53 protein-coding genes, 1 pseudogene and 1 riboswitch (1 of these 55 running past the window's edge) are annotated in these 57671 nt (G+C 70.6%); of the genes and pseudogenes, 43 read left to right on the top strand and 11 right to left on the bottom strand.

What is annotated here, in order from left to right; all coding sequences use genetic code 11:
* The 10 genes from AC1DU4_RS05805 to AC1DU4_RS05760 form a co-directional block, all read left to right on the top strand.
* Positions 1–161, top strand: partial view of a potassium-transporting ATPase subunit C gene (locus AC1DU4_RS05805; RefSeq protein WP_477838106.1) — the end only. Its footprint begins 490 nt before the window's first position; 161 of the gene's 651 nt are visible here — the last part of the coding sequence; the start codon falls outside the window, past its left edge; the stop codon is at positions 159–161.
* 7 nt (positions 162–168) lie between these two features.
* Entirely contained in the window at positions 169–2694 is a 2526-nt protein-coding gene (locus AC1DU4_RS05800; protein WP_477838105.1) for a DUF4118 domain-containing protein, read from the top strand.
* Positions 2691–3371 (top strand): response regulator, encoded by a 681-nt coding sequence (locus tag AC1DU4_RS05795; protein ID WP_477838104.1) that lies wholly within the window; start codon positions 2691–2693, stop codon positions 3369–3371. Before AC1DU4_RS05800 ends, AC1DU4_RS05795 begins: the two co-directional genes overlap by 4 nt.
* 169 nt (positions 3372–3540) lie before the next feature.
* Positions 3541–4998, top strand: a complete 1458-nt coding sequence (locus tag AC1DU4_RS05790) for an alanine/glycine:cation symporter family protein (protein WP_477838103.1) — start codon at positions 3541–3543, stop codon at positions 4996–4998.
* Complete coding sequence (locus AC1DU4_RS05785) at positions 4991–5434, top strand: OsmC family protein (RefSeq protein ID WP_477838102.1); 444 nt, start codon at positions 4991–4993, stop codon at positions 5432–5434. The genes AC1DU4_RS05790 and AC1DU4_RS05785 overlap by 8 nt, the downstream gene beginning before the upstream one ends.
* A 13-nt stretch (positions 5435–5447) precedes the next feature.
* Positions 5448–6590 (top strand): SMP-30/gluconolactonase/LRE family protein, encoded by a 1143-nt coding sequence (locus AC1DU4_RS05780; protein WP_477838101.1) that lies wholly within the window; start codon positions 5448–5450, stop codon positions 6588–6590.
* Between the two features lie 17 nt (positions 6591–6607).
* Positions 6608–6892, top strand: coding sequence for an acylphosphatase (locus AC1DU4_RS05775; RefSeq protein ID WP_072846932.1), 285 nt, complete (start codon positions 6608–6610; stop codon positions 6890–6892).
* A gap of 133 nt (positions 6893–7025) precedes the next feature.
* Positions 7026–7526 (top strand): hypothetical protein, encoded by a 501-nt coding sequence (locus tag AC1DU4_RS05770; protein WP_477838151.1) that lies wholly within the window; start codon positions 7026–7028, stop codon positions 7524–7526.
* A 1-nt stretch (position 7527) separates the two neighbouring features.
* On the top strand, positions 7528–8694 hold the full coding sequence (locus AC1DU4_RS05765) for a glutathionylspermidine synthase family protein (protein ID WP_477838100.1): 1167 nt from the start codon (positions 7528–7530) through the stop codon (positions 8692–8694).
* Between the two features lie 37 nt (positions 8695–8731).
* Positions 8732–9187: a DUF350 domain-containing protein gene (locus AC1DU4_RS05760; protein WP_477838099.1), complete on the top strand. Its 456-nt coding sequence runs from the start codon at positions 8732–8734 to the stop codon at positions 9185–9187.
* Between the two features lie 25 nt (positions 9188–9212).
* On the opposite strand, the gene AC1DU4_RS05755 is transcribed toward AC1DU4_RS05760, so the two are convergent.
* A complete protein-coding gene (locus AC1DU4_RS05755) occupies positions 9213–10796 on the bottom strand; it encodes an APC family permease (protein ID WP_477838098.1) in 1584 nt (527 codons plus the stop codon).
* Positions 10797–10896: 100 nt separating this feature from the next.
* Between AC1DU4_RS05755 and AC1DU4_RS05750 the strand changes: the two genes are divergently transcribed.
* The 5 genes from AC1DU4_RS05750 (at position 10897) to AC1DU4_RS05730 (ending at position 17991) form a co-directional block, all read left to right on the top strand.
* Complete coding sequence (locus tag AC1DU4_RS05750) at positions 10897–11673, top strand: VOC family protein (RefSeq protein WP_477838097.1); 777 nt, start codon at positions 10897–10899, stop codon at positions 11671–11673.
* Positions 11674–11772: 99 nt separating this feature from the next.
* Positions 11773–15387 (top strand): chromosome segregation protein SMC, encoded by a 3615-nt coding sequence (smc, locus tag AC1DU4_RS05745; protein WP_477838096.1) that lies wholly within the window; start codon positions 11773–11775, stop codon positions 15385–15387.
* Positions 15388–15437: 50 nt separating this feature from the next.
* Entirely contained in the window at positions 15438–16016 is a 579-nt protein-coding gene (locus tag AC1DU4_RS05740; RefSeq protein ID WP_477838095.1) for a TetR/AcrR family transcriptional regulator, read from the top strand.
* 187 nt (positions 16017–16203) lie between these two features.
* Positions 16204–17046 carry an SGNH/GDSL hydrolase family protein gene (locus AC1DU4_RS05735; RefSeq protein ID WP_477838094.1) on the top strand — a complete coding sequence of 281 codons (843 nt, stop codon included), beginning with the start codon at positions 16204–16206 and terminating at the stop codon, positions 17044–17046.
* A 123-nt stretch (positions 17047–17169) separates the two neighbouring features.
* On the top strand, positions 17170–17991 hold the full coding sequence (locus AC1DU4_RS05730; RefSeq protein WP_477838093.1) for an acyl-CoA thioesterase: 822 nt from the start codon (positions 17170–17172) through the stop codon (positions 17989–17991).
* Positions 17992–18070: 79 nt separating this feature from the next.
* On the opposite strand, the gene AC1DU4_RS05725 is transcribed toward AC1DU4_RS05730, so the two are convergent.
* From AC1DU4_RS05725 to AC1DU4_RS05710, 4 genes are read right to left on the bottom strand one after another with little or no spacing between them, the layout of a single operon-like run.
* Positions 18071–19813 carry an N-acyl-D-amino-acid deacylase family protein gene (locus tag AC1DU4_RS05725; protein ID WP_477838150.1) on the bottom strand — a complete coding sequence of 581 codons (1743 nt, stop codon included), beginning with the start codon at positions 19811–19813 and terminating at the stop codon, positions 18071–18073.
* 49 nt (positions 19814–19862) lie between these two features.
* Entirely contained in the window at positions 19863–21524 is a 1662-nt protein-coding gene (gene casG, locus AC1DU4_RS05720; RefSeq protein ID WP_477838092.1) for a steroid-24-oyl-CoA synthetase, read from the bottom strand.
* On the bottom strand, positions 21521–22684 hold the full coding sequence (locus tag AC1DU4_RS05715) for a serine hydrolase domain-containing protein (protein WP_477838091.1): 1164 nt from the start codon (positions 22682–22684) through the stop codon (positions 21521–21523). The genes casG and AC1DU4_RS05715 overlap by 4 nt, the downstream gene beginning before the upstream one ends.
* Before the next feature lie 12 nt (positions 22685–22696).
* Entirely contained in the window at positions 22697–24064 is a 1368-nt protein-coding gene (locus tag AC1DU4_RS05710) for a flavin-containing monooxygenase (RefSeq protein WP_477838090.1), read from the bottom strand.
* A 232-nt stretch (positions 24065–24296) separates the two neighbouring features.
* On the opposite strand from AC1DU4_RS05710, the gene AC1DU4_RS05705 reads away from it, so the two are divergent.
* The 8 genes from AC1DU4_RS05705 (at position 24297) to AC1DU4_RS05670 (ending at position 35039) form a co-directional block, all read left to right on the top strand.
* Entirely contained in the window at positions 24297–24929 is a 633-nt protein-coding gene (locus AC1DU4_RS05705) for a TetR/AcrR family transcriptional regulator (protein ID WP_477838089.1), read from the top strand.
* Positions 24930–25026: 97 nt separating this feature from the next.
* Entirely contained in the window at positions 25027–26547 is a 1521-nt protein-coding gene (ftsY, locus tag AC1DU4_RS05700) for a signal recognition particle-docking protein FtsY (protein WP_477838088.1), read from the top strand.
* 206 nt (positions 26548–26753) lie between these two features.
* Positions 26754–27923 (top strand): phosphodiester glycosidase family protein, encoded by a 1170-nt coding sequence (locus tag AC1DU4_RS05695; RefSeq protein ID WP_477838087.1) that lies wholly within the window; start codon positions 26754–26756, stop codon positions 27921–27923.
* 184 nt (positions 27924–28107) lie between these two features.
* Positions 28108–29415: an ammonium transporter gene (locus AC1DU4_RS05690; RefSeq protein ID WP_477838149.1), complete on the top strand. Its 1308-nt coding sequence runs from the start codon at positions 28108–28110 to the stop codon at positions 29413–29415.
* Positions 29416–29420: 5 nt separating this feature from the next.
* On the top strand, positions 29421–29759 hold the full coding sequence (locus AC1DU4_RS05685; protein ID WP_072846949.1) for a P-II family nitrogen regulator: 339 nt from the start codon (positions 29421–29423) through the stop codon (positions 29757–29759).
* Positions 29749–32265, top strand: coding sequence for a [protein-PII] uridylyltransferase (locus AC1DU4_RS05680; protein WP_477838086.1), 2517 nt, complete (start codon positions 29749–29751; stop codon positions 32263–32265). Before AC1DU4_RS05685 ends, AC1DU4_RS05680 begins: the two co-directional genes overlap by 11 nt.
* Before the next feature lie 102 nt (positions 32266–32367).
* On the top strand, positions 32368–33945 hold the full coding sequence (gene ffh, locus AC1DU4_RS05675; protein WP_477838085.1) for a signal recognition particle protein: 1578 nt from the start codon (positions 32368–32370) through the stop codon (positions 33943–33945).
* Between the two features lie 2 nt (positions 33946–33947).
* Positions 33948–35039: an amidohydrolase family protein gene (locus AC1DU4_RS05670; RefSeq protein ID WP_477838084.1), complete on the top strand. Its 1092-nt coding sequence runs from the start codon at positions 33948–33950 to the stop codon at positions 35037–35039.
* Positions 35040–35065: 26 nt separating this feature from the next.
* Here AC1DU4_RS05670 and AC1DU4_RS05665 read toward each other — a convergent pair whose 3' ends face one another.
* Entirely contained in the window at positions 35066–35959 is an 894-nt protein-coding gene (locus AC1DU4_RS05665) for an NADase-type glycan-binding domain-containing protein (RefSeq protein WP_477838083.1), read from the bottom strand.
* A gap of 324 nt (positions 35960–36283) precedes the next feature.
* Between AC1DU4_RS05665 and rpsP the strand changes: the two genes are divergently transcribed.
* From rpsP to trmD, 4 genes are read left to right on the top strand one after another with little or no spacing between them, the layout of a single operon-like run.
* Positions 36284–36748 (top strand): 30S ribosomal protein S16, encoded by a 465-nt coding sequence (gene rpsP, locus AC1DU4_RS05660; protein ID WP_477838082.1) that lies wholly within the window; start codon positions 36284–36286, stop codon positions 36746–36748.
* Positions 36745–36987: an RNA-binding protein gene (locus AC1DU4_RS05655; RefSeq protein WP_072846955.1), complete on the top strand. Its 243-nt coding sequence runs from the start codon at positions 36745–36747 to the stop codon at positions 36985–36987. Before rpsP ends, AC1DU4_RS05655 begins: the two co-directional genes overlap by 4 nt.
* A 51-nt stretch (positions 36988–37038) precedes the next feature.
* Positions 37039–37566, top strand: coding sequence for a ribosome maturation factor RimM (gene rimM, locus AC1DU4_RS05650; RefSeq protein WP_477838081.1), 528 nt, complete (start codon positions 37039–37041; stop codon positions 37564–37566).
* A 3-nt stretch (positions 37567–37569) separates the two neighbouring features.
* Complete coding sequence (trmD, locus tag AC1DU4_RS05645; RefSeq protein WP_477838080.1) at positions 37570–38259, top strand: tRNA (guanosine(37)-N1)-methyltransferase TrmD; 690 nt, start codon at positions 37570–37572, stop codon at positions 38257–38259.
* Between the two features lie 33 nt (positions 38260–38292).
* On the opposite strand, the gene AC1DU4_RS05640 is transcribed toward trmD, so the two are convergent.
* Positions 38293–39378, bottom strand: a complete 1086-nt coding sequence (locus tag AC1DU4_RS05640) for a serine hydrolase (protein ID WP_477838079.1) — start codon at positions 39376–39378, stop codon at positions 38293–38295.
* Between the two features lie 76 nt (positions 39379–39454).
* On the opposite strand from AC1DU4_RS05640, the gene AC1DU4_RS05635 reads away from it, so the two are divergent.
* Positions 39455–41809 carry a Tex family protein gene (locus tag AC1DU4_RS05635; protein ID WP_477838078.1) on the top strand — a complete coding sequence of 785 codons (2355 nt, stop codon included), beginning with the start codon at positions 39455–39457 and terminating at the stop codon, positions 41807–41809.
* A 65-nt stretch (positions 41810–41874) separates the two neighbouring features.
* Here the strand turns inward: AC1DU4_RS05635 and AC1DU4_RS05630 are convergent, their stop codons facing one another.
* Complete coding sequence (locus tag AC1DU4_RS05630) at positions 41875–42546, bottom strand: GAP family protein (protein ID WP_477838077.1); 672 nt, start codon at positions 42544–42546, stop codon at positions 41875–41877.
* Positions 42547–42749: 203 nt separating this feature from the next.
* On the opposite strand from AC1DU4_RS05630, the gene AC1DU4_RS05625 reads away from it, so the two are divergent.
* The 6 genes and pseudogenes from AC1DU4_RS05625 to AC1DU4_RS05600 all read left to right on the top strand — a co-directional run bounded on the left by AC1DU4_RS05625 (position 42750) and on the right by AC1DU4_RS05600 (position 46980).
* Complete coding sequence (locus tag AC1DU4_RS05625; protein ID WP_477838148.1) at positions 42750–43673, top strand: formylglycine-generating enzyme family protein; 924 nt, start codon at positions 42750–42752, stop codon at positions 43671–43673.
* Positions 43673–44590 (top strand): annotated as a pseudogene (locus AC1DU4_RS05620) (hypothetical protein). The gene AC1DU4_RS05625 and the pseudogene AC1DU4_RS05620 overlap by 1 nt, the downstream one beginning before the upstream one ends.
* 84 nt (positions 44591–44674) lie before the next feature.
* The gene (gene rplS / locus AC1DU4_RS05615; protein WP_072846979.1) at positions 44675–45016 is read left to right on the top strand and encodes a 50S ribosomal protein L19; all 342 of its coding nucleotides are present in this window, start codon (positions 44675–44677) and stop codon (positions 45014–45016) included.
* A gap of 89 nt (positions 45017–45105) precedes the next feature.
* Entirely contained in the window at positions 45106–45864 is a 759-nt protein-coding gene (gene lepB / locus AC1DU4_RS05610) for a signal peptidase I (RefSeq protein ID WP_477838076.1), read from the top strand.
* 20 nt (positions 45865–45884) lie between these two features.
* A complete protein-coding gene (locus AC1DU4_RS05605; RefSeq protein ID WP_477838075.1) occupies positions 45885–46619 on the top strand; it encodes a ribonuclease HII in 735 nt (244 codons plus the stop codon).
* A 37-nt stretch (positions 46620–46656) separates the two neighbouring features.
* Positions 46657–46980: a DUF2469 domain-containing protein gene (locus AC1DU4_RS05600; protein ID WP_072846964.1), complete on the top strand. Its 324-nt coding sequence runs from the start codon at positions 46657–46659 to the stop codon at positions 46978–46980.
* Between the two features lie 125 nt (positions 46981–47105).
* On the opposite strand, the gene AC1DU4_RS05595 is transcribed toward AC1DU4_RS05600, so the two are convergent.
* Both AC1DU4_RS05595 and AC1DU4_RS05590 read right to left on the bottom strand, forming a co-directional pair.
* Entirely contained in the window at positions 47106–47621 is a 516-nt protein-coding gene (locus AC1DU4_RS05595; protein WP_477838074.1) for a TIGR04338 family metallohydrolase, read from the bottom strand.
* On the bottom strand, positions 47618–48391 hold the full coding sequence (locus AC1DU4_RS05590) for a DUF2786 domain-containing protein (RefSeq protein WP_477838073.1): 774 nt from the start codon (positions 48389–48391) through the stop codon (positions 47618–47620). The genes AC1DU4_RS05595 and AC1DU4_RS05590 overlap by 4 nt, the downstream gene beginning before the upstream one ends.
* 123 nt (positions 48392–48514) lie before the next feature.
* On the opposite strand from AC1DU4_RS05590, the gene AC1DU4_RS05585 reads away from it, so the two are divergent.
* The 5 genes from AC1DU4_RS05585 to AC1DU4_RS05565 all read left to right on the top strand — a co-directional run bounded on the left by AC1DU4_RS05585 (position 48515) and on the right by AC1DU4_RS05565 (position 53073).
* Positions 48515–48922, top strand: coding sequence for a PaaI family thioesterase (locus tag AC1DU4_RS05585; RefSeq protein WP_477838147.1), 408 nt, complete (start codon positions 48515–48517; stop codon positions 48920–48922).
* 187 nt (positions 48923–49109) lie between these two features.
* Positions 49110–49466 carry a YraN family protein gene (locus tag AC1DU4_RS05580; RefSeq protein WP_072846966.1) on the top strand — a complete coding sequence of 119 codons (357 nt, stop codon included), beginning with the start codon at positions 49110–49112 and terminating at the stop codon, positions 49464–49466.
* On the top strand, positions 49466–50989 hold the full coding sequence (locus AC1DU4_RS05575) for a YifB family Mg chelatase-like AAA ATPase (RefSeq protein ID WP_477838072.1): 1524 nt from the start codon (positions 49466–49468) through the stop codon (positions 50987–50989). The genes AC1DU4_RS05580 and AC1DU4_RS05575 overlap by 1 nt, the downstream gene beginning before the upstream one ends.
* Complete coding sequence (gene dprA, locus AC1DU4_RS05570) at positions 50986–52101, top strand: DNA-processing protein DprA (protein WP_477838071.1); 1116 nt, start codon at positions 50986–50988, stop codon at positions 52099–52101. The genes AC1DU4_RS05575 and dprA overlap by 4 nt, the downstream gene beginning before the upstream one ends.
* A 23-nt stretch (positions 52102–52124) precedes the next feature.
* A riboswitch (cobalamin riboswitch) is annotated at positions 52125–52275 on the top strand.
* 27 nt (positions 52276–52302) lie between these two features.
* Positions 52303–53073 carry a (2Fe-2S) ferredoxin domain-containing protein gene (locus AC1DU4_RS05565; protein WP_477838070.1) on the top strand — a complete coding sequence of 257 codons (771 nt, stop codon included), beginning with the start codon at positions 52303–52305 and terminating at the stop codon, positions 53071–53073.
* A gap of 6 nt (positions 53074–53079) precedes the next feature.
* On the opposite strand, the gene AC1DU4_RS05560 is transcribed toward AC1DU4_RS05565, so the two are convergent.
* On the bottom strand, positions 53080–54105 hold the full coding sequence (locus AC1DU4_RS05560; RefSeq protein ID WP_477838069.1) for an AraC family transcriptional regulator: 1026 nt from the start codon (positions 54103–54105) through the stop codon (positions 53080–53082).
* A gap of 135 nt (positions 54106–54240) precedes the next feature.
* Between AC1DU4_RS05560 and AC1DU4_RS05555 the strand changes: the two genes are divergently transcribed.
* The 4 genes from AC1DU4_RS05555 to AC1DU4_RS05540 form a co-directional block, all read left to right on the top strand.
* Positions 54241–55266: a TauD/TfdA family dioxygenase gene (locus AC1DU4_RS05555; protein WP_477838068.1), complete on the top strand. Its 1026-nt coding sequence runs from the start codon at positions 54241–54243 to the stop codon at positions 55264–55266.
* 135 nt (positions 55267–55401) lie between these two features.
* Positions 55402–56376 (top strand): quinone oxidoreductase family protein, encoded by a 975-nt coding sequence (locus AC1DU4_RS05550; RefSeq protein ID WP_477838067.1) that lies wholly within the window; start codon positions 55402–55404, stop codon positions 56374–56376.
* A gap of 86 nt (positions 56377–56462) precedes the next feature.
* On the top strand, positions 56463–57362 hold the full coding sequence (locus AC1DU4_RS05545; RefSeq protein WP_477838066.1) for a TauD/TfdA dioxygenase family protein: 900 nt from the start codon (positions 56463–56465) through the stop codon (positions 57360–57362).
* A gap of 49 nt (positions 57363–57411) precedes the next feature.
* A partial coding sequence (locus AC1DU4_RS05540; RefSeq protein ID WP_477838065.1) for a 3-keto-5-aminohexanoate cleavage protein occupies positions 57412–57671 on the top strand: 260 nt, incomplete at its 3' end.

The following is a 57671-nucleotide window of genomic DNA, read 5'->3' as shown; positions in this document are numbered from 1 at the left end:
TCAACGCGATGTCCGAGGACGCGGTTCGCCGGCTGGTCGACGAGCACACCGAGGGCCGCCAGTTCGGGGTGCTGGGGTCGCCGCGGGTCAACGTGCTCGAGCTGAACCTCGCGCTCGGTCTCACGGCACCTTCGTGCGGCGAGTCGACTGCTGGTGGATGATGGCCGGGTGAGTGGTACCGAGCGCGGGGGCGACCGCGGGCGCGGGGAACTGCGTATCTACCTGGGCGCGGCGCCCGGCGTCGGCAAGACCTTTGCGATGCTGGGCGAGGCGCACCGGCGCCGGGAACGGGGCACCGACGTGGTCGCGGCCGTGGTGGAGACCCACGGCCGCGCCCGCACCGCCGCGCAACTCGGTGACCTGGAGGTCATCCCGCCGTTGTTGATCGCGTACCGGGGTACCACCGGGGCCGAGCTCGACGTGGAGGCGGTGCTGCGGCGCAGGCCGGCCCTGGTCCTCGTCGACGAGCTCGCGCACACCAACACGCCGGGCAGCCGCAACGAGAAGCGTTGGCAGGACGTCGAACAGCTCCTCGCCGCCGGCATCGACGTGCTGACCACGCTGAACGTCCAGCACCTCGAGAGCTTGAACGACGTGGTCGAGCAGATCACCGGGGTCGTCCAGCAGGAGACGGTGCCGGACGAGGTGGTGCGCGCTGCCACCCAGGTCGAGCTCGTCGACATCACGCCGGAGGCACTGCGCCGCAGGCTTTCCCACGGCAACATCTACGCCGCCGAGAAGGTCGACGCCGCACTGAGCAACTACTTCCGGCGCGGCAACCTCACCGCACTGCGGGAGATTGCGCTGCTGTGGGTGGCCGACCAGGTCGACGCGGCGCTGGCGAAGTACCGGGCGGAGAACGAGATCACCGACACCTGGGAGGCCAGGGAGCGGGTGGTCGTGGCGGTGACCGGCGGCGCTGAATCGGAGACGCTGGTGCGGCGCGCCAGTCGGATCGCGTCGCGGTCGAGTGCGGAGCTGATCGTCGTGCACGTGGTGCGCGGCGACGGCCTCGCCGGCGTGTCCGCGCCGGAGATGGGGAAGGTGCGCAAGCTCGCCGCGAGCATCGGCGCGAGCCTGCACAGCGTGGTCGGGGACGACGTCCCCTCGACGCTGCTCGAGTTCGCCCGGGCCTCCAACGCCACCCAGCTGGTCCTGGGGACGTCGAGGCGCTCGCGGTGGGCGCGGATCTTCGACGAGGGCATCGGTGCCGCCGTCGTGCAGCAGTCGGGTTCGATCGACGTGCACATGGTCACCCACGGCGAGTCGAGCAGGCCCCGCCGGTGGCTGCCGACCGGTTCGCCGCCGCGCCGGCTGCTCGCCTGGATCGCGGCGGTGCTGGTCCCGTCGGTCGCGGCGCTGATCATGTGGCTGGTCAACAGCAGGTTCGACGTCGGCGGGGAGAGCGCGCTCTTCTTCATCGTGGTCCTGCTCGTCGCGTTGCTCGGTGGTGTGGCGCCCGCCGCGCTGTCCGCGCTGATCTCGGGCCTGCTGCTCAACTACTTCTTCACCCCGCCGGTGCGGAGCTTCACCATCGCCGAGCCGGACAACTTCATCACCACGGTCGTTCTCCTGGTGATCGCTGTCGCGGTGGCGGTGCTCGTCGACGCGGCGGCGGAGCGGGCGCGGGAGGCGCGCCGGGCCTCGCAGGAAGCGGAGCTGCTGGCCCTGTTCGCCGGGTCGGTGCTCCGCGGGGCCGACCTGCAGGCCCTGCTGGAGAAGGTGAGCGAGACGTACGGACAGCGGTCCGTGAGCATGATCCGCCGCGGGATCGGTGTGGTGAGCTCGGTGGGTGCGGAGGCGCCGTCGTCGGTTGAGGACGCGGACACCGTCTGCGAGGTGAACGACGGGGAGTACGCACTGGCGCTGCGCGGCGACGAGCTGCACGCGCGCGATCGACGGGTGCTGCTCGCGGTCGCCAACCAGGCGGTCGGGTTGATCCGGCAGCGCGAGCTGGCCGAGGAGGCCAGTCAGGCGCAGGCACTGGCCGAGGCCGACCGGCTGCGGCGTTCGCTGCTCTCCGCGGTCAGCCACGACCTGCGGACCCCGCTGGCCGCGGTCAAGGCCGCGGTGTCGAGCCTGCGCAGCGACGACGTGGAGTTCTCGCCCGAGGACACGGCCGAACTGCTGGCCACGGTGGAGGAGTCGACGGACCAGCTGACCAATCTGGTCGGCAACCTGCTCGACTCGTCGCGACTGGCGGCGGGCGTGATCCGGCCGACGCTGCGGCCGGTCTACCTCGAGGAGGTGGTGCACCGGGCGCTGGTCGGCGTCGGCGTCGGGACCCCCGGGTTCGGACGGGCCGGTCGCGACCGCGTGCACGTCGATGTCGGCGGGAACGCGGTACTCGCCGACAGCGGCCTGCTCGAACGAGTGCTGGCCAACCTGGTGGACAACGCGCTGCGGTACGCGCCCGACGGTGCGGTCCGGATCGCCGCGGCGCCGGTCAAGAACCGGGTCCTCATCACGGTCGCGGACAGCGGACCGGGCATCGCCAGGGGAGCGGAGGACCAGATCTTCGACTCCTTCCAGCGCCTCGGCGACCGGGACATGTCCACCGGCGTGGGGCTGGGGCTCGCGGTGGTTCGCGGCTTCGTCGAGGCGATGGGCGGCACGGTCAGCGCAACCGACACCCCGGGTGGCGGGTTGACGATGGTGGTGGACTTGGCAGGGATCGGGAAGGTGGCTGTGTGACAAGGGTGCTGGTGATCGACGACGAACCGCAGATCCTGCGGGCGTTGCGGATCAATCTGACCGTGCGCGGATACGAGGTGACGACCGCCGCGAACGGGGCCGCGGCTCTGCGGGCCGCGGCGGAGCGTCATCCCGAGGTGATCGTGCTGGACCTGGGCCTGCCGGACATGGACGGGATCGAGGTGCTGGCGGGCCTGCGCGGCTGGTCCACGGCGCCGGTCATCGTGCTCTCCGCGCGGACCGACTCCGCGGACAAGGTCGCCGCCCTGGACGCGGGGGCGGACGACTACGTCACCAAGCCCTTCGGGATGGACGAGTTCCTGGCCCGGTTGCGCGCCGCGGTGCGCCGGAACTCCGCCGCCGCCGACCCGGGCGAGCCCGTCGTGGCAACCGACTCCTTCACGGTCGACCTGGCGGCGAAGAAGGTGACGAAGGCCGGCGCGGAGGTGCATCTGACGCCCACCGAGTGGGGGATGCTCGAGATGCTGGTGCGTAACAGGGGAAAGCTGGTGGGGCAGAAGGAGTTGCTCCGCGAGGTCTGGGGGCCGTCGTACGCGACCGAGACCCACTACCTCCGGGTCTACCTCGCGCAGTTGCGGCGCAAGCTCGAGGACGACCCGTCCCGTCCGCGACACCTGATCACCGAGGCCGGGATGGGCTACCGGTTCCAGGAATGAGGTCCGGCGGGGTCCGGCGATCCCCGGGGCCGGTGAGCCGGCCCACAGGTTTCCGACCGGGGTGATTGTGGACACCGCGCCGTTAGCGGTTCATTTGCGGCGGCGGCGCCCGGTACGTCATGATCCTCGCTTGCACGAACCGTGCTGCCGCGACCCGAGAAGGATCACCATGGACAGGGCCACCGAGCTCGTCACCGACGTCAACGGCAGGTTCTGGTACCTGATCATCGCGCTGCTGGTTGGCCTGGGACTGTACTTCTCGTTCCGGACACGTTTCGTCCAGGTCCGACTGCTGCGCGAGATGTTCCGCGTCATCACCGACAAGCCGGACGACCTCGAGGACGGCACGCCCGGCATCTCGGCCTTCCGCGCGTTCTCCATCTCGGCGGCCTCCCGGGTCGGCACCGGGAACATCGCGGGCGTGGCCATCGCGATCAGCATCGGCGGGCCGGGCGCGGTCTTCTGGATGTGGGTGATGGCGATCGTCGGCGGCGCGACGTCGTTCGTCGAGTCCACGCTCGGGCAGCTGTACAAGGTGCCGGACAAGGACAGCTACCGCGGCGGGCCGGCCTATTACATGCAGTACGGCCTGGGCAAGCGGTGGATGGGCGTCATCTTCGCGGTGGTGATCACGGTGACCTACGGCTTCGTGTTCGTCGCCGTGCAGTCCAACTCGATCGCCGACGCCGTCTCCACCTCGGTCGGCACAGGCGGGGACTCGGTCAAGGTGATCGTCGGGGTGGTCGTCGCGCTGCTCACCGCCGCGGTGATCTTCGGTGGGGTGCGCCGCATCTCGTCGGTCTCGCAGGTCGTCGTCCCGATCGTGGCCGGCGCCTACCTGCTGCTCGGCCTGACCGTGGTCCTGCTGAACATCGACCGGGTGCCGGAGATGCTGAACGTGATCGTGCAGAACGCCTTCGGACTCCAGGAAGCGGTCGGCGGCGGCATCGGCGTTGCGATCATGCAGGGGATCCGGCGCGGGCTCTTCTCCAACGAGGCCGGCATGGGCTCGGCGCCGAACGCCGGTGCGACGGCATCGGTCTCGCATCCGGTCAAGCAGGGCCTGGTGCAGAGCCTCGGGGTGTACTTCGACACCCTGCTGGTCTGCACCACCACCGCGTTCGTCATCCTGCTCGCCGACCCCGACTACGGCAGCGCGTCGGGTGCCTCGCTCACGCAGATCGCGCTCGCGGAACACCTGGGCACGTGGACGATCCACTTCCTGACGGTCGCGATCTTCTTCCTCGCCTTCACCTCGGTGATCGGCAACTACTACTACGGCGAGTCCAACATCGGATTCCTCACCCCGTCGACGAAGGCGCTGAACGGTTTCCGTGCGCTGGTGGTGCTCTGTGCCTTCGGCGGCGCCATCGGGTCGCTGCCGCTGGTCTGGAGCATCGCGGACCTGTCGATGGGCGTCATGGCGATGATCAACCTGATCGCGATCGCGCCGCTGTCGGTCATCGCGTTCCGGCTGATGAAGCACTACACGGACCAGCGCAGGCAGGGCCTTGATCCCGTCTTCCACCGTGGGGACATGCCCGACCTGGTCGGCGTCCAGGCCTGGACGGACACCCCGTCATGGCCGGAGCGCCGGGACGGGATGGCAGGATTGCGGCATGGCTGAACAGAATTCCCAGACCACGTCGGCCGGCACGGAGCTGTGGGTGGAGCGAACCGGAACCCGTCGCTACACCGGGCGCAGCTCTCGGGGCGCGGAGGTGCTGATCGGTTCGGAGACCGTCGAGGGCGTGTTCACGCCCGGCGAGCTCCTCAAGATCGCGCTGGCGGCGTGCACCGGGATGAGCTCGGACATGCCGCTCTCCCGGCGGCTCGGCGACAACTACGACGCCACCGTGCGGGTCTCGGGCGCCGCGGACCGCGAGAACGAGGTGTACCCGCGTCTGGACGAGGTGCTCGAGGTGGATCTGAGCGAACTCGACGCCGAGGCGCAGGAGCGTCTGCTCACCGTGGTGCTCAAGTCGGTGGACAAGGTTTGCACCGTCGGCCGCACCCTGAAAACCGGAACGGTGGTCGACCTCACGGTGGAAACCGATTCGTGATCAAATAGGCGCCATGATTCTGACCCGCGTTGCGATGGTCGGCGCCGTGGTCGCCGGCGCGCTCGTCGGTGCCCCGCTCGCCGGGGCCCAGCCGGTGCCCGTCCCGCCCGCCCCCGCCGTCCCCGCCCCCGTGCCTCCCGTCGCCGATCCCGCTGCGGCGCAGCCGTCTTCGGTTGCGCCCACGACCACGACCGAACCGGCTCCCGCGCCTGTCGGCGCACCGGCGCCCGTGCCGGCCGCCACGGCCGTGCCCGCGACGACGACGGCTGTGCCCACGACGACGACTGCGCCCGCCGCCACGACGCAGCCCGCGCCCGCTCCGACGGCGTGCGTGCCGTGGACGGTGAGCACCGTGGCCTCCGGATTCGGGATGCTCGAGAACCTGGCCTTCGACGGCCGCGGCAACATCCTGCTCTCGGAGGGCGCGCCCAGCGGCGGGGGAGCCCTGCGCACCCTGACGGCGAAGGGCGAGAAGGGCGACCTGGTCGAGGACGTGAACAGCCCCGGCGGCATCGTCGTCGACGGGTCGAGGGCCCTCTTCACCACCGGCAACAACGCGATGTCGGGCCTGATGGGTGCGACCAACGGAACCGTCGAGTCGGTGAACCTGGACACGGGCGAACGGACCACCCTCGCCAAGGGACTGACCATGCCCAACGGCCTGGCCCAGCTCGCCGACGGTGACCTGCTCACCACCACCGCGCTCGGCGACAGCGTCGGAATCACCCGGATCCCCGCGGGCGGCGGCGAGTCGGAGCGACTGTCCGTCGACCTCGGCAGCGTCAACGGCATCGCGGCCACCGCCGACGGCAAGGTCGTCGTCGACACCTCCTTCGACGCCACCAGCGCCGTGCACGTCCTCGACGCCGCCGACCTGACCGCCGCGCCGCAGACCGTGAAGCTGCCCGGCGACGGCCGCACCAACATCGCCGACGACCTGGCCGTCGGCGAGGACGGCAGCGTGTACGTCGCGCTCAACGGCGCGGGCAAGGTTGTCCGCGTCGACCCGGTCAGCGGGAACCAGTGCGACATCGCCACGGGCATCACGATGCCGTCCTCGGTGCGTTTCGGCGCCGGTGACGGATGGGACCCGACGGCGTTGTACGCCACCAGTTTTGACGGCAAGGTGCGCAAGCTCGTGCCGCCGACCCGCTGACCGCCGGACACACCCCGATGCCCTCGACACCGCCCGCGCGCCTGACCGCCTGGGTCCACGGGTCGGTGCAGGGCGTCGGTTTCCGGTGGTGGACCAGGTCCCGGGCGCTCGAGCTCGGTCTGGTCGGCCACGCGACGAACCGTCCGGACGGCCGCGTCCTGGTGATCGCCGAGGGGCCGCGTGCGGACTGCGAGCGACTGCTCGGGCTGCTGCGGTCCGGCGCGACGCCGGGCCGGGTGGACCTGGTGGTCGAGAGCTGGTCGGACGCGGCGGGTGGGCTCGTCGGATTCGTCGAACGCTAGGGTCGGGTCGATGACGTCACACGGTGGGGAGGGCTCAGTGGGACCCGAGCGGGGAGAACCGGGGAATTCGGGACCGGAGGAGCAGCGGCCGGACACCCCGGGCGCGACACCGGCCCGTCCGGGCGGCGGACGGATCCGTCGGCAGGAACCCGGCGCGACGCAGCCGCGTCCGCCCACGGTCGGCGAGGCCCGCGCCCGGGAGAAGGCCCGCAAGGAGCGCGAGGAACTCGAACGCCAGGCCGCGGAGGCCGCGGCCAAGGACGAGCAGCGCCGCCGCACCCGCCGCAAGGCGATGATCGGCGGGGTGGCCGTGGTCGGCGTCGTCGGGCTGGTGGCGCTCGGCTACACCGCACTGTCCTCGGACACGGTCACCGCGACCTGCGTCAATCCGGACACCGAGGTCGAGGTCCCGGAGGAGTACTGCGCGAACGGCTCCCCGGGTGTGGGTGGCCTGTTCATCTTCGCCGGGTCCTCCTACCGCTACAACTACGGCGGCAAGGGCACCGGCGTCGGCACCGTCGTCACCGGCGGGAGCACGGCCAAACCACAGGGAGCCACCGTCAAGACCAAGTCCGGCACCACAATTCAGCGAGGCGGCTTCGGCAGCAAGGTCTCCGGAAGCGGTGGGAGCTGAGATGCGCAGACTACGTGGCACCCCGCGACCGGGGTGGCAGGAGAAGGTGACCGCGCAGGGACTGGTCTACGGCACCCCCGCCCGGATGGCCGACGGCACCGACCGCCCGTACTGGGACGAGTCGGTGCACTACGAGTTCGAGATGGACGAGATCCTCGCGCTCGAGGCGGATGTCGAACTGCTGCACTCGATGTGCCTCAACGCCGTCGAGCACGTGATCCTCACCGAGCGGTACCACGAGTTCGGCCTGCCCGAGTGGTCCTGGGGGCCGATCGCCGAGTCCTGGCGTCGCGGCGACCCGCACGTCTACGGCCGATTCGACCTTCGCTACGACGGACGTCGGCCGGCCAAGCTGCTCGAGTACAACGCGGACACCCCGACCACCCTGCTCGAGGCCTCGATCCTGCAGTGGCACTGGCTCACCGACACCCACCCCGGCGACGACCAGTGGAACTCGCTGCACGAGAAGCTGGTCGAGCGGTGGGCCGCGATCCGTGCCCAGTTGCCCAGCGCCGAGATGCACTTCTCGTGGTCCTCGGCCGACGCCAGCGGCGAGGACAACGTCACCGTCGCCTACATGCAGGAGTGCGCGGCGGAGGCCGGGCTCGACACCGTGGCCCTGGCGATCGAGGAGATCGGCTTCGACCCGGACCTGCACCGCTTCGTCGACCTCGAAGAGGCGCCGATCTCCACGCTGTTCAAGCTGTACCCCTGGGAGTGGGTGCTCGACGACGACTTCGGCAAGCGCGCAGTCGAACTCATGCCCGAGACCATGTGGATCGAACCGCTGTGGAAGACGTTGCTGAGCAACAAGGCCATCCTCGCGGTGCTCTGGGGGATGTACCCCGGGCACCCGAACCTGCTGCCCGCCTACCTCGACGATCCCCACGAACTCACCGAGTACGTCCGTAAGCCGAAGCTCGGCCGCGAGGGCGCCAACGTCTCGATCGTCGGCGCGGGCATGGACACCAGCACCGGCGGCATCTACGGCGAGGAGGGCTTCGTCTACCAGTTGCTCGATCCGCTACCGGAATTCGACGGCATGCGGCCGGCGCTCGGCGCCTGGATCGTCGGCGACGAGGCGGCCGGGCTGGGCATCCGGGAGACCTCCGGACTGGTCACCGACGACGGGGCGGCCTTCGTGCCGCACCGGATCCCGCAGCAGTGAACGCACACTCACCGAACCTCATCGAACGGAGCACGACATGACTACGACCGTGGTGGCCCTGAGCGCCGACTACTGGTCCCAGCTGGGCCGGGGAGTGTCGGCCATCGTGCTGTACGCCATCGTCGGCCTGGTCCTGATGGTGCTGGGCTTCTACGCGATCGACTGGTCGACTCCGGGGCCGCTGCGCACCATGCTTCGGGAGGGCAAGCCGAACTCGGCGGTCGTGACGGCGTCCGGGATGGTGAGCATGGCGCTGATCGTGGTGCTGGCCATCTACGCCTCGTCCGGGAAGCTGGCGGAGGGGCTGATCTACACGCTGGTGTTCGGCCTCGTCGGCATTGCGGCACAGGTGGTCTCCGTGCGGCTGGTGGAACTGGTCACCGGCATCGACATCGGCACCGTGCTGGCGGAGGAACGCTTCACCCCCGAGGTGCTGGTGGTCGCGGCCGCCCACCTGGCGCTGGGTCTCGTGGTCGCGGTCGCGATCCTGTAACCAGGCACTACGTGCTCGTGCGCGGTTACCGGGTCCAGGGACCCGATAACCGCGCACTAGCGGCGCAGCCGCCTAGCGGTCCTGCGGGGGCGGGCAGTCCGCGCGGGACGGTCTCGCCGTCGAAGAACGTGCGGTCCCGGCTCCGCCACCACCACATCAGCGGCAGTCCCAGCAGCATCGAGACGACGCCGAGGATGAACACGCCGCCGATCTGCCAGTGCGGGGCGAACGGCATGGTCCAGCTGGTCTCGCCGGCGTCGGAGGCGAACGAGGTGACGGCCGTCCAGGCCGCCGCAAACAGCAGCATCGCCCCGCCCAGGAGGGGGAACACCCCCCGCAGCAGCAGGTTTCGGGTGCTGCTGCGCAGGGTGCCGCGGTAGAGCCAGGCGCAGGCCAGTGCCGTCATCCCGTAGTAGAAGCCGACCGCGATGCCGATGGCGGAGACCGAGTCGAAGATCAGGTTGCCCGCCGAGACGAAGTTGAAGACCACGTACAGCGCCACCGAGGCCGCGCCCATCGCGAGCGTCGAGACGGTGGGGGTGAGGTACCGCGGATGCACCCGCGCGAAGGCGTCGGGCAGCGCCCGGAACACCCCCATCGACAGGGTGGTGCGGGCGGTCGGCAGGATCGTCGTCTGGGTGGACGCGACCGCGGAGGTCAGGATCATCAGCAGCAGCACGTGGGTGAGCACCTGGCCGAGCAGTCCCTCGCCGAACACCGCGGTCCCGATCGCGGCGAAGAAGTCGTCGAAGTGTTCCGGGTTGGCCAGGCCGGTGCCTTCGGTCCCGACGCCGGCGAACGACTGCGCGGCCACCGTCACCAGCACGTAGAGCGAGACCAGCACCACCGTGGAGATGACCGCCGACCGGCCCGGCGTACGGCGGCTGTCGACGGTCTCCTCGTTGACCGAGACGACGGAGTCCCAGCCCCAGTAGATGAACACCATCAGCAGGATCGCGTTGACGAACGTGGAGAACGAGGAGATCTCGAGCGGGTTGAACCAGCTCCACTCGGGGGTCAGGGCCGCCGCGCCTGCGTTGCCCAGCCACACCCGGACCAGGGCGACCACGGCGAAGATCACGAGCGCGACGAACTCGATCGTCAGCAACACCGACTGGACCCGCGCCGAGACGTCGATGCCGCGGAAACACAGGTAGGTCATGGCCACCATGAACACCACGCCGAGCAGCAGCACCCACACACTGGTGGCGTCCGCGCCGATGCCGTCGGCGCCGAGGAGCAGGAAGGTGTACTGGCCGGCGACCTGCGCGAGGCTGGCCATCACCAGGACGTCCGCGACCACGATCGCCCAGCCGGACATCCAGCCCCAGGCGGGGCCGAATGCGCGCGTCGCCCAGACGAAGGTGGTCCCGCAGTCCGGGTCGGCGGCGTTGAGTTCCTTGTAGCCGAAGGCGGCGAACAGGATCGGCACGAAGGCGAGCAGCGCGACCACGGGCGCCTGCAGCCCGACCGCCGCGACGACGAGGCCGAGGGTGGCCGCGATGCTGTACGCCGGACCGGCCGAGGCCACCCCGATCACCACGCTGGAGGTCAGGCTCAGGGCCCCCGCCCGGAGCCCCTTGGATTTGGTCGCCACGTCATCGATCACTCGGGGGAGGGTAGTGCAGCGCCTGGGGGCACGCGTACCGCGTCCAGATGGGCGGGCAGGGGCTAGCGTCAACTTCGTACCCGACAGTTGAGGAGTAGCGATGAGCGCCGTCACGACGAACCAACCGCTTGGCACCCCCACCTGGATCGACCTCGGCATACCCGACCTCGATCGAGCGATGTCGTTCTACGGGGCGGTCTTCGGGTGGGAGTTCGACGTCGGGCCGGAGGAGATCGGGAGGTACACGATGTGCCTCTTGCGGGGCAAGAGGGTCGCCGCGCTGATGCCGAATCCCGACGAGAGCGCGACCGAGTTCTGGTGGAGCGTCTACCTGGCCACCGACGACGTGGACGTCACGGTCGCTCGATCCACAGACGCGGGTGGCGTCGTCCTGGCGGAGCCGATGGATGTGATGGGCCAGGGCCGGATGGCGATCGTGCGGGACCCGTCCGGCGCACAGTTCGGGCTGTGGCAGGGGCAGGCGCACGTCGGCTGCGAGCTGGTGAACGAGCCGAACACGCTGCTGCGCAACGACCTGGTGACGCCGGACCCCGGCCCGGCACGTGAGTTCTACGCCACGGTCTTCGACTTCACGCTGGACGGAAACGACGACCTGCCCGGCATGGACTTCACCTTCCTGCGCAGACCGGACGGGCACGAGATCGGCGGCATCATGGGTGACCCGGCCGCGCCCGCATCGGCCTGGGGCACGCTGTTTCAGGTCGCCGACACGGACGCGGCCGTCGCCGCGGCCCGAGGCGCCGGGGGTACCTCGAGCGACCCGACGGACATGCCGTACGGGCGGACCGCGGAGGTCACCGACCCGTTCGGTGCGAAGTTCACGGTCGGTTCCCCGCTGCCGGGTGCGCAGGGGTAGCGCCGGGTCCCGCGCCGACGGGGTGCACGCCGAGGTGTGCGCCCCGTCGGGGCGATCAATTGGCGAGTCGGTCGGTGCGGTGCAGTAACGTCATTCGTCATGCATCTCAAGAGTCTGACGCTGAAGGGCTTCAAGTCCTTCGCCTCCGCGACGACTCTTCGTTTCGAGCCTGGGATCACCTGCGTGGTGGGTCCCAACGGTTCCGGCAAGTCCAACGTCGTCGACGCGTTGACCTGGGTGATGGGGGAGCAGGGCGCCAAGGCGCTGCGCGGCGGAAAGATGGAGGACGTCATCTTCGCCGGCACCTCTGGCCGGGCCCCGCTCGGCCGGGCCGAGGTGACGCTCACGATCGACAACTCCGACGGCGCGCTGCCCATCGAGTACTCCGAGGTGTCCATCACCCGGCGGATGTTCCGTAACGGTGCCGGCGAGTACGAGATCAACGGCACCTCCTGCCGGCTGATGGACGTGCAGGAACTGCTCAGCGACTCCGGCATCGGCCGCGAGATGCACGTCATCGTCGGGCAGGGCCGGCTCGCCGCGATCCTCGAGTCCCGCCCCGAGGACCGCCGGTCCTTCATCGAGGAGGCCGCGGGAGTCCTCAAGCACCGCAAGCGCAAGGAGAAGGCCGTCCGCAAGCTGGACRCCATGCAGGCCAACCTGGCCCGCCTCGGCGACCTCACCGCGGAACTGCGCCGACAGCTCAAGCCGCTGAGCCGGCAGGCCGAGGTCGCGCGCCGGGCCCAGACCGTCCAGGCCGACCTGCGCGACGCCCGGCTGCGGCTGGTCGCGGACGACCTGGTCACCCGCCGCGGCGAACTGGCCACCCAGGCCCAGGGCGAGGCGATGGCCCGCGCCCAGCAGGAGCACGTGCAGGCCGAACTCGAGGCGGCGTCCGCGGAACTCGGCGCCCACGAGCACGCCCTGGCACGGCTCACGCCGGGCGCCGAGGCCGCCGGTCAGACCTGGTTCCGGCTCTCGGCGCTGGCCGAACGCGTCAACGCGACCATTCGGATCGCCACCGAACGCGCGCGGCACCTCGACAGCGCGCCCGCCGTCGGCCGCGGCCAGGACCCCGACCAGCTCGAGGCGCAGGCGGAGCGGGTGGCGGCCGAGGAGGCCGAGCTGGTCGAGGCGCTCGAGATCGCCCGGGCCACCCTCGATGCGGCGCGCGAGCAGCTCGCCGAGTACGAGGAGGCGTCCGCGGCCGCCGAACGGGCCCACCTGGCCGCGGTCCGCGCCATCGCGGACCGGCGTGAGGGTCTCGCCCGGCTCTCCGGGCAGGTGGACACGTTGCGCACCAGGGGCGACTCCATCGACGCCGAGGTCGCGCGGCTCTCGGTGGCAATCGAGGACGCCCGCGCCCGAGGTGACGCCGCGCAGGCGGAGTTCGAGAGCGTGCAGGACCGGATCGGCGACCTCGACGCCGGCGAGTTCGGGCTCGACGCCCACAACGAGCGGGCCGTCGCCGCGCTGGCCGCCGCGACCGCGCGGGTCACCGAGCTGAAGGACGCCGAGCGTGCCGCCGGGCAGGAGGTGGTCTCGCTGCGGGCGCGGATCGAGGCGCTGTCGATCGGCCTGCAGCAGAAGGACGGCGCCGCGTGGCTGGTCGAGCACCGGTCCGGCGACGGACTGATCGGGCCGCTGGCCGGGTTGCTGCGGATCAGGACCGGTTTCGAGGTGGCGATCGCCGCCGCGCTCGGTCCGGCGGCCGACGCCATCGCCGCGGGCTCCGTCGCCGACGCCCGGTCCGCGGTGGCGGCGCTCAAGCAGGCCGACGGGGGACGGGCCGCGCTGGTCGCCGGGGGCGCCCCGGCGCCGGTCGCGGTGGTCGCGGCGTTGCCGGTCAGTGCGCATCCCGCGCTGGACCTGGTGGAGTACCCGGACTCGATGCGCGGCGCGTTGGGCGCGTTGCTCGGCGCCGTGGCGGTGGTCGACGACCTGGCCGCTGCCGCGGATCTTGTTGCCGCGCAGCCGCATCTGAGCGCGGTCACCCTCGACGGCGACCTGCTCGGGGCGGGGTGGATCACGGGCGGATCCGACCGGCGGCCCTCCACGCTCGAGGTGCAGTCCGCCATCGACGCGTCGACCTCGGCCTTGGCCGACGCCGAACGCCGGGCCGAGGAGCTGACGGCCGCGCTCGCCGGGGCGGAGGCCGAGCAGGCCGACCGGGCCGAGCACGCCGAGCAGGCCCTGGCCGCGCTGAACGAGTCCGACGCGGCGATGTCCGCGATCTACGAGCAGCTCGGCCGGTTGGGCCAGGTGGCCCGTGCCGCGCACGCGGAGTCGGAGCGGCTCGCGGCCCAGCGCATCGCGGCGGAGGCCGGACGCGAGGAGTCGGTCGAGGCGCTGCGGGAACTCGAGGAGCGTCTCGCGCTCGCCCAGCGCGAGCAGTCCGACCCGGGTGGCGCCGCGGCCGGGGACCCGAGCTCCGAGGACCGCGAGGCGGCGTCCGCCGCGCTGGCGGAGGTGCGGGCCTTCGAGGTGGAGGCCCGGCTGACGCTGCGCACGGCGGAGGAACGAGCCGAGTCGGTGCGGGGCAAGGCGGACTCGCTGCGTCGCGCGGCGCAGGCCGAGCGTGAGGCCCGGGCGCGGGCGGAGCGGGCGATGGCCGCCAGGCAGAACGCGGCGGCCGTCGCGGCGGCCGTGGCGGAGTCGGGGCAACGGGTGGCCGCGCACCTCGAGACGGTGGTCGCCGCGGCCGCGGCGCACCGCGACGAGCTGACCCGCCAACGCGCCGAGCGCAGCGGGCAACTCGAGACGGTGAAGGAACGGGTCCGTCAGTACACCGCCCAGATGACCGCCCTGACCGACGCGGTGCACCGCGACGAGGTGGCCCGGGCGCAGGCCGCGCTGCGGATCGAACAGCTCGAGCAGACCATCGCCGAGCAGCACGGCATCGGCCTCGACGACCTGGTCGCCGAGTACGGGCCGGAGGTGCCGCTGCCGCCGTCGGCGCTCGAGGTGGCCGAGTACGAGCAGGCCCGCGAGCGGGGTGAGCAGGTGGTCGCGCCGGCGCCGATGCCGTACGACCGCGCCACCCAGGAGCGCCGGCTCAAGCTCGCGGAGAAGGACCTGGCCACCCTCGGCAAGGTCAACCCGCTGGCGCTCGAGGAGTTCGCCGCGCTCGAGGAGCGGTACAACTTCCTGTCCACCCAACTCGAGGACGTCAAGAACGCCCGCAAGGACCTGCTCGGGGTGGTGGCGGACGTGGACGCCCGGATCCTGCAGGTGTTCACCGAGGCGTACGCGGACGTGGAACGCGAGTTCGTCGGTGTGTTCGCGAAGCTGTTCCCCGGCGGCGAGGGCCGGCTGGTGCTGACCGATCCGAGCGACATGCTCACCACCGGCATCGAGGTCGAGGCCCGCCCACCCGGCAAGAAGGTCAAGCGGCTCTCGCTGCTCTCCGGCGGGGAGAAGTCGTTGACCGCGGTCGCGATGCTCGTGGCCATCTTCCGGGCCCGGCCGTCCCCGTTCTACGTGATGGACGAGGTGGAGGCCGCGCTGGACGACACCAACCTGCGCCGGCTGATCGGGCTGTTCGAGCAGCTGCGGGAGAAGTCGCAGCTGATCGTCATCACCCACCAGAAGCCGACGATGGAGGTCGCGGACGCGCTGTACGGGGTGAGCATGCGAGGTGACGGCATCACCCAGGTGATCTCCCAGCGGCTGCGGGGTCAGAACCTCGCCGTGCCGGAACCGGTGGCTGAGTAGGCACATTGGACTCGTGCGAGCGGTCCGTTCACTGCCCCTAAGCTTGACGGGTGGCAAAACGAGGTTCCTATGCGAAAGGCATCGAGCGGCGCGAGCAGATTCTCGACGCCGCACTGCACGTGATCGCCGAACGCGGCTACCGGGCGACATCGGTCAGTGAACTGGCCGCCGCGGTCGGGCTGAGCCAGACGGGCATCCTGCACTACTTCGGCTCCAAGGAAGAGCTGTTCATCGCGGTGCTCCGCAAGCGTGACGAGGTGGATGCCGCGGCTCCGTGTGGCCGGCACCCGGTGGAGGCGTTCGTCGAGGTGATGCGAAAGAACGCCGAAGTGCCCGGTCTGGTCGAGCTCTTCGCCTACATGTCCGTGGAGGCGTCCAACCCGCAGCATCCCGCCCACCAGTTCATGCTCGACCGGTACCGCATTCTCACCGAACTGCTCGCGGGGGCTCTGCGCGCGATGCAGGATTCCGGGTCCCTCGCGCCCGACATCGACGTAACCTCTACGGCCACAGCGTTGGTGGCGCTCGCGGACGGGTTGCAGGTGCGATGGCTGCTCGACCCGACAATCGACATGGCGGGGCAGATCGAGCAGTTCTGGAATCAGATCGCCGGCCGTACCGAGGCCTGACGAGTCCCGCGCCCTGTGCGAAGAGTCGGCCCGGAATCACACCCTTGTGATTGAACACTGAGCGGTATACGGTTTCTGAATTGTGACTGGTGTCACGGGCCGGACGGCCCTGGCGCTCCCGGCACGAAACGGGCGCAACGACCAAGGGGAGACAACTGTGGGGTTGAAGACTGGAGTGAGGCGGCTTGTGGCGACCGTGGGGGTGCTGGCCGCGGTGACGGGTGTCGCATCGGGCGCGTCCGCATCGGCGGACCCTGCGCCCGGCCTCGAATACGTCAATCTCGGCGACAGCTTCAGCGCCGGATCCGGCGTCTCGCCGATCGCGCCCGGGACGCCACTCGAGTGCTGGCAGTCCGAGCAGAACTTCGCGCACATCGTGGCAGCGGAGCGTGGCTACCGGCTGACCGACGTCAGCTGCGGCGGCGCGAAGACGCAGGACTTCTACGAGGCGCAGTACGAGAGCACCCGGCCACAGTTCGAGGCGCTCACGCCCACGACGGAACTGGTCACCCTGATGATCGGCGGCAACAACAACAACACCTTCGCTGAGGCGATGGTCACCTGCATCGGCGCAATGGTGTCGAACCCCGGCGTGTTCGAGCCCTGCCGAGTGCAGGCCGGCGCCAGCCTGACCGATCCGATCGTCAACGAGACCTACCCCGCGCTGGTCACCGCGCTGCGGGACATCCACGCCAAGTCGCCGCGCGCCCAGGTCGTCATCGCCGGCTACCCGTGGCTGGTGCCCGCGAGCGGCGGTTGCTCGCCCCAGATGCCGCTGGCCGAGGGCGATGTCAGCTACCTGCGTGACATGCAGGCCTCACTGAACGACGCGATCAAGCGCGCCGCCGCAGAGACCGACTCGACCTTCGTCGACATGTCGCAGGTCTCCGAGGGTCGCGACGGCTGCAAGTCACCCGCCGAGCGTCTGGTCGAGCCGATGCTCTTCGCCAACCAGCCGGTTCCGGTGCACCCGAACACCGCCGGTGAGCGTGCGCTCGCCGACCAGGTGCTGGCGGCGATCGGGCAGTAGTCCGCCCGGTCGGCGGTTCGCCCTGGCTCCCGGTTCCCTCGGACCGGAAGCCGGGGCGAATTCGTGTCGATCGTGTCTGCCTTCATAATCGGACATGATCTGCCAACCCGTGAGGAGCCCACTGTGAGCGAGACCGTCGCACCGTCACATCCGTTCGACGACGCCGTCGGCCTGACCCCGGTCGGCGACGGTCGTTTCGCCGGGCACACGTCCGCGGACTACGCCAACATGGTCGGCCCGTTCGGCGGCATCACCGCCGCGGCGCTGGTGCGGGCGGTGCAGCAGCACCCGGACCGGCTCGGCGACCCGCTGTCGTTGACGGTCAACTTCGCCGGACCCGTGGCCGAGGGCCCGTTCGACATCTCCGCCCGGCCGGTGCGGACCAACCGGTCGACCCAGCACTGGGCGCTCGAGCTGACCCAGGACGGGGTCGTCGCGACCACCGCGACCGCGGTGTTCGGCACCCGCCGCGACACCTGGTCGTCCGACGAGATCACGATCCCGGCGGTTCCCGATCCGGATTCCGTTGCGCCCGACTCATTCCCGGACTTCATCGCCTGGGCCCGCAACTACGAGATGCGGTTCGTCGAGGGCGGAATCCCGAAGCTGGAATCGGTCGAGCATCCGACCTCCACCTCCACGCTGTGGGTGCGCGACACCCCGGCCCGGTCGCTCGACTTCCCCGCGCTGACGGCCATGAGCGACGTCTTCTTCCCCCGGGTGTTCCTGCGCCGCGGGAAGTTCATGCCGGCCGGCACCGTCACGTTGACCGTGTACTTCCACGCCGACGCGGCGGCGCTCGCCGAGCAGGCGGATGCCGCGGTGCTCGGCTCGGCCCGCGCGCAACGGTTCGGCAAGGGCTACTTCGACCAGTCCGCGGAACTGTGGGGACGAGACGGTGTGCTGCTGGCCACCGCGCACCAGCTCGTGTACTTCAAGGACTGACCTCGACCGACGAAAAAGGGCGGTTGCCCGGGCCTGACCCCTCGGTCCATGCCCCGGCAACCGCCCGTCCGTCCGCCGGCTATCCGGCGCGCAGGAACCGTCCCGTCCGCTTGGTGCCGAGCACGGGCGTCGGCTGCCCGTCTCGGACGACGCATTCGCCGCCGACGAACACCGCCGACACCGCATCGTCGTTCCGGTTGACCATTCTGGAAAGCCCGTCGTACTCCGGGACCGGGCACTCGGCATAGGCGTCGAGTGAGGCGTCGAGATGCTCCGGGTCGAGCACCACCACGTCGGCCCGGTCACCCTCGCGCAGGTGTCCGGCGTCGAGCCCGTACCAGTCGGCGAGCTCGCCGGTGAGCCGGTGCACCGCCTGTTCCGTGGTCATGAACGGAGTTCCCGCCTGCTCGGCGTCGCGGACGCGACGCAGCAGGCGGAGGCCGAAGTTGTAGAACGCCATGTTGCGCAGGTGCGCGCCCGCGTCGGAGAAGCCCAGCTGCACACCGGGATCGGACGCGAACTTGTTGAGCACCTCGGGACGGTGGTTCGAGATCGTGGTGCKCCATCGAACCTTGGTGCCGTACTCGACCACCAGGTCGAGGAAGGCGTCCACCGGGTGCACCCCACCCCGCTCGACCCCGACCTGACCGAAGGTCTTGCCGATCACGGAATCGTCCGGGCACTCGACGATCTCGGCGTCGAAGAAGTCGCGATGCCAGACCCGCGGACCGTACTTCTTGTCGTAGTCCTTGCGGAACCGGCGGCGGTAGGCCTCGTCGGCCAGCAGCGCGCTGCGCGCCTCGAGCTGGTTGGACAGGTCCAGCGCCGCGGCCCCGGACCCGAACTCCTCGAACACCGGCAGGTCGATGCCGTCGGAGTACACCTCGAACGGGACGGGAAGGTGCTGCCACCGGAAGTTGCCGCGCATCGCGTTGACCGCCCGCGCCATCGCCGGGAAGATCTGTGCCACAGCCGGAATCGCTTTTACGTCGGCGGCCGAGAGCAGGGAGACCTTCAACGGGCGCCGGAAGAGCCCGGTGCTGCTCAGGGCCAACGCGACCATGGTCTGCGGGCGGCCCACGTCGGGGCCGGCCTGCAACGCCCGGCCCCGTCGACGCAGGATCGCCGTCAGCCGGCGACGTTCCTGCCGCGTCGAGTACGTCGAGGGCAGGGTCCTGGACCTGCACACCTCGCCGTCGAGCTTGTCGAAGAGCAGTTCCTGCGAGGACATGCCGATGAAGCCCGCGTCGAGCGCCTCCTCGAGCTTGGCTGCCATCGCGTCGAGTTCGGCGGGGGTGGGCTTGACGTCCTTGCGGGTCGACCGGTCCAGGCCCATCTGCGCGGCCCGGATGTCCGAGTGGCCGATGAAGGAGGCCACGTTCGGGCCCAACGGCAGCGCCTCGATCGCCTCGACGTACTCGTGCGCCGAGGTCCAGGTCTTGGACTCGGTGAGCGTGTCGACCACGTGTTTGCGCGGGATGGCCTCGACCCGGCCGAACAGGTCGCCCGCGTCGGAGGGGCCGGCGTGGACGGCCGACAGCGAGCACGACCCCAGGAAGATCGAGGTGACGCCGTGGCGCACCGACTCCTTCAGACCCGGGCTGAGGATGACCTCGACGTCGTAGTGGGTGTGGATGTCGACCATGCCGGGCATGACCCACTTCCCGGCCGCGTCGAGAACCTGCGGGCAGTCCGCCTCGTCGAGCGGGTCGACCGAGACGACCGCCACCCGCCCGTCCCGGATGCCGAGGTTGCGGGTCACGGACTTCGCGCCGGTGCCGTCGAACCACCGGCCGTTCTTGATGATCACGTCGTAGCTCATGGCAGAGTCTTCCATTCTCGAACTTCTTCGATTGCCGACTGGGGGACCATCAGACGGTCACCTTGGTGCGCATCGTCTTTCCGGTCGCGTTGCGCGGCAGCGGGACGGTGGTGATCCGCCACTGTGCCGGGACCTTGAAGTAGGCGAGGCGTTCACTGGCGAACGCCCGCAGTTCCTCCTCCGTGACGGCGTCGTCGGACCGCGCGACCACCACCACGGCCACCTCCTGGCCGAGGTCGGCGTGGTCCACGCCGAGCACGACGCACTCGAGCACCTCGGGGTGCTCGTCGAGGCACTGCTCGATCTCCATCGGGTACACGTTCTCGCCGCCGCGCAGGATCAGGTCCGATCGTCGCCCGGTGAGCCGGACCATGCCGTTCTCGATCACGCCGAAGTCGCCGGTGCGCAGCCAGCGGTCCTCGCTGATCGCCGCGGCGGTGGCCTCGGGGTTTTCCCAGTAGCCGAGCATCACGTAGGGGCTGCGCGCGCAGATCTCACCCTCCACCCCGTCGGCGACCTTCTCCCCGAACGGATCCCGGACCTCCACGGCGACCCCGATGATGGGTCGGCCGAGGGTGCCGGGGAAGTGTGCGAGGTCAAGGGGCGTGGCGACGGAGATCGCGGTGGCACTCTCGGTCTGGCCGTAGCTGTCGACGAGCGAGTTGCGTGCGAACGGCACCTTCTCACGGAGCCGGTCCTGGAACGCCGCGGACGACGGCGCCGCCGACAGCGCGAACGCGGTGACGGAGGAGAGGTCGTAGCGCGAGAGGTCCTCGTGCTCGAGCAGGCGATTGGCCATCGTGGGGACGGCGGCCCAGTTGGTCACGCGTTCGCGCTCGACCAGCCGGAGCATCCTGTCCACGTCGAACGAGCCCTGGTAGATCACCACCGCGCCGCCCGTGGCGAGCCGCGGGACGGCCAGGTTGTGCAGGCTGGCGATGTGGAACAGCGGCGAGGTGAGCAGGTACCGCCGGTCGCTCGGGGCGTCGGAGTTCGGGTCGCCGCCGGTGAACGCGGCGGCGAGTGCGTCGCTGAACCGGTGGTAGTCGATGGTCGCGAGCACGTTCCGGTGCGAGTGCACGGCGCCCTTGGGGCGGCCGCTGGTCCCGCTGGTGTAGAGGATCACCGCCGGGTCGTCCTCGGCCACCTCGGTGGTCGGCAGCTCGGCACCGGCGAACTCGGTGAACAGCCGGGGCAGGTCCTCCTCCATGGTGAGCACCGTGGTGTCCACGTCGAGGCCCGCGAGCACGGCGGCGCGCTTGACGTCGGCGACCACGACGGCGGGCGTGGTGTGCCCGACGCCGTACTCGACCTCACGCGGCGCCCACCAGGCGTTGAATCCGACTGCGATCGCGCCGAGCGTCTGCGCCGCCCAGAAGGTGACGAGCCACTCGGGGGAGTTCGCGGCCAGGATGCCGATCCGGTCGCCCTTGCCGACGCCGTAGCGCTCCCGCAGGGCGGTGGCGAGCGCGGCCACCGCGGCCCCGTGCTGGGCGTAGCTCATCCGGGTGTCCTCGGTGACGAGGTAGTCGCGGTCGCCGTAGGCCAGCGAGTTCGCCAGCACGTCACCGAGGGCACGGTCGCGGTTCTTCATGATCGGGATGTCGGCACCGAGCACGTTCTCCACGCCGAGTTCGAACCGCCCGCCCGGGCCGGTGAGGCCCGCCATCACGGAGGCGATGTATGCCTGGGGGTCAACAGAATTGGTCACCGGGAAACCTCTTTCCGTGCCGCGTGAACGGCGTCGTTGGTGGCGTGCAGGTAGGCGTCGCTGCGGTCGGAGCCGATCAGCCCAGGCGCCATCTTGTTCATCGTGTAGGCGAAGGTGAGCCGGTTGTCGAGGTCGTTGACGAGCATCGACCCGCCGAAGCCGGCCCACCAGCACACCCGGCCGTCGCGCACCAGCGGGGCGGTGTCCGGGTGGGGGAGACCGTAGCCGATGCCGAACCGCAGCGGGGTGAGGATGGCCAGGTCGATGCCGTCGGCCTGCTGCTCGAAGATCAGGTCGATGGTGGCCTGGGAGAGCAGACGTGTGCCGTCCAGTTCGCCGCCGCAGGAGATCAGCGACTGCAGGCGGGCGACCGAGCGCGCGTTGCCGTGACCGTTCATGGCGCCGAGCTCCGCCTGCCGCCAGTCGGCGGTGTTGACCTTCTCCAGGTCGAGCCACGGGCTGGTCACCGACTTGACCAGGATGCTGTCCTGGTCGAGCGTGGACATGTCGAAGTCGATTGCCGGCGCCGGGATCATCGGGGCGATCCGGCCGAAGTGCTCGGGGCCGGTGCCGATGTGGAAGTCGGCCCCCAGCGGTCCCGCCAGCTCCTCGGCGAAGAAGCGGCCCAGGCTGCGGCCGTCCACTCGCCGGATCACCTCGCCGACCAGGTGCCCGTAGTTCAGCGCCTGGTAGCCCGACGCGGTGCCCGGCTCCCACCAGGGCGCCTGCGTGGCCAGCCGGGCGCTGGCGGCCTCGGTGTCGTAGATGTCCTCGAGTTCGATCGGCCGCTCCCAGCCGGACACGCCGGAGGTGTGCGAGAGCAGGTGCCGAACCTCGATGTCCGCCTTGCCGTTTGCCGCGAACTCGGGCCAGTAGTGCGAGACCTTCTGGTAGACGTCGATCTCGCCGCGATCGACGAGGAGCAGCGCGGACAGCGCCGTCATCGTCTTGGTGAGCGAGAAGACGTTGACGATCGTGTCCTCGGCCCACGGCGTGGTCTGCTCCTGGTCGGCGTAGCCGCCCCAGACGTCGACGACCGGCTGCCCGTCGAGGGTCACGCAGATCGACGCCCCTAGCTCCTCACCCGACGCGAGCTGCTGTTCGAGTGCCTCGCGGACCGGCTCGAAGCCCTCCGCGCAGAATCCCTGTGTCAGTGTCATGTCGTTGTCCTCTCACACGTTCTGCATGGCACGGGCTGGCACGGGCAGGGTGTTGCCGGCGGCCTGGGCGCGCTTGCCGCCGCTGACGATTTCCTTCTTCAGGTTGCGCACGTACGGGTCGAACTCGCACTGGATGGTGTGCCTGGGGGACTTGTAGTACGGCTTGAGGTAGTACTCCTCGTCGGCGGCGAGGACGGCGCCCATCTCGCTGGGGGCCGGCGGCAGGTACTTGCCCGCGAGGTAGGCGGCGACGAGCTTGCTCTGCTGCTCGGCAAAGTTCACCAGGGTCGGCATCGGCTGCGCGAGGCCCATGAAGAACAGATTGTCGATGTCGGGCTTCATCATCCGCTTGAACAGCGGGAAGCGGTTCTCGCTGTCGGGCAACAGGTTCGGATCGGTGAAGAACGGGAAGCTGATGTGGTAACCGGTGGCGCAGACGATCACGTCGACATCCAGGGTGCTTCCGTCGGTGAAGCGCACCTGCTTGCCTTCCAACGCGGCGATCGCCGGCTTGAACGCGATGTCGCCCGAGCCCGCCTTGCCGAGGAACTCGCCGCTCGCGGACGGGTGCGCCTGGAAGGGCAGGTGGTCGGGCTTGGGCAGGCCGTAGCCCTCCATGGTGCCGAGGTTCTTGTCCAGGAAGCGCCGTTGCAGCGCCAGGGCCAGCGGGCGTGGCATCCAGGCGGGCATCGACATCTTGTCGCCGGCCTTGCCCTTGAGGTACTTCGGCAGCACCCAGACGCCGCGGCGGGCGGAGACGGTCAGTGTCTTGGCCAGGAAGCGCTGCGAGAGCTCGGAGGCGATGTCGAGGCCGGAGTTGCCCATCCCGACCACCACGACGTTCTTGCCGCGCATGTCGACCGGATCGAACGGGTCGTTGTACTCGTGGCTGTGGATCAGCGTGCCGTCGAACTCGCCGGGGTAGTCCGGGGTCCGCGGGTCCCAGTGGTGGCCGTTGCACACGATCAGCGCGTCGTAGGTGCGCGCCTCGCCGGTGGACAGCGTGACGGTCCACAGGCCGTCGTCGTCGCGCTCCGCCCGCTCGACGGAGGTGTTGAACGTGATCTTCTCCCGCAGGCCGAAGTGGTCGACGTAGTCCTTGAAGTACTCGAACAGCTGCGAGTGGTGCGGGAAGTCGGGCCAGTCGGCGGGCACCGGGAAGTCCTCGAAGGCGAGGCGCCACTTCGAGGTGTCGATGTGCAGGCTCTGGTAGCAGGCCGACATGCCGTTCGGGTTCTTGTAGTACCAGTTCCCGCCGACCTCGTCGGAGGCCTCGAAGCAGTCGAACGGGATGCCGAACTCCTGGAGGCGCTTGGCGGTGGTGATTCCTGACGGACCGGCGCCGATGATGCAGACGCGAGGCAAGTTCGGGGAGTGCATGGCTTCTCTTTCTGCCGGGGTCGGTGGGCCGCCGTCTCGTGTCTTCCCGGTGGTCGCGGCGTGGTGCGGGGAGAACTTCGACTGTGACTGTTGCGGCACATGCGACTCGATGTGACCTACGACATAGAATATCTTTGACTGACGGACTGTCAAGTGAATGACGTAAAGTTGATTTTGTTGCGGTACGGCGACTGTCCGAGCCGCGAGTAACCTTCGATTGGTGGTGGATGCAGTGAGCAATGCGACAGGTACCGGCAGCCGGCGCGGCACGCTGCGAGCCGAGCAGAAGCGGGCAACCCGCGCCCGGCTGGTGGAGTCGGCACGTGGGCTCTTCGCCGCCCGGGGGTACGCGGCGGTGACGGTCGACGACATCGCCGCCGACGTCGGATGCAGCCGGGCGACCTTCTACCTGCACTTCTCGGGCAAGGTGGAGWTCCTGCTGGAGTTGGCCCAGGAGGGTCTGGCACCGAGCGCGCTGGCCTTCTATCAAGACCTCGACCGGGTGCTCGAGACCGGATCGCGCGCCGAGTTCGCGGACTGGATCACCCGGGCCATCGAGTGGTTCCACCAGTACAAGGAGATGCTCCCGGCCTGGGACGAGGCGACGGCGCTCGAGCCCGAGTTCCGTGCGATCGCCCGAGACGGAATCCTCGCCCTCCCGAATTCGATGACGAGCTACCTCGCGCGCTGGCCGGAGGGTCAGCGTGACGAGGCCCGCCTGCGCGTCGAACTCCTCGTGACCCAACTCGAACGGTTCTTCACCCGGTGGGCGATGCTGGGAACGATCGACGTCTCCGCCGAGCGTGCGGTGGAGGTCCTGACGGACATCTGGTTCCCCGCGTTGTCGGCGCCCGCCGCTCGGTAGACGACGGTCCGTGCCGGTCGCCGATCAGCCGGGGAGTTGCCGAACCCGGGTCGGCCGCGGCTTCGTGCCGCCGCGCTCCGCCTGACAGGATGGGGCGGTGACTACCGGAGCTTGGATTGCAATCGCGGCGGTACTGGCCGTTCTCATCGTGGCCCTCGTCGTGGGCGGTGTGCTGTACCGGCGTCGTCGGGTCAGCCTGCTTCCGCCGCCGTCGACGCCCGAACTGGGGGAGACCAAGGACCGCTCCGGCGGGTACAAGACCGCGGGCGGGATCAGCTTCAGTCAGGGGGCCACGGCCACCGCACCGCCGAAGCCCGCGCCGGCACCCAAGCCGACTCCGGAAGCCAAGCCCGCGCCGGCACCCAAGCCGGCTCCTGAGGCCAAGCCCGCCCCGGAGGCCGCGCCCACCGTGGTGCCGGTAGCCGCCCCGGAGCCCGAGGTCGTTCCCGAGGCGACCGCACCCGCGGTCGAGGCGGCGCCGGAGGCCTCCGCACCCGCGGTCGAGGCGGCGCCGGAGGCCCCCGCACTCGAGGCCCCCGCACTCGAGGCACCCGCGCCCGAGACCGTCGAGCCCGAGGTCGTCGAGGCCCCCGCACCGGCGCCGGAGGCCGCACCCGAGGTCGTGGCCCCCGCACCCGAGGTTGTCGCGCCCGAGGTCGAGGTGGAGGCCCCCGCGGCCCCCGTTCTCGAGGAGATCGAACCCACCGCGGGCCGGCTCGACCGGCTGCGCGGCCGGCTCTCGCGCTCGCAGTCCGCGGTCGGCAAGAGCCTGCTGGGCCTGCTCGGCGGCGGCRACCTCGACGAGGACTCGTGGGAGGAGATCGAGGACACGCTGCTGATCGCGGACCTCGGCAGCGCCACCACCGAGCAGATCGTGACCCGACTGCGCGCCGAACTGGCCGCGGGCAGCGTCAAGACCGAGGCCGACGCCCGCGCCCTGCTGCGCACCGTCCTGATCGACGCTCTGCACCCCGAGTTCGACCGTTCGATCAAGGCGCTTCCGCACGACGCGACGCCCGGTGTGCTGCTGGTGGTCGGCGTCAACGGCACCGGCAAGACCACCAGTACCGGCAAGCTCGCGCGCGTCCTGGTCGCCGACGGGCGCCGGGTGCTGCTCGGCGCCGCCGACACCTTCCGCGCTGCCGCCGCCGACCAGTTGCAGACGTGGGCGGAGCGGGTTGGCGCCGAGGTTGTGCGTGGCCCCGAGGGCGGTGACCCCGCCGCGATCGCCTTCGACGCGGTGACCAAGGGCATCGAGACCGGCGTGGATGTGGTGATCGTGGACACCGCCGGCCGCCTGCACACCAAGACCGGGCTGATGGATGAACTCGGCAAGGTCAAGCGGGTGGTGGAGAAGCGTGCCGTCGTGGACGAGGTGCTGCTGGTGCTCGACGCCACCGTCGGCCAGAACGGCCTGGTGCAGGCGCGGGTGTTCGCGGAGGTCGTGGACATCACCGGTGTGGTGCTGACCAAGCTCGACGGCACCGCCAAGGGTGGCATCGTCTTCCAGGTCCAGCGGGAGCTGGGCGTGCCGGTCAAGCTCGTCGGCCTGGGCGAGGGTGCGGACGATCTGGCGCCGTTCGAGCCGGCCGCGTTCGTGGACGCACTGCTCGGCTGAGTGGCTTGTCGACCAGACTGCCCGGCCCCGCACCTACGGCGCCGGGCAGTTTCGTCCTGCGGGTTTTCCATTTAGCGTAACGATTACGCAACAAACTTCCGCAATGAATAACAGTGATATCTCAGTCCTGTCTACTTGCGACGTCCGACGTGACCTGCGCCACATTTGGCCGGGCCGGCCGGGCTCACGCAACCGGAGAGGACAACGTGCGTACGAGCGCTGCAGTATCGAGGATCAGCCGTCGGATCGTCACCACTGCCGCCGCCACGGCGATGTGCGCGGGCGTGCTCGCGCCGGCGCTGGCCGCGCCCGCACAGGCCGACCCCCTCGGTGCCGCCAAGGGGCGGCTCGCYGAGGCCGTCGCGTCGGCCCACGGCGGTCCGGTGGTCTACCAGTTCGGTCCCGACTTCCGGCTCCCGATGGTCACCGCGGACGGCCGCGCGTACGACATGGCCACCGACAGCCGACTGGTCGTCATCCCCGGTGCCTCGCACTCCCGGCTGGTCTCGCAGCTGCTGTCCGACTCGAGCGGGCGATGCGAGGGCAACCCCAACGCGGTCACCGGCGACGGCACCCGGCAGAACGCCGAGCTCTACGGCCCGGTCGAGGCCTGGCAACGGATGGGTTCGCCCGCCATCGCGATCAACGCCAACTTCTTCGACGTGCGGGCCCAGGGGGCCGGCGACAACTGGTCGAAGAGCGGCTGCAGCTCTCCGATGGGCGCCTACTACGACGCGCACCCCGACACCCACAGCGCCGCGTCCATCTTCGACCTGGGCAGCCGCTACTACGTCGGCAAGGAAGGCCTCAGCGACGGAGCCGGAAAGGTCTGGTCGCCGCTGTCGACCTTCGTCATCGGTGACAGCTTCCTGGGCATGCCGACCGACGCGAACTTCGACATCCGCGACGCCGATTCGGTTCACAACAACGGCGCCGCGGAGCAGTTGGTGAACCAGCTCGAGTTCAGCGGCAAGTCATTCGTCGCCTTCGGCGGCCTCAAGCTGCGCGCCCCCGGCCAGGAATTCCAGTTCGTCGACAGCCCGGTCCGCAAGGCCGCACGCACCGCGATCGGTTACAACACCGCCCGCGACGAGCTGTACGTCTTCCAGGGAGGCAGCAACGAGAGTGACGGATTCAGCATCGGCAACGTCCAGGACCTCTTCCGTGCCCTCGGCTCGGACAAGGCCGTGGTGCTCGACGGCGGGGGCTCGTCCGCGATGGTGCTCAGCAAGAACGCCGGGCTCACCTGGGCGGGCCAGGGCATCAACGCCGGGATCGCGCCGGCCGGTGCCTGCGCGGAGGTCCCCGGGGCGTACTGCTCGGACGGCGAGGGTCGCCGGGTGCCCGGTTGGCTGGGCCTGCGCACGGCACCCTGAAACCTGGTTGCAACACGTTTCGGGGATGCGTTCACGTGAGTGAAACACCGCGGCGGCACAGGCGAAACACCAGCTGAGCACTCTTCTCCCTAGGTCGACAGCCGCACCGGCGAGACGACAGAAGAGGAGGCTCAACGTGGAATTTCCCACAATCGGGGCACCGGACACCGGCGACACCGCATGGATGCTGATCAGCGCCGCGCTCGTGTTGTTGATGACCCCGGGACTCGCGTTCTTCTACGGCGGCATGGTTCGCGCCAAGAGTGTGCTGAACATGATCATGATGAGCATCGGCGCCATGGGCGTGGTGGGCATCCTCTGGGTCCTGTACGGCTACTCGATGGCCTTCGGGGAGGACACGGGTCACCTGTTCGGTGACCCGTTCCAGTACTTCGGCCTCAAGGGCCTGTTCGGTGGTTCGTACCTGGGTGATGCGAGTACCGGTGCCGCGGCGGCCATCCCGCTGGTCGGTACCATCCCGGCGACGGTGTTCGTCGCCTTCCAGGCGATGTTCGCGATCATCACGGTGGCGCTGATCTCCGGCGCCGTGGCGGACCGGTTGCGGTTCGGCCCGTGGCTGCTCTTCGCCGGCCTGTGGGCGACGATCGTCTACTTCCCGGTCTCGCACTGGGTGTTCGCGTTCGACGGTGTCACCGCCGAGAACGGCGGCTGGATCGCGAACCAGCTCAAGGCAATCGACTTCGCCGGCGGTACCGCCGTGCACATCAACGCCGGCGTCGCGGGCCTGGTGCTGGCGATCGTCCTCGGCAAGCGCCGCGGCTGGCCGGCCACCCCGTTCCGCCCGCACAACCTGCCGTTCGTGATGCTCGGCGCGGCGCTGCTGTGGTTCGGCTGGTTCGGCTTCAACGCGGGATCGGCGGTGGGGTCCAACGGAATCGCGGGCGCCACCTTCATCACCACCGTCGTCGCCACCTGTGCCGCGATGCTGGCCTGGCTGCTCGTCGAGCGCCTGCGTGACGGCCACGCCACCACCCTGGGCGGAGCGTCCGGCATCGTCGCCGGACTGGTCGCGATCACCCCGGCCTGCTCGTCGGTGAACGTGCTCGGGGCCCTGTTCATCGGTGTCGTCGCCGGCGCCCTCTGCGCCCTCGCAGTCGGCCTCAAGTTCCGGTTCGGCTTCGACGACTCGCTCGACGTCGTCGGCGTCCACCTGGTGGGCGGACTCGTCGGCACCCTGCTGGTCGGTCTGGTCGCAACGACAGAGGCGCCCGCCGGCGTCGACGGCCTGTTCTATGGTGGGGGTTTCGACCAGTTGTGGCGTCAAGCAGTCGGCGCGGGCGCTGTTCTGCTGTACTCGCTGGTGGCCACCACCATCGTTGCTCTCGTCGTGAAGTACACGATCGGCCTGCGGGTCAGCGACGATGCGGAGGCTCTCGGCGTGGACGAGACAGAGCACGCAGAGAACGCATACGACTTCGCCGCGATGGCGGGCAGTTCGGTACCGGGGCGTGTGAGCGTCAGAGAGGCATGAGAGACATGAAGCTGATTACTGCGATCGTCAAGCCGTTCACCCTCGAGGACGTGAAGGCCGGTTTGGAGCAGGCCGGTGTGCTGGGCATGACCGTGAGCGAGGTCCAGGGGTACGGCCGCCAGAAGGGCCACACGGAGGTGTACCGGGGTGCCGAGTACTCGGTCGACTTCGTGCCGAAGGTCCGGGTCGAGGTGGTCGTGGACGACTCGGCCGTCGACAAGGTCGTCGAGGTGATCGTCGAGGCGGCGCGTACCGGGAAGATCGGCGACGGCAAGGTCTGGGTCTCTCCGGTCGAATCGGTGATCCGAGTCCGGACGGGCGAGAGGGGCGCGGATGCGCTCTGACCCCACAGGGTCCCGAAAGGGTGGCCCCGATCCCGCTGCATCGTCGGCGGGGTCGGGGCCACCCCCGTCTGGGGGCACCGCCGCCGCCGACGACCTGGCCAGGGCCCGGAAGAAGTTGCTGGACGGCGGTTCTCGGACTCGACGGCTGGACGCCGCCACGCTGCGGCTGGCGCTGGTGGACCTGCACGAGCTCTGGCTCACGACCAAGGGTGCCGAGCTGGGCATCCTGCCGGACTCCGGGTTCGCGCTGGTCGCGGTCGGCGGGCTCGGCCGGCGCGAGCTGCTGCCGTACTCGGACCTCGACCTGGTCCTCCTGCACGACGACATGGACCCGCGAATCGTCGCGGACGTGGCGGACCGGCTCTGGTACCCGTTGTGGGACGCGCACATCAAGCTCGACCACAGCGTGCGCACGGTGCCGCAGGCGCTGCAGGTGGCGGCGGCCGACGTGACCGCGGCGCTCGGGCTCCTCGAGGCCCGGCACATCGCGGGCGACGCCGAGCTCAGTGGCGGGCTGATCGTGGACGTGCGACGGCAGTGGCGCGCGTCGATCCGTTCCCGGTTCGACGAACTGATCGAGCTGACCGAGGCGAGGTGGGCGCGCAGCGGCGAGATCGCGCACCGCGCCGAACCCGACGTGAAGAACGGGCGGGGCGGGCTCCGCGACGTCCAACTGCTCAGCGCGCTGGCGATCGCGCAGCTCACCGACGCGGCGACGGGCCTGGGCCCGGACACTCCGGGCGGTGGGCTGGCGCTGGCCCATGACCGGCTGCTCGACGTGCGCACCGAACTGCACCGGGTGGCGGGCCGTGCCCGGGACCAGCTGCGGGCCCAGGACGCCGACGAGATCGGCGCCGCGCTGGGGATCGGCGACCGCTTCGACCTGGCCCGGATGCTCAGCGACGCGGCTCGCACCGTCAGCTACTCGGTGGAGGTGGGGCTGCGCACCGCCGCGAACACCCTTCCGCGCCGAGGTCTCTCACGGTTGCGGCGGGTGCCGGTGCGGCGCCCGCTCGACGAGGGTGTGGTCGAGCACGCGGGCGAGGTGGTCCTGGCCCGGGACGCGAAGCCGACGAGGGATCCGGGGCTGATCCTGCGGGTCGCCGCGGCGGCCGCGCAGACCGGGATGCCGATCTCCGCGTCGACGCTGAACCGGCTCTCAGACAGCGCGCCGGAGCTTCGCGAACCGTGGCCGCGGGAGGCGCTCGGGGACCTGCTCGTGGTGCTCGGCTCCGGCCGGCGCACGGTCGCGGTGATCGAGGCGCTCGATCGCACCGGGCTGTGGGGCCGGCTGCTGCCCGAATGGGGGGCGGTGCGGGACCTGCCGCCGCGCGACGCCGTGCACACCTGGACCGTGGACCGGCACCTGGTGGAGACGGCGTGCTACGCCAGCGCGCTCACCACTCGAGTCTCGCGGCCCGACCTGCTGGTGCTCGGGGCGGTGCTGCACGACATCGGCAAGGGGCGCGGCGGCGACCACAGCGTGGTCGGGGCCGACCTGGCCACCGCCATCGGAAACCGGCTGGGGCTGTGGCCGGCGGACGTCGTGACGCTCAGCGGGATGGTCCGTCACCACCTGCTGCTGCCGCACACCGCGACCCGCCGTGACCTCGACGACCCGGCGACCGTGCAGACGGTGGTGGACGCGCTCGGCGGCGACCCGGTGCTGCTCGACTTGCTGGGCGCACTCGCGGAGGCGGACTCGCTGGCCACCGGCCCGGGGGTGTGGGGGGAGTGGAAGTCGTCGCTGATCGGCGAGCTGGTCCGGCGGTGCCGGATGCTGATGGCGGGCGACGAGCTGCCCGCGCCGCCGCCGATCGACCCGGCGCACGCGGAACTGGCCACCGCCGGCGGAGTTCACGTCCTGCTCGATCCCGCGCCCGGTGCACACACCTACACGGTGACGGTCGTCGCGCCCGACGCGCCGGGCCTGCTCTCGGATGCGGCGGGGGTGCTGGCGCTGCACTCGCTGCGGGTGCTCTCGGCCGCGGTGGGCAGTCACGGCGACGCGGCGGTGAACACGTTTGTCGTGGCACCGCGGTTCGGGGCGCCGCCGCAGGCCGGTCTGCTGCGGCAGGAACTGATCCGGGCCGGGGCCGGGGAGCTGGACCTCGTCGCGATGCTCGAGGACAAGGAACGGCAGGCCCAGGCCGAGCAGGCCCTGGACCGCGGCGCCGACGCGGTTCCGGTGCTGTTCGCGCAGGCCCCGCCGCGGATCCTCTGGGCGGAGGCGGGGGACGGCCAGGTCATCGTCGAGCTGCGGGCGGAGGACCGGCTCGGGCTGCTGTGCCGGCTGGCCAGCGTGCTCGAACACAGCGGTGCCGACGTGCGGTGGGCGCGGGTGTCGACGCTGGGTGCGTCGGTGCTCGACGTCTTCTGCCTGGACCTCGGCGGCCGCGACTCACGGGCGGTGCGACAGGAGTTGGAGTCGGCGCTGCTCGCGGTGGTGCCGCCGCAGCCGCCACAGAAGGACGGCGGGGACGTGGCCGCAGGGGCGAACAGCTAGGCTGGGTGCACAGTCTGCGTCGAGGGTCTCGCCGGGAACGGCATGCGTTTCCGGCGAGCCCGCCCGGCGTTTCACGTCCCGCAACAGCCAGGAGCCCGATCGGTGTTCGAATCCCTTTCCGACAGGTTGACCGGTACCCTCAAGGACCTCCGGGGCAAGGGGCGTCTGTCGGGCGCCGACATCGATGCGACCTGCCGGGAGATCCGGCTCGCCCTGCTCGAGGCCGACGTCGCACTTCCGGTGGTCCGGTCGTTCATCGCGAAGATCAAGGAACGCGCCAAGGGCGCCGAGGTCTCCGGTGCGCTGAACCCGGCACAGCAGGTCGTCAAGATCGTCAACGAGGAGCTCGTCGGGATCCTCGGCGGCGAGACCCGGCGGATCCAGTTCGCGAAGAACCCGCCGACCGTCATCATGCTGGCCGGCCTGCAGGGCTCCGGTAAGACCACGCTGGCGGGCAAGCTCGCGAAGTGGCTGACCGGGCAGGGGCACACGCCGCTGCTGGTGGCCTGCGACCTGCAGCGTCCGGGCGCGGTCAGCCAGCTGAAGATCGTCGGCGAGCGGGCCGGCGCGGCGGTCTTCGCGCCGCACCCGGGCACCTCGATCGGCGGCGGCGACAACGAGCTGGGCCAGTCGGYGGCCGACCCGGTGGAGGTGGCCCGCCAGGGCATCGCCGAGGCCCGGGCCAAGCAGCACGACGTGGTCATCGTCGACACCGCCGGACGGCTCGGCATCGACGAGGAACTGATGGGCCAGGCCGCGGGCATCCGCGACGCCACGGCGCCCGACGAGATCCTGTTCGTGCTCGACGCGATGACCGGTCAGGACGCCGTGCACACCGCGGAGGCGTTCCAGGCTGGCGTCGGGTTCACCGGTGTGGTGCTCACCAAGCTGGACGGCGACGCCCGCGGTGGCGCCGCGCTCAGTGTCCGGGAGATCACCGGCCGGCCGATCATGTTCGCGTCCACCGGCGAGAAGCTCGAGGACTTCGACGTCTTCCACCCGGACCGGATGGCCAGCCGGATCCTCGGCATGGGCGACGTGCTCAGCCTCATCGAGCAGGCCGAGCAGGTCTTCGACGCCAAGCAGGCAGAGGCCGCCGCGCACAAGATCGGCTCCGGCCAGCTCACCCTCGAGGACTTCCTCGAGCAGATGATGGCCGTGCGCAAGATGGGCCCGATCGGCAACCTGCTGGGCATGCTGCCGGGCGCCGGCCAGATGAAGGACGCGCTCGCCAACGTCGACGAGAAGCAACTCGACCGGGTGCAGGCGATCATCCGCGGCATGACCCCGGCCGAGCGCGAGGACCCCAAGATCATCAACGCCTCCCGTCGGCTGCGCATCGCCAACGGTTCCGGCGTCAAGGTCTCCGACGTCAACCAACTGGTGGACCGGTTCTTCGAGGCTCGCAAGATGATGTCCGCGATGGCCGGCCGGATGGGCATGCCCGGTGCCCGGGCGAACCAGCGCAGCAAGAAGGGCAAGAAGGGCAAGAAAGGCGGCAAGGGCCCGACCCAGCCGAAGATCCGCGGCGGTTTCCCCGGGATGCCTGCGGGCATGCCAGGCGGCTTCCCCGGCCTGCCCGCGGGAATGGACCTGTCCAAGATGCCGCCCGGGCTCGACGAGCTGCCGCCGGGCCTCGACGGCTTCGACCTCTCAAAGCTGAAGCTGCCGAAGAACTAGCCGTGGCACTGCGGTTGGCGGGTCTGGGGCTGCCCGACGAGCAGCCCGTCGAACTGTGGGTCGACGGCGGGGTGGTCTCCACCGATCCGGTTCCGGGGGCGCAGACGCTCACCGAGTCGGGGTGGATCCTGCCCGGGTTGGTCGACGCGCACTGTCATGTCGGGATCCGCTACGGCGGCGGCCACGAGGACGAGGCGGGCACGGTCGCCCAGGCGCAGACCGAACGCGACGCCGGCGTGCTGCTGCTGCGCGACGCGGGCTCGCCGGTGGACACCCGCGACCTCGACCAGCGCGCGGACCTGCCGCGGATCGTCCGGGCGGGTCGGCACATCGCGATGACCAAGCGGTACATCCGCGGCCTGCCGATCGACCTCGACGACGAGTCCCAGCTGCCGGCCGCCGTGACCGAGCAGGCACTGCGCGGCGACGGCTGGGTCAAGCTCGTCGGCGACTGGATCGACCGCTCGGTGGGGGACCTGCGGCCGCTGTGGAGCGACGCCGTGCTCAAGGAGGCGATCGACGCTGCGCACCGGGTGGGTGCCCGGGTGACCGCGCACGTCTTCGGCGAGGAGGCACTGCCCGGCCTGATCGAGGCGGGCATCGACTGCATCGAGCACGGCACCGGCCTGACCGACTCGACTATCGAGGCGATGGCCGAGCGGGGGACCGCACTGGTGCCGACGCTGATCAACATCGCGACCTTCCCGGAGATCGCCGACTCGGCGGACCGGTTCCCGGTGTACGCCGCGCACATGCGGGACCTGCACGCGCGGGTCGGCGCGACGATCGGGTCCGCCCACGAGGCCGGCATCCCGATCTACGCGGGCACCGACGCCGGCGGATCCATCCGGCACGGCCGGATCGCCGACGAGGTGGCCGCCCTGGCCGCGGTGGGCCTGGGGCCGACGAAGGCGCTCGGTGCCGCCTGCTGGGATGCTCGCGCCTGGCTGGGGCATCCGGGTCTGGAGCCGGGTGCTCCCGCCGATCTGCTTGTCTACGATCGTGATCCGCGCACCGGGCCGGAGGTGCTCGCGTCACCCGACCTGGTGGTGCTGCGCGGCCGGGTGGTCAGGGCGCGGGGCCGGTTCGCCTGACGGTTGCCGCGGAGCGGCGGGCCCGGCTACTTGGCGCAGGGGTCGCCGCCGTCCGCGGGGCGCGAGGTGAACCGCACCTCGCTCACCGAGGTCACGTCGTTGAACGGGGCGGCCGTCACGCCGGCCTTGTTGGTCACCGGCTGACCGTCGACGGTCGCGGTGACCGTCATCGTCGCCGTCCGGGTGGTCGTGTCCACCGGCATCGTCTGGATCCCGCGTTCGGGACGCAGTTGCTGCTCGACGCTGGTGCCGTCGTCGAACGTCCAGGTGACGCGGGTGACCTTCCGGTTCTGGGTGAACCGGTCCGAGCCGTCGACGTCCACCTTGTCGTAGCCGGGGTCGATGCCGACGGCGGTGAGGTGCACCCCGCACACGAAGCTCATCGACAGCCGCTGCCCCTGCGTGCCCGAGCAGCGCCACGCGGTGGTGAGGTCGCCGTCGATCGCGTTGGGCGCCTCGTACGAATGCTGGCGGCCGGCGGAGTCCACCGCGGGCGGGTAGGTGGTGCAGGTGGGCAGCGCGGCGGTCGGGGTGACGGCGATGGATTCCGTGTCCCCGAAGTCGAAGCCGCCGCCGGCCTCGGCGCCCCCGGCGAAGTCGCCACCCGAGTCGGGTTCGGCCGAGCCGTCGGTGTTGCGGTCGTCGAGCGTCCGGTTGACGAGGTACCCGCCGCCGCCGAGCAGCGCGAGCGCCGCCGCGATCGAGGTGAGCAGGATCAGCCAGGTGCGTCCGGACAGCGGCTGCCGCAGCGGGGGCGGCGGCCCGGGGGCGAACGGGGGAGGCGGTACCGGGCCGGCCGGTGGCGGGCCGACTGGCGGCATGGCGACGGTTGGCGGGTCGGCGGCCGGGGACGCCGGCGGTTCGGCCTGGGGTTTGTCGGCCTGGGCCTGCGGTTCGTCGGACGGTGGGGTGTCGGTCATGCGGTCTCCGCTCGCGTCCGGGCTGGCTGTCTCGTCTGGGCACTGAGGTTGTGCGGCACTGCGCTACGCCGGTCGACGTCCGGCACCGGTGAAGTCTAGGTCGACGACCTGACGGGACCGCGCGAATCCGGGTCCGGCGCGGCGCAGCCGACCCCGCGGTCGGGCGATTCGCTGCGCGGGTCCCGTGTCTGGCAGAATGGACCGCTGTTCGCCCGTCTCCGGTTACGTACCGCGCGGCGGTCACGACAATCCCTCAACGCGAAACCGGGTGCGCAGGCCTTGCGCATCGCTGAATTGCGCAGTGACCACCTGAAAGGCTTCACAATGGCTGTCAAGATCAAGCTCATGCGGCTCGGCAAGATCCGCACCCCGCACTACCGCATCGTCATCGCCGACTCTCGCACCCGCCGCAACGGCCGTGCGATCGAGACCATCGGCAAGTACCACCCCAAGGAAGACCCGTCGGTCATCGAGATCGATTCCGAGCGCGCGCTGTACTGGCTCGGCGTCGGCGCCCAGCCCACCGAGCCGGTCGAGAACCTGCTCAAGATCACCGGTGACTGGCAGAAGTTCAAGGGCCTGCCGGGCACCGAGGGCACCCTGAAGTTCAAGGCCGAGAAGCCGTCCAAGCTCGAGCTCTTCCAGGCCGCGCTGGCGCAGGCCGACAGCGAGCCGGTGGCCGAGGCCATCACCCCGAAGAAGAAGAAGGCTGCCAAGGCCGACGAGGCCGAGGCTGCTGMCGAGGCGCCCGCCGAGGCCGCTGCGGATTCCGAGGCTGCTGACAAGTGAGTGCCGTTGTCGCCGACGCCGTCGAACATCTTGTTCGCGGCATCGTCGCCAATCCCGACGACGTCCGGGTGGAGCTGAACACCGGACGCCGCGGGCGCACTGTGGAGGTGCACGTGCACCCCGAGGACCTGGGCAAGGTCATCGGGCGTGGCGGGCGCACCGCCACCGCTCTGCGGACCCTGGTCACCGGCATCGGTGGCCGTGGGATCCGCGTCGACGTGATCGACACCGATCAGTAATCAACACCGATCAGTAGTCAGTCAACACAGATCAGTAGTCGGGAGCAATCAGTGGAGCTCGTCATCGGGCGTGTGGCCAAGTCGCACGGGATCCGGGGAGAGCTGGCCGTAGACATACGGACAGACGACCCCGATCAGCGCTTTGCCGTAGGCACAGTCCTGCACGGCCGCAAGCCCCGCGAGCAGAAACTCACCAGTTACACGGTGGAGGCCGCCCGGGAACACTCCGGGCGGCTTCTGCTGCGTCTGCGCGGTATCGACGATCGGACCAAGTCCGACGCCATGCGCGGAACACTCTTCCTGGTCGATCCTGCGGATCTTCCGCCCTCGGACGACCCCGACGAGTTCTACGACCATGAACTCGAGGGCCTCGCGGTCCGGTTGACCGACGGCACCCCCGTCGGCACCGTGCTCGAGGTGCTGCACTCCGCGGCGGGCGAACTGCTCTCCGTCCGCCCCGAGGGCCAGGACGCGGGGGAGCTCCTCGTCCCGTTCGTCGCGGCGATCGTCACGTCGGTGTCCGTTGCCGACGGCGTGATCGAGATCGACCCTCCCGAAGGACTTCTGGATCCGGAGTAAGCCGTGCGCCTCGATGTCATCACGATCTTTCCCGAGTACCTCGAACCGCTCCGGACGGCGCTGCTGGGCAAGGCCATCGACAAGGGCCTGATCTCGGTGGGCGTCCGCGACCTGCGGGACTGGACCCACGACGTGCACAAGGCCGTCGACGACTCACCGTACGGTGGCGGCCCCGGCATGGTCATGAAGCCGACCGTGTGGGGCGACGCGCTCGACGAGGTGCTCGGCACCGAACCCGACGACGACGTCGTCCTCGTGGTCCCCACCCCGGCCGGCGTGCCGTTCACCCAGGCCACCGCGCACCGGTGGGCGGGGGAGAAGCGCCTCGTCTTCGCCTGCGGCCGGTACGAGGGCATCGACCAGCGGGTCTTCGACGACGCCGCCCGGCGGGTGCGCGTCGAGGAGGTCAGCATCGGCGACTACGTGCTGATCGGCGGCGAGGCCGCCGTGCTGGTGATGGTCGAGGCCGTGGTCCGGCTGCTGCCGGGAGTGCTCGGCAATCAGCAGTCACACCAAGAGGATTCGTTCTCCGACGGGCTGCTCGAGGGGCCCAGCTACACCCGTCCGGTGAGCTGGCGCGGGCTGGACGTCCCCCCGGTGCTGCTGTCCGGGAACCACGCGCACGTCGAGGCCTGGCGCCGGGAGCAGTCGCTCGCCCGGACCGCGGAGCGCCGGCCCGACCTGCTGCCCTGAGCTCACTGCGTCCCAACCCCGGCGGTCGGCGTTCTAGCCGATTCGCCCGTCCGGGAACAGGATTCGTACCACCCCGGTGAGGGTGGCGCGCGCATGCTCGGCGCTGGCGTCGTCCGCGGCGTTGGTCAGTGAGGTGTCCGGGTAGGTCGTCGCCTCGTCRTCCAGGTCGTCGTCGAAGCTGTCGCCGGCGTGCCGGTTCGGCGGTCGGGCCCCCTCGTAGGTGACCTCCTCGCGGGAGACGAGCGCCAGCACGTAGCGGTCGTCGGGGCCGGCCACCCCCGTCGTCAGATGGATCCACCGCCCCGCGGTGCAGCACATCCAGCCCTGCTTGACGGCCAGTTCCGGCTGATCGGGGAGTCCGTCCGGGAGCCCGAAACCCTGGTCGTAGCCGTCCGCGGACTCCGCGCTCGCGGACCTCAGGTGCTCCGTCATCTCGCGCCGGTGGGCCGCGTCGAGTCCGCCGCGCCCGTCGAGCAGTCCGGAGTAGTAGCCGACGAGGTCGGCCGCGGTGGTGAGGGTGTTCCACCAGTTGCCGTCGTACGGCGCGGAGGTGGCGGTGAGCCCGTACCGCGCGGCCACGTCGTCGACGATCTCGCTGCCGCCGTACTCGGCCCACAACACGTTCGCGGCGTCGTCGTCGGAGTGCTCGAGCATCCGGCCGACCAGATCGCGCTCGTCCTCGTCGAGTTCGAACGACTCGGTCGACTCGCGGTACGCCAACTCATCGGCGATGAAGAGCTTTGCGACGGAAGCGGTTTCGACGGAATCGGCGTCCGCGGATCCGAGGTAGCGGTGGTCGCGACGGTCGAGCAGTGCGATCGAGACCTCCGCGCCACGTCCGAGCGCGGACCGGGTCGCCTCGGTCACCCGGTCCTCGATGCCGGGCGAGAACAACTCCGGCGTCGTGGTCGGCGGCATCGGCGTGGGCAGGGCCGCCGCGGGGGCGGGTGGCGGTGCGGCGACGCGCGTGTCGACGGGCACGGCGGGGTCCGCGGACACGCCCGGGATGAGGCCGGACCATTCCTCGGCGGACATCTCCGCTCCGGGCGTGGTGGTGCACCCGGCGGCCACGCCGACTGCCAGGCACAGCGCGGCCAGACGCCCCGCGCGACCGTTCATGCCCACCCTTTCGATCCAATCCGGCATTGCTCTCGGCCGCAAGGCCGACAACAGGCTAGCGGTAGGGTCGATCGTCGTGACCTCAGCTCTGAAATCAGTGAACCAGCGAATCGCCGAGGAACTCGACGTTCGGGAAGAACAGGTGCGGGCTGCGGTCGACCTGCTCGACGGCGGGGCGACGGTGCCCTTCATCGCCCGGTACCGCAAGGAGGTGACCGGCACCCTGGACGACGCGCAGCTGCGCGACCTCGAGGAACGGCTGCGGTACCTGCGTGAGCTCGACGAGCGCCGGCTCGCGGTGCTCGAGTCGATCCGGTCCCAGGACAAGCTGGACCCGCAGCTCGAGGACCAGATCATGCTCGCCGACACCAAGGCGCGCCTCGAGGACATCTACCTGCCGTTCAAGCCGAAGCGTCGAACCAAGGCGCAGATCGCGCGCGAGGCCGGGCACCAGCCGGTGGCCGACGCCCTGCTGACCGACCCGACCACCGATCCCGCGCAGTACACGGCGGAACAGCTCGACGGCGCGCGCTCCATCCTGGTCGAGCAGTTCGCGGAGGACGCGGACCTGGTCGGGGAGCTGCGCGAGCTGATGTGGACCCGCGGCCAGGTCAAGTCCGCCGTCCGCAAGGGCAAGGAGACCGAGGGCGCCAAGTTCGCGGACTACTTCGAATTCTCCGAGCCCTTCGGGAAGCTGCCGAGCCACCGCATTCTCGCGATGTTCCGCGGCGAGAAGGAGGAGGTGCTCTCGCTGACCCTGGACCCGGAGACCGAGGAGCAGGCGCCGGGGGTGGCCAGCGTCTACGAGGGCCGGATCGCCTCGAAGTTCGGCGTCGCCGACCGCGGGCGTCCGGCGGACCGGTGGCTGCTCGACACCGTGCGATGGGCATGGAAGACGAAGATGCTCATCACCCTCGGCATCGACACCCGGATGCGGTTGCGGCAGTCCGCCGAGCGCGACGCCGTCGACGTGTTCGCGATGAACCTCAAGGACCTGCTGCTGGCCGCGCCCGCGGGCACCCGCGCGACGATGGGCCTGGACCCGGGGTTCCGCACCGGCACGAAGGTCGCCGTCGTCGACTCCACCGGCAAGGTGCTCGCGTACGACACCATCTACCCGCACCAGCCGGCGAACAAGTGGGACCAGTCCCTGGCCACGCTCGCCGCGCTGGCCGCCAAGCACAAGGTCGACCTGATCGCAATCGGCAACGGCACCGCCTCGCGGGAGACGGACGCGCTGGCGGCGGACCTGATCAAGAAGTTCCCCGAGGCCGGGCTGACCAAGGTGATGGTCTCGGAGGCCGGCGCGTCGGTGTACTCGGCGTCCGCCTACGCCTCTGCCGAACTGCCGGACCTGGACGTGTCGATCCGCGGCGCGGTGTCCATCGCGCGGCGGCTGCAGGACCCGCTCGCGGAACTGGTGAAGATCGACCCGAAGTCCATCGGCGTCGGCCAGTACCAGCACGACATCTCCGAGACCCTGCTGGCGCGCTCGCTGGCCGCGGTCGTCGAGGACGCGGTGAACGCGGTCGGCGTCGACGTCAACACCGCCTCGGTGCCGCTGCTCGCGCGGGTCTCGGGGATCACCGGATCGCTGGCCGAGTCGATCGTCGCGCACCGCGACGCGAACGGACCGTTCCGCAGTCGCCGCGGCCTCAAGGACGTGGCGCGGCTCGGCCCCAAGGCCTTCGAGCAGTGTGCCGGCTTCCTCAAGATCACCGACGGCGACGACCCGCTCGACGCGTCGGCCGTGCACCCCGAGGCATACCCGGTGGTGCGGCGGATCGTCGGGGCCAGCGGGTGCGGGGTCAAGGAGATCATCGGCAACACCGCCACCCTGCGCGGCCTGCGCCCGCAGGACTTCGCGGACGAGACGTTCGGCCTGCCCACCGTCACCGACATCATCGCGGAACTCGAGAAGCCGGGCCGCGACCCGCGTCCGGAGTTCAAGACCGCCACGTTCGCGTCGGGCGTGGAGAAGGTGGCCGACCTCGAGCCCGGCATGACGCTCGAGGGCGTCGTCACCAACGTCGCGGCCTTCGGCGCGTTCGTCGACGTCGGGGTGCACCAGGACGGGCTGGTGCACGTCTCGGCGATGTCGCACAACTTCGTCAAGGACCCGCGTGAGGTGGTCAAGTCCGGTGACGTGGTCCGGGTCAAGGTGATGGAGGTGGACCTGCCGCGCCAGCGGATCGGGTTGAGCCTGCGTCTGGACGACGAGCCCGGCGCCGCCAAGCAGGACGGCCCGCGCGGTCAGGGCGGCGGGCAGCGTCAGGGCGGTCAGCGGGACGGCGGATCACGTCATGGCGGCGGCCAGCGTGGTGGCGGTCAGCGTGGTGGTGGCCAGCGTCAGGGCAGCGGGTCGGCGGCCGGCAGCCCCGCGGGCGGCTCGATGGCCGACGCCCTCCGGAAGGCCGGCTTCGGCAAGTAGGCAGCTCCGCTGCTGGTGCGCGGTTTGCGGGTCCGACCCGCAAACCGCGCACGAGCGCCGAAGGTTCAGTAGCCGCCGAGGCCCTTGCCGATCATCACCACGCCGATCACCAGCAGCAGCGTCGCCATCACGGCCGCATTGTTGGCGGTCAGCCAGGACTTGAGGTCCTGCAGCCACGCCGTCGCGCGCTCGCGGGCGGCGAAGTAGGCGATCACCGGTACCGCCACCGTGCTGGCGGCCAGCACGGTGAACACGATCCCGGTGACGACGAGTGTCCCGCCGCTGGCGTCGAGCTGCGCGACGGCCACCGCGGCGCCGATGATCATCAGCAGGTTCTTCGGGTTCACCGCGGACAACGCGAAACCCAGGCCGAGGGCCTTGCCGGGGGTGACCTTGTCGATCGCGGCGAGCCACCCGGGCATCGTCGGTTCCTCGCCGGGCCGCGGGCGCCCGCGCCACTGCTTGACCGCGAGCCCGAGCAGCGCCACACCGAGGACGATCTTGATCGTCGCGGTGGTGGCGTTGCCGCCGTCGCCGGTGCCGAGGTCCACCGCGCTCGCGATCGCGACGAACACCGTGTAGCCCACCGCGATGCCCAGCACCCAGCCGACGGCGAAGGACGTCGCGGTGCTGCCCGCCTTCGGCGTCAGCAGCATCAGGATCGCCGCGATGATCGGGATCGGGCTGATCGCGACGCCGAGGGCGAGGGGGAGTACGTCACCTATTGCTGTTCCCATGGGCGGGAGCCTGTCAGGGCGACGGTCGCGCCGGACCATCCCTGGCGGGTGAAGTGTTCCGGCTGCGCGGAATACGGGCCGGGTGACATGCTCGACGCATGGTGTCGAGTACCGAGCCGGAGGAAGCCGTGCCGAGCAAGACCGTGTTGACCAAGACCGCATCGACGAAGACTCCGTCCACGAAGACTGCGTCGACCAAGGACATGTCCTGGATCCCCGGGGGGCTCTTCTGGATGGGCTCCGAGGACTTCTACCCGGAGGAGCGCCCGGTCCACCAGGTTCAGGTGGACGGGTTCTGGATGGACACCCACCAGGTGACGGTCGCCGAGTTCCGCCGGTTCGTCAAGGACACCGGGCACGTCACGGTCGCCGAGACCGCGCCCGACGCCGCCGACTACCCCGACGCGGACCCGGCGCTGCTGGTGCCGGGGTCGCTCGTGTTCACGCCGCCGCCCGGACCGGTCTCGCTCGACGACTACCACCAGTGGTGGTCCTGGGTGCCGGGCGCCGACTGGCGTCACCCCGAAGGCCCGCAGAGCAATGTCGGTGGGCGCGAACGACATCCGGTGACGCACGTCGCGCACACCGATGCGCTGGCCTACGCGGCCTGGGCGGGCAAGGACCTGCCCACCGAGGCGGAGTGGGAGTTCGCGGCCCGCGGCGGGCTGGACCGGGCCGTGTACTCCTGGGGCGACGAGTACACCCCCGGTGGCCGGCAGCAGGCCAACACCTGGCAGGGCCAGTTCCCGTGGGAGAACCTGGCCGAGGACGGCTTCGTCGGCACCTCGCCGGTCGGCAGCTTCCGGCCCAACGGGTACGGCCTGGTCGACATGGCAGGCAACGTGTGGGAGTGGACGACGGACTTCCACACCGCGGACCACAGCGTCAGCGGCAAGAACGTCGCGCCCGCGAGTTCGTGCTGTATCCCCAGCAACCCGAGGATCGACGCGGCCGCCCCGCGCGACGGGGAGGTGTACCCGCGCCGGGTGATCAAGGGCGGCTCGCACCTGTGCGCCCCGAACTACTGCCTGCGCTACCGGCCCGCGGCCCGCCAGGGCGAGACCGAGGAGACCTCGACCTGTCACGTGGGCTTCCGGTGCGTGGTGCGGGGGCAGGGACCGGGCTGATGCACCGCTGGCTGCAGGACGAGATCATTGCGCACGGCAGGTTGCCGCTGCTGTTCTTCCTGCTGGGCTTCATCGGCGGCTTCGTGTTCATCCGGTTGAGCGTGCGGATGATCCGCGCGAAGGTGCGGTGGTGGCCCGGGAACGTCACACCCGGTGGCCAGCACGTGCACCACGTGGTGTTCGGGGTGATCGCGATGCTGGTCTCGGGGGTCGCACTGATCGCCGTGTACGAGGACGCCACCCAGACCACCGGCGCCGCGCTGGCGGCCTGCTTCGGGATCGGGGCGGCGCTGGTCCTCGACGAGTTCGCCCTGATCTTCTACCTGAAGGACGTGTACTGGGAGGAGCAGGGGCGGGCCTCGTTGGACGCGGTGTTCGTGGCACTCGCGGTGACGGGACTGCTGCTCGTCGGCGCCCGGCCCGACGCAATCGTCAACGTCTCGGACTTCCGCGACRACCCCGAGGCCTGGGTGCGGGTGGTGCTCGCGGTGGGCGTGCTGATCAGTCTCGCGGTCGCCGCCGTGGTGATCGCGAAGGGCAAGATCTGGACCGGTCTGTTCGGGATGTTCTTCTTCCCGATGCTGCTGGTCGGGTCGATCCGGCTGAGCCGGCCCGGTGCGCCCTGGGCGCGGTGGCGGTACGCGGACAAGCCGAAGAAGATGCGGCGCGCACTCGAACGGGAGAAGCGGTACCGCCGGCCGATGATCCGGGCCAAGATCTACGTGCAGGACCTGATCGCGGGCAAGCCGAGCGTCGCGCACGCGGTGGCCGCCACCGAGGTGGAACTCGAACGCACCGTGCATGCGGCGCCGCCGCCCCCACCGCGCGAGCACGCCGTCCGCTGACGCCCGGTTTCGTCCGCGACGTGCACGTCTGGCACAATTGACGGGTTGCCTGTCACAGGCACACCGACCTAATCGGAGTACGAACCAGCCGAGGACCGTTCACGCGGTGCCGCTCGGTTCCTCTACTCACGCGAAAACGCAAGGATGGATCAATCGATGAACACTCTGGACTTCCTGGACGCCAAGTCCCTCCGCGAGGACATTCCCGCGTTCCGTCCCGGTGACACCCTGAACGTGCACGTCAAGGTCATCGAAGGCTCGAAGGAGCGCGTGCAGGTCTTCAAGGGCGTCGTGATCCGTCGCCAGGGCGGCGGCGTCCGCGAGACCTTCACCGTCCGCAAGGTTTCCTTCGGCGTCGGCGTCGAGCGCACCTTCCCGGTGCACAGCCCCAACATCGCCGAGATCGAGGTGCTGACCCGCGGTGACGTGCGTCGCGCCAAGCTGTACTACCTGCGCGACCTCCGTGGCAAGGCCGCGAAGATCAAGGAAAAGCGCTGAGCTTTCAGCTCCATTCAGAGTTAGCCCGGTCCGGGTTTCCCGGGCCGGGCTAACCTGTTCCAGTGGTAGATACCCCGCACGAATCGACAGTGCCCTCAGCCGGCGCAGACGGCCCCGACGCGACGTCGGAGAAGCCGCAGAAGAAGCCCCGCTCGTTCTTGCGGGAGCTGCCCATCCTCATCCTCGTCGCCCTGTTGATGAGCTTCCTCCTGCAGACCTTCGTCGGTCGCGTGTACCTGATTCCGTCGGAGTCGATGGAACCCACCCTGCACGGCTGCGCCGGATGTACCGGAGACCGGATCTTCGTCGAGAAGATCGGCTACCGCTTCGGCGACCCGAGTCCCGGTGACGTGGTGGTGTTCAAGGGTCCGGAGTCCTGGAACGGCGGCTGGACGTCCACCCGCTCCGACAACGCGGTGATCCGCGGGATCCAGGAAGTGGGCTCGATGGTCGGCCTGGTGCCGCCGGACGAGAACGACCTGGTCAAGCGCGTGATCGCCACCGGCGGCCAGACGGTCGAGTGCTGTGACGAGCAGGGCCGGATCCTCGTCGACGGCAAGCCGTTGGACGAGAACTACGTGGTCACCGACTTCCCCTTCACCCCGGGCATCCAGACCTGCGACACCCCGCTCAAGTCGGGTCGCTGCTTCGGGCCGTACACGGTGCCCGAGGGCAACCTGTGGGTGATGGGCGACAACCGCAGCAACTCCGCTGACTCGCGCTACCACGTCGGCGACGAGTACAACGGCACGGTGCCGGTGGACAATGTCATCGGCAAGGCCGTCGCGATCGTCCTGCCGCCGTCGCGGTGGGGGCTGATCGATTCGCCCGACATCCAGAGCAACTGAGAAACCGAGTACCCGAGCACGTGAGCAGTTGGCCACCACGGACCGTCATTCGCAGAGCCGCCGGCCTGCGGACGATGGAGTCCGCTCTCATCCGCACCGGGCTCGGACCGGTCGCGGGCGTCGACGAGGCGGGCCGGGGCGCGTGCGCCGGTCCGTTGGTGGTGGCGGCGTGCGTGCTGGGACCGAAGCCGCACGCGGCGCTCGCTGGGCTCGACGACTCGAAGCGACTGACCGAACGGGTCCGGGAGGAGCTCTTCCCGGTGATCCAGCGGCTCGCCCGGGCCTGGTGCATCGTGGAGATCCCGGCGTGGGAGGTCGACCGCCTGGGGGTGCACGTCGCCAACATCGAGGGCATGCGCCGCGCGGTGGCCGGGCTGTCGCCGGCGCCGGGATACGTTCTGACGGACGGGTTCCGGGTGCCGGGGCTGCCCGCGCCGTCGCTTCCGGTGATCGGCGGTGACGCCGCCGCGGCCTGCATCGCCGCCGCCAGCGTGCTCGCGAAGGTCTCGCGGGACCGGACCATGGTCGCGCTGGACGAGACGATCCCCGGCTACGGCTTTGCCGGGCACAAGGGTTACAGCACGGCCGCGCACACCGCGGCGATGACCGCGCTCGGGCCCAGTCACGAGCACCGGATGTCGTACGCGAACGTCGCCGCGGCCCGGTCGGCCCGGCCCGCAGCAGAGGTCGCGGGCGGAAGTGTGGGCGGGCGAACAGCAGGCGAAATGTACACCGCGGCCGTCGGTGCGCGATGATGGTGATTCACCCCAGAGCAGGAGGACGTCGAAGCCGATGAGTGCCGAAGATCTCGAGAAGTACGAAACGGAGATGGAGCTGTCGCTCTACCGTGAGTACAAGGACATCGTCGGCCAGTTCGCCTACGTCGTCGAGACCGAACGCCGGTTCTACCTGGCGAACTCGGTGGAGCTGATCCCGCACAACGCGGACGGGGAGATCTACTTCGAGGTGCGGATGGCCGACGCCTGGGTGTGGGACATGTACCGCCCGGCCCGGTTCGTCAAGCACGTGCGGGTGATCACGTTCAAGGACGTGAACGTCGAGGAGCTGGAGAAGTCCGACCTGCGGCTGCCCGAGAACGGCCCGTTCGGCGACTAGCGCGCGTGCGTGGCTCGGATCGGCCGCGTTCACACACCTGCTGTCCCCATCACACCCCCGTAGAGCGTTCAACGGGGGTGTGATGGGGACAAGGGGTATGTGCGCGAGACCGGTGAGCGCCGACCTCAGGCGACGGTGACGCCGTTCTCGAGCAGGGTGGTCCGCAGCACGAACGCGGCCTCGCCGCCGAGGATCCCGTCGACCAGGTCGAGGTAGCGGCCCACGAACTCGGGCCCGTGCGGAGCCAGTTCGGTGTCGTCCGGTTCGAGGTGGTGCGCCAACTCGTGCAGCACCACCAGCTCCCGCAGCGCCCACGAGCTGCCGCGGCGGTGCAGCGGGACGGCCACGGTGGCGGTCGCCGGCTCGTAGTGCGCGGCCGTCGCGCCGGCCCGCGCGCGGACGGTGACCACGGCGGCCGCCCGGGGCCATTCGGCGCGCACCCAGTTCAGGGACCGCACCCGGTCGAGGTAGTCCTGCACCGACTCCACCGACGCGAACTTCCGCTCCACCGGCAGCGTGATCCGCGAGCCGAACAGCTCGAGTTCACGGCCGGTGCCGGTGTCGGCGCGGTCGAAGATGCGGCGGACCACCGTCTCCGCCTCGTACACGCGGGAGCGCTGGCCGTCCCGGAGAGCGCTCACCGCGTGGGGCCGGAGAGCTGCCGGCGCGCCGACGGCAGCTCGGGCGCCTGGCCGAGACGGGCCACCCGGCCGGCCCGGTCGCCGGCGTGGCGGGCCTTCGAGGAGTGCCCCGCGGTGGCCCGGGCACCGCGCCAGGAGCCTCGGGCCGAGGACGTCTGGGCGTAGAAGTCGGCCAGCTCGACCTGCTTGTCCCGCAGCACCAGCGCCGTCCCGGTCGGCTGGCCGCCCTCGCCCGGGGCTGCGTCGCGCACCGCGTCGGCCTCGGCGGCCGCCTTGGCGGTGGCCAGCCGCTCGCCGATCCGGGCGGCGAACGCCAGCTGGAAGTTCAGCCGGGCGGTGACGCCGGCGACCGGCCGGTGCGCGCCCGAGGCGAGGAAGGCGTCGGAGGCCCGCACCATCTGCACCAGCAGGCCGGCGTACAGCGCCTCGCAGGCGTCGATGTCGGTGCCGAAGCCGTACGCGAACACCTGGGTGGAGTTGTGGGCCACATCGCACTGCACGTCGTTGGCCGCGGCGATGCTGACGAACAGGTGCACGTAGGTGCGCAGGCCCTTCCTGCCGGTCTCGCCGATCCGGATGGCGCGCTGGACGGGGGAGACGCGCTGCTCCCGGCGTGAGGTGTGCGCCCGCGCGACCGCGAGGTCGATCGAGGTGACCGTCGCGAGGCGCTGGGCGGCCTCCATGAACGCCTGTGCCTCGTGCGGGTTCGTGGTGGACTCGGCCTGGCGCAGCAGCCCGCCGATCCGCGCCAGCATCTTCTCGGAACTCACGCCGACGAGGGTAGACGCCGTGACCGACACCGGCGGCGGTGTGCCTGTCGTTGCCGCGACGGGGAGGGCACAATTCACGCTGCCGGTACATCGAGCAGAGGAGTCATCGTGGACGACGCCGACATGCAGATCGGTCTCGAGGCGGCGCGCGCTCACCTCGCGTCGCAGCCCTTCAGCGTCCTGCTGGGTGCCCGCCTCGTCTCGTTCGACGCGGACGGTGCCCGCATCGAGCTGGACACGAGGCCGGAGCTGTTGCAGCAGAACGGGTTTCTGCACGGCGGCGTCCTCGCCTACGCGGCCGACAACGCCCTGACCTACGCGGGCGGGACGGTGCTGGGCCCGGCGGTGCTCACCGGTGGGATGACCATCGAGTACATGCGGCCCGCGGACGGGCCGACGCTGCGCGCGACGGCGTGGGTGGTGCACGCGGGCAGCCGCCGCGCGGTCTGCGCGTGCGAACTGGAGACGGTCGCCGAGGACGGCAGCAGCCGGCTGTGCGCGGTCGCGCAGGGGACCGTCTTCCCGGTGTGACGGCGCCGCTTCCGGCGAATCGGCCCACGCGTCGCCGCGGGCCGCCCGCTGATCCCGCGGGGCCGCGATCGGCGGAGGTCAGAGCCCCGCACCGCGGTTGTCCACAGCCGCCGGATCTGTCCACAGGGCCGACGTTTCCGGTGGTGACCCGGGACCGCCGACCGGGTCGGCGAGGCATCGTCGGGCCATGGCACGAAACCTGGAGTTGGGCGCACAGGGCGAGGACCTGGCCGCCGGTCACCTCGCCGCCGGCGGCATGACGATCCTCGAACGGAACTGGCGGTGCCGCTACGGCGAGCTGGACGTGATCGCCACGGACGGCGACACGGTGGTCTTCGTCGAGGTGAAGACGAGGTCCGGTCGCGGCTACGGCACCCCGGCGGAGGCGGTGACCTTCGCGAAACAGTCGCGGATACGGCGGCTGGCCGGACTGTGGCTGCGGGAGCAGCCGCGGGGCTGGACGCGGGTGCGCTTCGACGTGGTCTCGGTGCTGGTCGAGCCCGGCCACGAGCCGACGCTCGAACATCTCCGGGCGGTGTTCTGATGACGCTGGGGCGCGCGCACTCGGTGGCGGTGCGCGGGGTGGAGGGTCAACTGGTGGAGATCGAGGCGGACATCGGCCGGGGCCTGCCCGGGGTGCACCTGGTGGGCCTGCCGGACACCGCGCTGCAGGAGTCACGGGACCGGGTGCGCGCCGCGGTCGCCAATTCCGGTGAGAAGTGGCCGGATTCACGGGTGATCCTGGCGCTCTCGCCCGCCACCCTGCCGAAGGGCGGCAGCATGTACGACCTCGCGCTGGCCTGCGCGGTGCTGGTCGCGGACGGCCGGGTGCCGGCGGCGGACCTCGACCGCAGCGTGTTGCTCGGCGAGCTTGCCCTGGACGGGAGACTGYGGGCGGTGCGAGGGGTGCTGCCCGCGGTCCTCGCCGCCAAGCAGGCCGGCTGGCCGTCGGTGGTGGTGCCCTACCCGGCGCTGGCGGAGGCGGGCCTGGTCGACGGCATCGAGGTGCTGGGGGCGCGCGACCTCACCGAGGTGATCTGCTGGCTGCGCGGGGGGCTGAAGCTGACCGCGCCGACGCCGATGCAGGCGGACCCGGAGCCGGTGACGGCGGACCTCAGCGATGTCGCGGGCCAGGGGGAGGCCCGCCTCGCGTTGGAGATCGCCGCCGCCGGAGCCCACCACCTGATGCTGACCGGCCCGCCCGGGATCGGCAAGACCATGCTGGCGCAACGGCTTCCCGGCGTGCTGCCGCCGCTGAGCGACGGGGAGGCGCTGGAGGTGACGGCGATCCACTCGGTGGCCGGCCTGCTCACCATCGAACGGCCGTTGATCACCGAGCCGCCGTTCGTGGCCCCGCACCACACCTGCTCGGTCAGCGCGCTGGTCGGCGGCGGCTCCGGGATGGCCAGGCCCGGCGCGGTGAGCCGGGCGCACCGCGGCGTGCTGTTCCTCGACGAGTGCGCGGAACTGGGCGTCAAGGCGCTCGAGGCGCTGCGCACCCCGCTCGAGGACGGCGAGGTGCGGATCGCCCGCCGCGACGGTGTGGCCCGCTACCCGGCGCGATTCCAGCTGGTCCTCGCCGCGAACCCGTGCCCCTGCGCACCGCCGCGCGAGGTGGACTGCATCTGCACCCCGACCGTCCGCCGGCGCTACCTCGGCAAGCTGTCGGGGCCGTTGCTGGACCGGGTGGACCTGCGGGTGCGGATGCGCGAGCTGTCCGTCGGGGCGCTCAACGGCGACGCCGCGGAGTCCACCGCGTCGGTGCGCGAGCGGGTGTCGACCGCACGCGCCGCCGCCGTCGCGCGCTGGCAGGAGTTCGGGTGGCGCACCAACGCCGAGGTGCCCGGTCCCGCCCTGCGGCAACGCTTTCGGCTGTCCCGGCGGGCCCTCGTGCCGCTCGAACGGGGGCTGCGGGAGGGTCAGATCACCGCCCGCGGCGCGGACCGCGCGCTGCGGGTGGCGTGGACGCTGTCCGACCTGGAGGGACTGCCGGTGCCGGGCGAGGACGAGGTGGGCCTGGCGCTGGGCTTCCGGGAGCTGGGCTTCAAGGATCGGAGCGGCGCGTGAACACCAGGGCGGCGGCCTGGGCGTACCTGTCCCAGGTGGCGCAGGGGCCGTGCGCGCCGCTGGTGGAACTGGTGCGGGCGGTCGGCCCCGAGGAGGCCGCGCGGGCCGTGCGCGGGGCGCAACTGCCGGAGGTGTTGCGCGCCCGGACGCAGGCGCGCCGGCACCTGGACACGGCCGAGCGGGACCTCGCGCTGGTCGAGCGGCTCGGCGGCCGACTTCTGACCCCCGACGACGAGGACTGGCCGGAGTGGAAGCTGCTCGCCTTCGACGGGGTCGAGCCCCGGGCGGACCGGGAGTCGGCGCCGCCGCTGGCGCTGTGGGTGCTCGGCGGCGGTTCGGTGGCGGGGCTGACCGAACGCGCGGTCGCGGTGGTGGGGACCCGGGCGGCCAGCGGCTACGGCGAGCACGCGACGAGTCAGTTCGTCGACGACCTGGCGGGGGAGGGCTGGACCGTGGTCTCCGGGGCGGCCTACGGCATCGACGGCGCCGCGCACCGGGCGGCGCTGGCGGCGGGCACGCCGACCGTGGCGGTGCTGGCCTGCGGGGTGGACCGGGCCTACCCCGCGGGCCACGGGCGGCTGCTGCGGGAGATCGCGAAGGAGGGCCTGGTGGTCAGCGAGTACGCGCCCGGTACGCCGCCGGCCCGGTACCGGTTCCTGGCGCGGAACCGGCTGGTCGCGGCGCTGGCGAACGCGGTCCTGGTGGTCGAGGCCGGTGCCCGCAGCGGGGCCCGCAACACCGCCGCCTGGGCCGCGCGCCTGGGCCGGCCGGTCCTGGCGGTGCCGGGGCCGGTGACCTCCGCCGCGTCGGTGGGCTGTCACCGGATGATCCGGGACGGCGAGGCCCGGCTGGCGGCGCGGGCGGCGGACGTCGCCGAGGCGGCCGGGCCGATCGAGGTGGGGGAGCCGGAGTCCGGTCCGGCGCGCCGGCTGGACGGGCTGTCGGCAAGGGCGGCGCAGGTGTACGAAGCGTTCCCGGCGTCGGGTTCGGTTGGGGTGCGGGAACTCTCGGAGGGGTCGGGGTTGCCACTGAACTCGGTGCGGGGCGCGTTGCCGGTGTTGGAGATGAGCGGGTTGATCGACTCGGACGAGACGGGTTGGTTCCGGCGGTGAGGCGAAACGGTCGCGGGGACGGGCGGATTCGGGCGGACGTGGGTGCGATAGCCTGCAGCGGTCATGATCGTCGAGGTCATGGGAAGCCGGTGCGAATCCGGCGCGGTCCCGCCACTGTGAGTGCCTCCCCGCGGGAGGCACGTAGCCAGATACCACCCTCGTCGACGCTCGATCACGCCACGAGGATGGACCGATCACACGATGAATGTTGCAGGCGGAGCCCTGTCCGCGCCACGAGCAGAGCGCGCGGACCGCCGCGGCCGGCGGACCGTGCTGGTGCTGCGGCCGACGGTCAGCGGGGTCGACGAGAAGTCCGCGGAGCGGCTGCTGCGCGAGGTGCGCGGCCACCGGGACGGCGACGTCACCCTGGCCTACCTCGACGCGGCCACCCCGACGCTGCACGACGCCCTCGACGCGGCCGTCGCCGACGGCCTGGGCGCGGTGCTGCTGCTGCCGGTGGCGGTCCCGCGCGACCGCTACCTGATCACCTGGACGCAGAGGGCCGTCGCGAACTGGCGCGAGACGCGCGCCGGCGCCGACCTCCTGGTCACCTTCGGCGAGGACACCGGCGCCGAGACCGCCGTCGCCGCGGCAGTGGCGTCGGCCTGCGACGGTGCGGGATCGGCCGTCACGGCGAGCCCCGCCTCGTACCGCAGCCCCGCCTGGTCGGAGATCGAACCGCACCGCGACCACGTGCTGGTGTGCAAGGGGCCCCGGTGCATGGCCTACGGCGCCGGGCCGGTGCACCGCGCGCTGACCGCGGCCGCGAAGGCGGCGCCGCAGCCCGCACTGATGGTGACCGCGTCTGGCTGCCTGAGCCCGTGCAACCTGGGGCCGCTGGTGGTCGTCTACCCCCGCGGGGAGTGGTTCGCCGGGCTCGACCCGGACGACGCCGAGACCCTGGTGGCGGACCTGGTGTGCGGGACGGACGAACTCACGGGCAAGCGGGTTCGCGGGGGTTTCGACGACTGACGGCGCTCACCGAGGTCCGGAGCCCTCGCGGGGGCTGATCTGGACGGCGCGCCACTCGCTTGGTGTCTGATCGAACTGGCTTCGAAACCACCTCGTGAAGCTGCCGGGGGTGGAGAACCCCAGCAGCAGGGCGACCTCGGTCAGCGAGTACCGCGGGTTCGTCACGAACCGTTCGGCGAACGAGATGCGCACCGAGTTGAGCACCGAGGTGAACGTCTCGCCGGACGCCGCGAGCTGCCGGTGCACGGTCCGCCGGTCCACCCCGAGGCTCCGGGCGACCTGCTCGACGGAACAGCGGCCGGTGGGCAACAGGACCTCGATCAGCTCGCGGGTCCGGTCCAACGCCGTCGTCTCCGTGGAGGCGGGGAGCCCGTCCAGGAGTTGCCGGGCGTAGGGCCGCAGCAGCTCGTCGGACAGCTGGTTCGGGGCATTGAGATCGTTGGCGTAGAACACGATGCCCGTGGTCTCGTACTCGAATTCCACCGTGTTGCCGAATATTCGGCGATACGTGCTGGTGTCTGCCGGCGCGGGATGCGTGAAACCGACCGTGACGGGCTGCCAGCGGGAGCCGAGGAAGCCGCGAAGGATCTGATGGGTCGCGCCGACGGCGAGCTCGATCGACTGACGGGAGTCGACGGTCTCGCCGAGGTCCAGGCCGATCCGTAGCGTGGCCAGTCCGCTGGCCTCGGTCAACCGGATTCGCAGGGCCTCGTTGTAGGTGTGCTCGTAGCGGATCAGCACCTCCAACGCGCTCCGGACGTCGGGCTCCTCCCGGATCACCAGGCTGAGCGGGCCGAGGTTGGACAGCCGTCGAAGCTCCGCCAGCCGCAGCCCGAAGTCGTCGCGTCCGGAGGCCGCCGCCGAGTTCGCGAGCAGTCGGACGATGGCGGCGGCGGAGGCCCACTGGTCCTGGACCGACAGGCCCGCGGGGTTCAGGCCGACCTCGCGCATGAGGGCGGCGGCGTCGACACCGACCGACTGGCAGAGCTCGATGTAGCGGTTGAGTGACGCGTATCTGGCGAGGGGTTTCAAGACCTTGGCTCCGTTCAACCGGGTGATGTCCCGAAATGACGTGTTGCATGTCCCGCTAAGTGAAGCATGTGATGGGCGCCGCACCTAATGTCTGTTGCATCACATCGAAACCATGAGGAAGGGCGGTGCCGGACAATGACGATCTCGACGAGCGTGCTGCAGGCCTCCGGCGCGGCACCGACGGCGTGGCAACCCCGCGACCTCGCGGCCGACGACTCGTGGCGTTACGCGATCTCCCCGGCCCACCTCGCTGAGATGGACACGGCGCTCGCCTCCGTGCGCAACCAGAGCACCCCGCTGCTGCAGGTCACCCGCGAGCTCTTCCCGCTGCCGACTCTCGGCGACATGCTCGAGCGCGTCGCCGCGGACCTGGAGAGCGGATACGGGCTCGCGGTGGTGCAGGGACTGCCGGTGGCCCACCACGGCCGCGCCGACCTCCGGACCGTTTTCTGGGGGATCGGGCAGCACCTCGGAATCCCGGTCTCGCAGAACTCCTCGGGCCAGAAGCTGACCAGCGGTTCGACGACGGAGGCCTTCGCCTCGGGTGGCTCGGACGTCCAGGCGGTGCTCTGCCTGGGAACCCGTCACCGCGTCTCCGTGGTCAGCTCGGGTGCGGTCTACCGCGAGGTCTCGAGTCGCCGCCCCGACCTGGCCGACCGCATGTTCGGCCCCTGGTACTTCGATCGCCGGGGCGAGGAACTGCCCGGCGGGGCGCCGTACTACTCGACGCCGATGGCGTGCTGGTCCGACGACAAGCTCAGCGTCCGGTACGCCCGAAGCGACATCGCGGCCGCGCAACGCCACCCGGATGTGCCGCGGCTGGGACGCGCCGAGGAGGAGCTGCTCGACCTGGTCGACGACCTCGCGAGCTCCGACGCCTTCCGGTTCGACATCGACCTCGAGCCGGGCGACCTGCTCCTCGTGAACAACTACACGACCCTGCACTCGACCGCGGACACCGGCGTGACGGATCCCGATCGGCACCCGCTGACCCTCTGGTTGAGCCTGCGCCAGGGGCGACCGCTGCCGCCGAACTTCCTGGTCGACGGCGACGATCACGCCGACGGACCGGGTCGGGGCGGCATCCCGCCACGCGACGTGATCGTGCCGTCCGGCCCCGCGACCGCCCGGCCCCGAGACCGGCGGATCGGCGCCCACTGACCGAAGGCAACTCGACCTCGGATCGCCCGGCTGCACCCGGGACGGTCCACCCGACCACCGACCAGGCTGCCCACCGCGGCCGACCTCAACTGCACGAACTCCGAACGAGTCGAGCATCCAAAGATTGGAGAACCCGTGGCACACGCCATTCGCTTCTACGAGACCGGTGCCCCCGAAGTCATGAAGTGGGAGACCGTCGAGGTCGGCGAGCCCGGAGCGGGCGAGGTCCGCGTCCGCCACGAGGCGGTCGGACTCAACTTCGCCGACACCTACTTCCGCAGCGGCCTGTACCCCGCCGCGCTGCCCGCCGGGATGGGTGTCGAGGCCGCCGGTGTGATCCAGGCGGTCGGCGCCGGTGTGGAGGGCTTCAAGGAGGGTGACCGGGTCACCTACACGGGCAGTCCGCTCGGCGCGTACAGCACCGAGCGGGTGATGCCGGCGGACTCGCTGATCGCGCTCCCCGACGGGATCGAGTTCGAGACCGCGGCCGCCATGACCATGCGCGGACTGACCGCGTCCTACCTGCTGCGTCGCATCCACCCGCTGAAGGCCGGCGACACCGTGCTGCTGCACGCCGCCGCCGGTGGTGTCGGCCTGATCTTCACGCAGTGGGCAAAGCTGCTCGGGATCACCGTGATCGGCACCGTGTCGAGCGACGCCAAGGCCGAGGTCGCCCGTGCACACGGCTGCGACCACGTCATCGTGTACACCCGTGAAGACGTGGTGGCCCGGGTCCGGGAACTCACCGACGGCAAGGGTGTGCCGGTCGTGTTCGACAGCATCGGCCAGTCGACCTTCGAGATCTCGCTCGACTCGTTGGCGCGGCGCGGCCTGCTGGTCTGCTTCGGCACCGCGTCGGGTCCGACCCCGCCGATCAACGCACAGATGCTGGCCGTCAAGGGTTCGCTCTACGTGACCCGGCCGGCACTGGCCGACTACATCGCCGACCCGGCCGAGCGCGCCGAACTGGCGGGCGAGCTCTTCTCCCACGTCGAGGCGGGCCGCATCAAGATCGGCATCAACCAGCGCTATGCGCTCGAGGATGCGGTCCAGGCGCACCACGACCTGGAGTCCGGCCGCAGCATCGGCTCCTCCGTCTTCACCGTCTGAGGACAAAAGCTCCTCTCCCACATCCCCTCTCTGCCGGAGCCGACGGCGACGCGGCCACAGCAGTAGCGACCCCCAGAGGAATCGTCATGACCACCACCATCGCATCGCCGGAAACGGCGTCCGCCCCCGCTTCGTCGATCAAGGTCGAGCGACTCACCTGCTCGATCGGCGCGGAGCTCTCCGGAGTGAACCTCGGCGAGGTCTCACGGGACGAGGCCCTGTTCGCCGAGCTGCGGGCGCTGCTGCTCGAGCACAAGGTGCTGTTCTTCCGCGACCAGGACATGAGCCGTGACGAACACGTCGCGCTCGCCGAGCGGTTCGGCGCCCTCGAGGACCACCCGGCGTTGGGCAGCGATCCGGACCACCCGGGCCTGGTCCGGATCTACAAGGACCTCGACAGCGCGCCCGAGCACTACGAGAACGCCTACCACTGCGACGCGACGTGGCGGGAGAACCCGCCGATGGGTTGCGTGCTGCGCTGCATCGAGGGGCCCGAGGTCGGTGGCGACACCATCTGGGTGAACATGGCGCTCGCCTACGAGAACCTGCCCGAGCGTGTCAAGGAGCAGATCCAGGGGCTGCGGGCCAAGCACAGCATCGAGTCGAGTTTCGGTGCGGCGCTGTCCGAGGAGAAGCGGCACGCGCTCAAGGATCGGTTCCCCGACGCCGAGCACCCCGTCGTGCGGACCCACCCCGAGACGGGCGAGAAGATCCTCTTCGTCAACTCCTTCACCACCCACCTGGTGAACTACCACACCCCGGAGCACGTCCGATACGGGATCGACTACGCCCCCGGCGCGAGCAACCTCCTGAACTACCTGACGAGTCAGGCCGCGATCCCCGAGTACCAGGTCCGGTGGCGCTGGACGAAGAACAGCGTCGCGATCTGGGACAACCGCTCCACCCAGCACTACGCCGTCCAGGACTACTGGCCCGCGGTCCGAAAGATGGAGCGCGCCGGGATCGTCGGCGACAAGCCGTTCTGACCTGTCACACCTGACACACCCCTCACCCTCATACGAATGGAGTAGTTCCATGAATTTCCACGACGACGCATTCTTCCCGGAGAACCAGGACAAGCTGGTCATCACCGTCGCCCCGTACGGCCCGGAGTGGGCGGTCGAGGACTTCCCCGAGGACCTGCCCCTGACGATGGACGAGCACGTCCAGCAGGCCGTCGACTGCTTCGAGGCCGGCGCCACCGTGCTGCACATCCACGTCCGCGAGGAGGACGGCAAGGGCTCCAAGCGCCTGTCGAAGTTCAACGAGCTCCTCGGCCGCCTCCGCGAGGCCGT

It is taken from the genome of Rhodococcus sp. P4_F5, assembly GCF_056401315.1.
This window is presented reverse-complemented; position numbering and strand designations above follow the sequence as displayed.

Excerpts from the sequence above, each read along its gene's own strand:
- AC1DU4_RS05790 (WP_477838103.1), top strand. The coding sequence starts at position 3,541 with ATGGACAGGGCCACCGAGCTCGTCACCGACGTCAACGGCAGGTTCTGG.
- AC1DU4_RS05785 (WP_477838102.1), top strand. The coding sequence starts at position 4,991 with ATGGCTGAACAGAATTCCCAGACCACGTCGGCCGGCACGGAGCTGTGG.
- AC1DU4_RS05780 (WP_477838101.1), top strand. The coding sequence starts at position 5,448 with ATGATTCTGACCCGCGTTGCGATGGTCGGCGCCGTGGTCGCCGGCGCG.
- AC1DU4_RS05775 (WP_072846932.1), top strand. The coding sequence starts at position 6,608 with ATGCCCTCGACACCGCCCGCGCGCCTGACCGCCTGGGTCCACGGGTCG.
- AC1DU4_RS05765 (WP_477838100.1), top strand. The coding sequence starts at position 7,528 with ATGCGCAGACTACGTGGCACCCCGCGACCGGGGTGGCAGGAGAAGGTG.
- AC1DU4_RS05760 (WP_477838099.1), top strand. The coding sequence starts at position 8,732 with ATGACTACGACCGTGGTGGCCCTGAGCGCCGACTACTGGTCCCAGCTG.
- AC1DU4_RS05750 (WP_477838097.1), top strand. The coding sequence starts at position 10,897 with ATGAGCGCCGTCACGACGAACCAACCGCTTGGCACCCCCACCTGGATC.
- AC1DU4_RS05715 (WP_477838091.1), bottom strand. The coding sequence starts at position 22,684 with ATGACACTGACACAGGGATTCTGCGCGGAGGGCTTCGAGCCGGTCCGC.
- AC1DU4_RS05710 (WP_477838090.1), bottom strand. The coding sequence starts at position 24,064 with ATGCACTCCCCGAACTTGCCTCGCGTCTGCATCATCGGCGCCGGTCCG.
- AC1DU4_RS05690 (WP_477838149.1), top strand. The coding sequence starts at position 28,108 with ATGCTGATCAGCGCCGCGCTCGTGTTGTTGATGACCCCGGGACTCGCG.
- AC1DU4_RS05685 (WP_072846949.1), top strand. The coding sequence starts at position 29,421 with ATGAAGCTGATTACTGCGATCGTCAAGCCGTTCACCCTCGAGGACGTG.
- AC1DU4_RS05680 (WP_477838086.1), top strand. The coding sequence starts at position 29,749 with ATGCGCTCTGACCCCACAGGGTCCCGAAAGGGTGGCCCCGATCCCGCT.
- AC1DU4_RS05665 (WP_477838083.1), bottom strand. The coding sequence starts at position 35,959 with ATGACCGACACCCCACCGTCCGACGAACCGCAGGCCCAGGCCGACAAA.
- AC1DU4_RS05630 (WP_477838077.1), bottom strand. The coding sequence starts at position 42,546 with ATGGGAACAGCAATAGGTGACGTACTCCCCCTCGCCCTCGGCGTCGCG.
- AC1DU4_RS05625 (WP_477838148.1), top strand. The coding sequence starts at position 42,750 with ATGTCCTGGATCCCCGGGGGGCTCTTCTGGATGGGCTCCGAGGACTTC.
- rplS (WP_072846979.1), top strand. The coding sequence starts at position 44,675 with ATGAACACTCTGGACTTCCTGGACGCCAAGTCCCTCCGCGAGGACATT.
- AC1DU4_RS05600 (WP_072846964.1), top strand. The coding sequence starts at position 46,657 with ATGAGTGCCGAAGATCTCGAGAAGTACGAAACGGAGATGGAGCTGTCG.
- AC1DU4_RS05585 (WP_477838147.1), top strand. The coding sequence starts at position 48,515 with ATGCAGATCGGTCTCGAGGCGGCGCGCGCTCACCTCGCGTCGCAGCCC.
- AC1DU4_RS05580 (WP_072846966.1), top strand. The coding sequence starts at position 49,110 with ATGGCACGAAACCTGGAGTTGGGCGCACAGGGCGAGGACCTGGCCGCC.
- AC1DU4_RS05565 (WP_477838070.1), top strand. The coding sequence starts at position 52,303 with ATGAATGTTGCAGGCGGAGCCCTGTCCGCGCCACGAGCAGAGCGCGCG.
- AC1DU4_RS05555 (WP_477838068.1), top strand. The coding sequence starts at position 54,241 with ATGACGATCTCGACGAGCGTGCTGCAGGCCTCCGGCGCGGCACCGACG.
- AC1DU4_RS05545 (WP_477838066.1), top strand. The coding sequence starts at position 56,463 with ATGACCACCACCATCGCATCGCCGGAAACGGCGTCCGCCCCCGCTTCG.